This is a genomic window from Tumebacillus sp. BK434 (genome assembly GCF_004340785.1).
Lineage (GTDB): Bacteria > Bacillota > Bacilli > Tumebacillales > Tumebacillaceae > Tumebacillus_A.
The window spans coordinates 518,132-575,802 of sequence record NZ_SLXS01000002.1 but is presented as its reverse complement, the minus strand read 5'-3'; the positions used below and the strand labels follow the sequence as shown (position 1 = coordinate 575,802).

The following is a 57,671-nucleotide window of genomic DNA, read 5'->3' as shown; positions in this document are numbered from 1 at the left end:
TTCGAGCGTCATCACTTTTTCCACCAAAATGTACCACGGCAAAAAGTTGTGCAGCTCATAAACAAACTGCGGCTCCAAGATCTCTTCGTGCAAGAGCTGGCTTGGGCCGGAGGAAATACGTCCGGTAAGCGCCGCTTGTTCGGGGGCGGTTTGCTTGGTCATGTAAGTCATTCACTCCTCAGCTCGATGCGTTGGCTTTGCTTTTTATGTGCGCTTTTTGATATTAGTTTAGCTGTATTTGTTTAGGATGTTACACCATTTCACAAGATTCTACACACAGGATAAAAAACCTGCCAACCACATAAAAAATGGAACCCTTATTTCAAGGGTCCCGTTTCAAATCCAAAGTCATCTTCGGTCAACGTCATCAACATCGTTTTGTCGACCTCCCCTTCCTGTTGGGCGAGGCGGGTGGACAGGTTGATCTTGGCCCGCTCAAAGACGTTTTCCGCCAGGCGGCCGTTGCCGAAGTCGGCGCCGGCGAGCGAGCATTCGCGGATGAAGAAGCGCCAGAGCTTCTCTTCCGCTTCCGGCGTGATCAGGTAGTGGGAGCGCTCCGCTTTGCCTTTGACGATCTCGACGAGGTCGGAGGCGTTGTAGTCGGGAAAATGCAGGTGGAAGCGGATGCGGCTCTTCAGCCCGGGGTTGAGCGCGAGCAGTTCCTCCATCTCTTTGGTGTACCCGGCGAAGATGACGGCGAGCAGGTCTTTTTTGTCTTCCATCTCTTTGATCAAGGTGGCGAGCGCTTCGGCGCCGTACTCTTCGCGCTTGCTGCGGGCGAGGGCGTACGCTTCGTCGATGAAGAGGATGCCGCCGGTGGCTTCTCTGATCTTCTCCCCCGTCTTCAGAGCGGTCTGCCCCATGTAGCCGGCGACGAGGTCTTTGCGGGCAGCTTCCACAAAATGGCCTTTGGGCAGCAGGCCGAGCACGCGCAGGATGCGTCCCATCAGGCGGGCGACCGTCGTTTTGCCGGTGCCGGGGTTGCCGGTGAACGCCATGTGCAAGGTGAGCGGGCTGTCTGTCAACCCATAAGCGGAACGCTTCTGCTCCATCGCCAGCACGGCGGTCATCTGTTTGACGACTCCTTTCACTTCTTCCAGCCCGACGAGGCTGTCGAGGTCGCGCAGCACATCTTCGAGCGTCTCGGTTTCGGAGAGCGAGCCGTCTTGGAAGTCTTCGGCGGTGAGCGTGGTGTAGGCGTCGGGCGACCGTTCGGCGCTGCCGGTCTTGGCGTGGACCGCATGGTTGATTTTCGCCTTTTCCAGCAGGTTGCGGATGGTGCGGGCGTTGCCGAACGTGTCGTCGAGCTGCTCGCGGAGGGCGCGGCGCAGCAAGGCGTCTTTTGCTGCGGCGGTCAGCTGGTAGTGGTCTTGCAGGGCGAGGTAGTCGGCGATGGCGAGCAGTTCATCGTCGGTGTAGTCCGGGAAGTCGACGTGGAACGGGATGCGTTCACGCAGGCCTTGGTTGAAGGAGAAAAATTCGTCCATCTGCTTTTTATAGCCGGCGACGATGACGACAAGGTCTTCGCGGTGGTCTTCGAGCAGTTTGACCAGCCCGTTGATCGCGGTGAGACCGAAGTCTTTGGCCGAGTCTTTTTTGTACAAGGTGTACGCTTCGTCGATGAAGAGGACGCCGCCTTGGGCACGTCTGGTGTATTTGGTCAAGTTTTGCTCGGTGTGGCCCATGTAGGCGCCGACGAGGGCGCTGCGGTCGACTTCGACGACGTGGCCTTTGGAGAGCAGGCCGAGCTCTTTGTAGATGCGGCCGATCATGCGGGCGACGACCGTCTTGCCGGTGCCGGGGTTGCCGAGGAACGCCATGTGCAGCGTCGGCGGCTTGCGGGCGATGCCGAGCGCGGCGAGGCGCTCTTTTTCAAACGCGGCAAATTGCGCGATGTCACAGACCTGCTTTTTGACTTGCAGGAGGCCGGGCAAGGCTTGCAGCTCTTCCAGCGCGGTAGGCTTCGGCGGTTCCGGGACGTCGAGCAGGCGGTCGAGGTCGGGCGGCAGCGCGTATGGCCGGATCGAGCGAGCTTGGTTGTCAGGCAGGTTTTGCGGAACGGTAGCTTGATTGGTTGGGGGATCGGTTGCCAAGTCTGTTTCCGGGTCGGTTTTCTGAAAGGATGCTGGATCGGTTGCCGGTTCTGGTGCGGGAAAGGAGGCGGAAGTGTTGCGCAGCGGGTCGTCTTTTGGGCTGGGGAGCTGCAAGGCTTTCTCCTGGCGATGGCGCGGATTCAGGTGCAGTGCGGCAAAATCATCCTCTGCGCCATCGCTCGGCAGGGCGGTGCGTTTTCCTCGTTTTTTGTCGGGGGTCACGCTTAGCTGGGCGCTTTTCCATGGAGAGCTGTCGTCCGGCTTGGCGGCCGCTTTGTTGACGGCGATGTAGAGGTTGGTCAGCGGATAGGGCTTGATGATGAACTCGCGCTGGACGCCCGCTTTGCCTGCGGGATCGACGGTGGCGAAGCTGACCGCCTGCTGCCCGGACAAGGTGACGTGCAATTTGCAGCGTGCGGGCAGTTGGGACAGGCGTTGGAAGAGTGCCGTCCGCGGCCAGAGGTAGAGTCCGGAGCTGCGGCTGTCGACCGGGTAGGCTTGGTCGTGCACGGTGATCACGCCGCCCGCGCCCCCGCCGATGCGGACGCGCAGGGCGGTGTCGGGGCACAGCTCCAGCGCCCGGCACAGCGGCTGATGATCAGGGATGACGAAGTGCAGCGTCGCCTCGGAGTGCGCGGGCAGTTTGAAGGCGGGCATCGCCTTTTTGACGAGCAGGTTGGGGAGCAGAAGATGCTGCTCCCCTCGTTTCAAGGAAAGTGTATTTTTACGCACGATGCAAGTGACATTCCGCTCTTTCGCCTGCGCGAACAGCTCGCGGAGCGGCGCGAGTTTGCGGGCGGCCAGCTTGCAGGTCACCGTGCGGGGCATCGCGTCCGCTTCCAGCTCAGCGGGCATGGTGATCCGGTAGAGGCTGTCGGCATCTTCCTCCATCAGCGACAAGGTCTGCTTGACAGCATCGAGGCGCAACAGCACGGTGTGCTCCCGGTCTTTCCCGCCGGAGCGCACCGTGATGTCTTCCACCGCCGACAGCCAGTGCGCCGCGTCGACCGTTGCTTTTACTGCTTCCATAAGGTCATGGCTCCTCCCTGTAGTCGTTCACATTGCTATAGCCTATGCCGACCGGGTGGACGCCTGTGCGGGGAGGTGTTGAGATTCTCCCGTTTTATGTGTTACTGTAACTTATACTGGTGTGAATTTTCAAACAAGCGTGGTGAATCGATGGATTATCTGCGCTATTTCCTTGTGGGTACAAGTTTTGGCGTGCTGTTGTTCCTCATGGCGCTCTTCTTGGTCATCGTCATGGATTACCAACCGAAGTACGATCTTACACTCTATTTTGGAGTGGGGTTTCTTGGCGGCGTCATCACAAACGCAGCTGTTGCAATCACGAAAGAGCTTCGTAAAACAAGATAATAACACCTATGAAAAAGGCAGGCTCCGCAACGGGAGCCTGCCTTTTCTTACTCTTCGATCTACTTTTTCTGCTGCGCATCCATGCGGCGCTTCATGAAGATGTAGGTGAAGATGAAGATGACGACCATGTACGCCGCGTAGGTCAGGATCGAAGTCAGCTTGTTGTCTTCGAAGGAGTTGCCGACGAACGCGAAGATCAAGAGCCGCGGCAGGGCGCCGATCGCGGTGGCGGCGAAGAAGATGAGCCAGGGCACTTTCGAGACGCCCGTCAAAATGTTCACCACCTGCGTCGGCACCACCGGGACGATCCGCACGGCGACGATGCTCAGAAAGGCGTTTTTCTCAAAATAGCCTTCGTACTCTTTGGCCTTGGGGTATTTATCCAAGATCCCCTGCGCCCAGGTGCGGAACCCGTAGCGCGTCATCAAAAACATGATCGACGTGCCGACCAGCGCCCCGGCCAGCGAAATGCCCGTGCCGAGCACGGTGCCGAACACCGCCCCGATCACCCCGACCAGCAGGATCACCGGCACGACCGGGAAGAACACGCAGATGCTGTAGAGCAGAATCGACACCAGCACCGACAGCCAGCCGCCCGCTTCGATGATGTCCATAAACTGATCTTTATACTGATAACCTAATACAATGATTGCAATAAATAAAACGGCAACCAGAATCTTTTTGACCAAAAGAGTCGTTCCCCTTCCTCTTCAACTCGTCCTTGCCCTACGCTTTACCACCAGTATACACCCTCCCCCGCACCGCTTGCCAGAAATGCTTTCCCGCCCCAAAAGATCAGGGAGTTCCCCGAGAGCTTTCCCGCCCTGCGCCCGCTATACTTTGGATATACGATTTGCGAAACGAAAGGGAGGTGCGGTCAATGCTGAACGTGCAGCAATTGATCCAACGGGAGCTGGATGCGTTTCGGACCGACATGCGGGCCGACTTTGTCGCCATCGCGCTGACCGATCCGACAGCGCACGCCATCCGCTTCCGCTACGTCTCCGGCAACCGCAATGAACGGTACAAGCGCATCGTGCTTCGACCGGGCAAAGGCGTCGCCGGTACAGTGATTCGCATGGGCCGCCCGCTGTTGATGCAGTTTACCGAACCAAAAAGCATGGACGACCCGCGCGAATATCCGATCCTGCTCGCCGAAGGGCTGAAATCGCTCGTCGGCGTGCCGATGGAAGCGGACGGTGGCCGCGTGCCGGGCATGATGCTGGTCGGCTGCCGGAGCTTTCGGGAATTTCTGCCGCTCGATGTCGCCGTGATCGCCAAAAAAGCAAATGAATTAAAAAAGTGGATACTCAGCGGGGACTCAACTGTGTATAGTAAGGAAAAAGGGCACGAGGGAGTGAACCCGTAGCATGAAGATGCCGCAGCAGATCTCTTCTTCATTTTTAGAGTCGCTGTTTCAAAACGTCAGCGACGCCATCCTCGTCATCGACCGGGACGGCATGATCCGGGCGGTCAACCGCTCGTTTGAGACCCTGTCCGGCTATACGGTGGACGAGCTGATCGGCAACATCAACCTCTGTGATGTCTGCATCGGCATGGCGACCTGCTCCGAAGAGATGACCTGCGTGGAATGCTTCGCCAAGCGCCAAAAGATGCCGGCCTTCCAGATGTTCGTGCGCACCAAAGGCGGCGAGGAACTGCCTGTCGCCGCCTCTTCGACGCGCCTGCCGATCGCAGACGACGAAGCGCTCGTGCTGATCTTGCGCGACATTACCGAACAGCAGCGGGTGGAGCGGGAGCGCCACCAGCGCCAGTTGACCAACTATGTGATCCAAGCCCAGGAAGAAGAGCGCAAACGCATCTCCCGCGACCTGCACGACGGGATCGGCCAAGCGCTCTATTCGATCATGGTCGGGCTGCGCGTCGTCAATCAACTGCAGCTCGACGAGCCGGTCAAGGCGCACCTCGACGAAGTGCAGCAGCTCACCTCGCGCACGCTGGAAGAGGTGAAAAGCCTGTCGGTCGAACTGCGCCCGTCGGCGCTCGACGACCTCGGCCTGGTGCCGGCGATCCGCTCGTACATCAAGCGCTTCGACGAGACGTTTGGCATCGAGTCGGAGCTGACCATCGCCGGCCAGCGCCGCCGCTATTCGTCCGCCGTGGAGACAGCTCTATACCGCATTTTGCAGGAAGCGATGACCAACGCGGCCAAATACGCCGACACCGACCAGCTGTTTGTCACCTTGACCGACCGGGAAAACGCGCTCGAGCTGCGCATCGTCGACAAAGGCGTCGGCTTCGACCCTGAGCATCTGCGCGTCAAAGGCACCGGGCTCGGGCTGTTCGGCATGCGCGAGCGCGCTTCGCTGCTCGGCGGCACGGTGCGCATCGATTCGGTGGAAGGCGTCGGCACGCGGATCGAAGTGAGCATTCCGCTCGATGAAAAAGGAGGCCCCAAGTATGTCCATTCGTTTGTTGATCGCGGATGACCACGCGATCGTCCGCTCCGGCCTGTCGATGCTGATCGGCTCGCAGTCCGACATGGAAGTGATCGCCACGGCGGCCGACGGCAAAGAAGCGGTCGACAAGGCGCTCGACCTGCGCCCGGACATCGTGCTGATGGACCTCAGCATGCCGCCCGGCGAAAACGGCCTGTCTGCCACCTCGCGGCTGAAAGACGCAGCGCCGGAGATCGACATTCTCGTGCTGACGATGCATGACGACGAGGAATATCTGTTCCGCGTCCTGCAGGCCGGCGCGTCCGGGTACATTTTGAAAAGCGCTCCTGACCTCGACCTGATCAACGCGATCCGCACCGTGCATTCCGGTGCGGCGTACCTGCACCCGACGGCGACCAAATCGCTGATCGCCGAGTTCCTGCAGCGCGTGCAAAAAGGCCAGGACGTGGAGAACTTCCACGTCCTGACCGACCGCGAGCAGGAGATCCTGCAGTACATCGCCAAAGGCTACTCCAACAAAGAGATCGCCGAGCAATTGATCGTCTCCGTGAAGACGGTCGAGACGCACAAGTCGAAGATCATGGAGAAGCTGCAGATGAAAACACGCCCTGAGCTGGTGCGCTATGCGCTGAAAAAAGGCCTGCTCGACTTTGAATAATCGCCGCAAACAGCGCCGTCTCCTTCGGGAGGCGGTGTTTTTTTATCCCTTGCTTTTTTCAGGGAGTTCCCGCACCTGCTATCGGGGAGTTCCCCGATACCTGCCCAAGCCCCCTGAATCTATACTCAAAGTATGAAATCCGTTACCGATCTACCGGAGGGAGGAAGCACAGAATGGCACAGATTCAAAAGCAGACGGACACCAAGCAAAGCTTGCCGGTCCCGCCGCAGCCTGAGGAAGAAACATCCCTGCGCGGCACGTTTGCATCGGTCATGATCTTAGGCACGCTGATCATCCTCAGCTGGCTGAGCGCATTTTTCCTCTTCCTGGAGCGGCAGTAAGCTGCCTGTCGGGAAGAGGTTGAAGGGGAGGAACACTTCATGCACTTGCATAAATTTGAAAAAATCTGGCTGATCTTCGGCGGCATCACCTTGGTGGCCTTTCTGATCACCTTGGGCGTCAACGCCTTCTCACACGGTCACCATCCGCCAAGCGATCTGTCTCGCGTCCAACCGGCGATGGTCGATCAGACCGCGCCGTTTGACAAGCCCGGCCTGGTCAAGACGGGCGAGAACAAATACGACCTGAACATGCCGTCGTTCGTCTTCGGCTACGCACCCAATGAGATCGAGATCCCGCTCGGCGCGGAGATCACCTTCCACACCACGTCCAAAGACGTCGTTCACGGCTTTGCGATTCCGGGCACCAACGTCAACATGATGGTCGTGCCGGGACATGTCAACTCCGCGACCACCACGTTCAAAAAACCGGGTGACTACGTGATTCTCTGCAACGAGTACTGCGGTGCAGGTCACCACATGATGATGGCAAAAATCGTCGTCAAATAGCAAAGGATGTGAACCACAATGCAAACGACAGCAATTCCGAAGCGCGACGCCAACATGAGCCTCGCCTACCTCGTGATCGCATTCCTCGCCTTTGGCATCGGCGCGATCGCCGGCCTCTTGCAAGGCTTGGTGCGCGGCGGCGTGATCGAGCTTCCCGATTGGCTTAACTATTATCAAATCCTGACCGCCCATGGCGTTCTGATGGCACTGATCTTTACGACCTTCTTTATTATCGGCTTTCTGTATTCCGGTATGTCCAAAACCACCGGCGGCCTGAGCAACTTTTCCTTCAATGCGGGCTGGATCGGCTGGGCGATGATGTTCTTCGGCACCGCGATGGCGACCGCAGCCATCCTGCTCAACGACGCATCGGTTCTCTACACCTTCTATGCACCGCTGAAAGCAACGCCGTGGTTCTACGTCGGCGCCGCGCTGCTCGTCGTCGGCACCTGGGTCGCCGCGCTCGGCATGCTCGTCAACTATGCCAAATGGCGCAAACACAACCCGGGCAAAATCTCGCCGCTGTTCGCCTTCATGACGGTCGCCACGCTCGTGCTCTGGCTGATCGCAACTTCCGGACTCGCCGCGATGGTGCTGTTCCAGCTCATCCCGTGGTCGTTCGGCTGGGTGGCAGATGTCAACATCCTGCTCTCCCGCATGCTGTTCTGGTTCTTCGGCCATCCGCTGGTCTACTTCTGGCTGATGCCGGCGTACATCGCCTGGTATGTCTGCATTCCGAAGATCATCGGCGGCAAAGTGTTCTCCGACTCGCTGGCCCGTCTCGCCTTTATCCTGCTCGTCCTGTTCTCGATCCCGGTCGGGTTCCACCATCAGCTGATGGAGCCGGGCATCTCGGAAAAATGGAAGTTTATCCACGTCATCCTCACGCTCGCCGTCGTCGTCCCGTCCCTGCTCACCGCGTTCTCGATGTTTGCCGTCTTTGAGACCGCCGGCCGCCGCAAAGGCGCGAAGAGCTTGTTCGGCTGGTTTACCAAACTGCCGTGGAAAGATGTCCGCTTCTTCGCCCCGATGGTCGGGATGCTGATGTTCATTCCGGCAGGTCTCGGCGGGATCATCAACGCCTCCAACCAGTTGAACGCGGTCGTCCACAACACGCTGTGGGTCGTCGGCCACTTCCATCTCACCGTCGCCACCTCGGTGGTGCTGACCTTCTTCGGCATCTCCTACTGGCTGGTGCCGGCGCTGACCGGCCGCAAGCTGACCAAGTGGGTCAACCGCCTCGGCATCCTGCAAACGCTGATCTGGACGGTCGGCATGAGCTTCATGTCCGGCGCGATGCACACCGTGGGTCTGCAAGGCGCGCCGCGCCGCACCGACTTCACCACCTATCTGGACAGCGTGCTCGGCCTCTCCTGGATGCCGTACTACAAAGTGATGGCATTTGGCGGCGCGCTGCTCTTCATCGGCGGCCTGCTGATGATCGGTCTGTTCCTCTACATGCTCTGCTTCGCTCCGAAAGGCCAGGAAGAGTTCCCGATCGCCGAACTCGGCGACAATCACGAACCGACTCCGCGCATCCTCGAGCGCTGGAGAATCTGGATCGCCGTATCGGCCGTGCTGATCCTGCTCGCGTACGGCTACCCGATCTACAACGTGATCCAAGACCCGGCGCCGGGTGCACCGCCGATGCGCACGTGGTAAGGAGTAAGGAAAAAACCTTCGCAGCCCTGCGGAGGTTTTTTCTTGCCACCTTTGCTAGGATGTGGGAAGATAGCACGGCACATACTACGTTTGAGGTGGAATGAACATGTTGTCTGTGATCAAAGATGCTGCAGAGAAACTGACCGAAGCGAAGATTTCCTACATGTGCATCGGTTCGACCGCCCTGTTCGTACAAGGCGTGCGCCTGCCGGAACCGGAGGCGGCGGAAATCTCGGTGCAATGGGACAATTTTGACGCGGCCCTCGCCCTGTTTGGCGAAGGAAAGCGCGAAGAATTTCCAGGCGGGTCGAAATTCGTCTACCGAAAAGACGGTGTGACGGTACACCTCGTCTGCTTCTATAACACGGTGATCATCACCGACCCGGACCGCATCTCCGTCGAGGTGGACGGACAAGCGGTATGGGCGAAATCGGTCGCCTACTACCGCGATGCGCTGCCGGAGACAGACCCGTACCAGCCGGCGATCGCCGCCTATATCAAAGAGCGCCAGCGCATGCTGTCGGCAGCGAATGAAAAAGCCTGGAACCAAGACTCCTATCAGGCGTGGGTCAAGCGCTACGGCCCGCCGGAAGAAGCCGCTCCCCGCATCGCGCGCGACCCGCTCGGCCGCCTGAAATCGCTGGTGCCGCATCTCGGCGACGTGCAGGGCAAGAAAGTCCTCAACGCGCTCGGCTCGCACGGCTCGAAAGCGGTGGCGCTGGCACTGCTTGGCGCGGACGCTACCGTCGTCGACATCTCGGAGCAGAACGCCCGCTATGCGAACGAGCTGGCCGCAGCGGCCGGCGCCTCGATCCGCTACGTGATCTCCGACATCATGGAACTGCCGCCAGAAGAGCTGACCGGCGACTATGACCTCGTCTTGATGGAGCTTGGCATCCTGCACTATTTCATCGACCTCGCCCCGCTGATGGACATTCTCGCCGCTGCGTTGAAGCCGGGCGGGCGCTTGATCATCCAAGATTTCCATCCGATCTCGACCAAGCTGATCACCTCGAAAGGCAAGAAGCACAAAGTCACCGGCAACTACTTCTCGACCGATCTGGAAGTGTCGGACGTCGCCTACTCCAAATTGCTCGACGACGGCAGCCGTCTGGAGCAAAAGGTGCGCTTGCGCAAATGGACGCTCGGCGAGATCGTCACATCGGTCGCGCAGGCCGGACTGTTCCTGCGCCTGCTCGACGAGGAACCGAATACGAAGATCGACGATATGGGCATTCCGAAGACGTTTACCCTGATCGCCGAGAAGTTATAAAAAAAGTCTGTGGCGTTTACCCCAGACTTTTTTCGGTCCACAGCTTTCTCATCTCTTCGGAGCGCTCCAGCAGGTCGTCGAGCTTGCCTTGCGCTTCGACCCGGCCGTCTTTGAGCAAGACGATGTGGTCGGCCCGCTGCAAAGCGGCCGGGCGGTGCGAAACGACGAGACAGGTCGCCGCCCGGCGCTCGAAGACGCGCTCCCAAAGCAGTTGCTCCGTCTCCACGTCGAGGGCGGAAGAAACGTCGTCAAACACGTACAGCTCCGCATCTCGCACGAGCATCCGCGCTGTCGCCGCCCGCTGCAGCTGCCCGCCGGACAGCTTGACACCGCGCGCGCCGATCTGCGTCTGCAAGCCCGCTTCCATCGCCGCGAGATCACGGTCGAGCACCGCTGTGCGGATCGCAGCGGTCAGGTCGGCCTGCGCTTCCGGGATGCCGAGCAGCAGATTCTCTTGCAAGGTCTCCTGAAAAAGCTGCGGCACCTGTGCCGTATACGCGGCGCGGGGCGGTGTCAGCTCGCCAGCTTTTTCGCCGTTCCAGCGCACCTCGCCCTCCGGCGTCACGAGGCCGAGCAGCGCCCGCAGCAGCGTCGTTTTGCCGGAGCCGACCCGCCCGGTGATGACGGTGAAACTGCCTTGGGGCACCCGCAGCGACACGTTTTCCACGCCGCGCCCGGAGGAAGGGTATCTGAAGGTCAGACCTTTCGCTTCGAGCAGCTCCAGCCGGTCGGCCGGGCTTTTGGCGGCAAGCGGCACGGTGGGCAGCCGGCCGTCGAGGTAGATGTCGGCGTGTTCGCCCAGCTGCTCCGGAGCGGCCCCTTGGAGCTCGGCGGCGCGCCGGGCCGACACTTCCGCCTGTTTGACGCGGGCGATCAGGCGGCCCAAAAAGTGGGTCATCTGCCCCAGCCAGTCGAGGTAGAAGATGAACAGGGCGAGGTCGCCGACCGAAAAGCTGCCGTCCTGCATGGCGCGGGCGGCGACGAGCAGGATCAGGCCGGTGCCGAAGCCGACCGCATTTTCAAAGATCGAGCCGAGCAGGTCGGCGAACAGGCGGTCTTGGACGGCCGCTTTGCGGCGCTGTTCGCTAAGCGTCCGAAAATGGGCGGCGACCCGCGCTTCCGCCCCGGCCGCCTTGATCGCGCCGACAGCGTCGAACGACTCGGCGGCAAATCCGGCCACCCGCCCCGCCGCCTCGCGGCTTTGGGCGCGGTACCGCTCCAGCCGCTGCGTGGCCATGGCTGCCGCTGCCATCAGTCCGAGCAGGGGCAGGCAGACGACGAGGGTCAGCGTCGGATGAATGAAAAACAGGATGATCAGCGCGGCGAGGGACAGCAGGGGCTTGTAGACGAGGTCGGCCGTCCAGGAGAGAAAGCCTGCGATCTCGTTCACATCGTCGCGCATCCGCAGGAGGGCGTCGCCTGCCGACTGTGGCAGTGCTGCGGCGCCCGGCTTTTTCAGGAGATTGTGCATCACGTTGCGCCGCACCAAAGCGCCGACGGAGAACATCACCGTGAAGTCGACATAGAACCCGCCGAGCAGCACGCCGATGCGCAGCAGCAAGGTCGCCACCAGCACCGCGACCAGCCCCCATGGTCCGACGCCCGCCTGCGCTTCGCCGCTGACCACATCGAACAGCACCTTCACCACATACCCGGTCAATAGCGGCAGGCCAAAGATCCCCGTCCATAGCACCACATCGGCGAGATACCACCCTGGCCGAAAGCGAATCAACCGCCACACCAAGTTCCAAATGTTCATCCCAGCACCTCCTCCCGCCCGGCGTTCTGCAGCTGCCACAGTCTTGAACCGACCGTGCGGCTCAGCGTATCTCTGGCCCCGTACTCGGCGACGCGACCGTCCGCCAGCACCAGCACGTCATCGACGATCTGCAGCGTGGACAGGCGGTGGGCGATGAGGATCGCCGTGCGCCCGGTCAGCAGTTTGCGCACCGCCCGTTCGATCAGCCGCTCCGTGGCCGGGTCGAGCCGGGAGGACGCTTCATCGAAGATGACCAGCGCCGGGTCGCGCAGGAACACCCTCGCGAACGACAGCAGCTGCGCCTCCCCGGCAGACAGGCCGCCGCTGCCGTCGAGCATCGTGCCAAGCCCCTGCGGCAACGCCCGCAGCCAGTCGCCGAGCCCCAGCTCTTCGAGCACTTCGGCGATCCGCGCATCCGGCACCGCCGGGTCGAACAGCGTCACGTTGTCCCGGACGGTCGCCCCGAACAGGCGCACCTCCTGTGTCACCATGCCGATCTTCCCGCGCAGCTCTGCCAGCGGCACCGACCGCACGTCCACGCCGCCAAGCGTCACCGCACCCGCATCCGGCTCATACAGCCGCAAAAGCAATCGGGTCAGCGTCGTCTTCCCGCTCCCCGTCCGCCCCAGCACGCCGAGCACCCGGCCCGGCTGCACGGCGAACGACACGCCTTCAAGCACCGCCTCTTCGCCATAGCCGAACGACACTTCCGCAAACTCCACGCCAAGCTTTCCTTCTGGCAAGCGCAGCCTGCCTTCATCCGGCTCCCGGCTCTGCACCGCCATCAGCTCGCCTACGCGCTGCACGCTCGCCGCCGCCTTTTGGAAATCCTGCATCTCCTCGGTGATCTGATCGAGCGGGCCGCGCAGCAGCTCCACATACGCAAACATCAAATAAAACGTCCCGAGCGTAATCTGCCCGCCTTCATACAGCAAGCTGCCCAGCGCAAACACCAGCACATACCCGGCTGCGAACAGCCCGACCGTCGCCGGCCACAGCGCCCGTCCGCGCACATAGGCCGTGCGCTCCTTGCTCAGCAGCACGCGCATCCGCTCAAAAAAGCGGCGCATCACATACCCGCCCGCACCGTTCGCCTGGATCTCCTCCAGCCCGGCCAGCCGTTCGCCGAGGAAGCCGTAAAACTCCGCGTTCACCTTCCGGGCGGCCACCCAATGCGGCACGGCGATCTCGCGAATCCGGTTCAACAGCCACAGCGCCGCGCCGACAAAGATCAGAAACGCCGCCCCCACGCGCCAATCGACTGTGAACAGCACCGCGACCATGCCGAGCAAAAGCAGCACGTTCGCCGCCACCTTCAGCACAAAGCGCGAGAAAAAGTTCGCCAGCGCCGTCACATCCCCATCGACGCGCTCCATCATCTCACCGGCCGTCTTCTCCTTGTGCCAGTTCAGATCGAGCCGCAGCGCATGCAAAAACAGCTCCGTCCGCAGCCGGTTCGTCGCCGTCCAGCCCACCTGCTCCGCCAAGTAGGTGCCGGCCACCTGCACGAACTGCCTGACTGCTGTCAGCGCCAAAAACAGCAAGGCCGCCCAGATCAGCACGTCCAGCGCTCCGTCCACCTTGGCCGCGTCGATATAGCGGCGCAGCACCAGCGGGCTGCCGAGCTGCAGCAACGCCCCGCCGAGCAGCAAAGCGCCCAAAGCGGCGACTCGCGCTTTCTGCTCCCCGAGCCCCTTTTTTAACATCGTTCCGTACATCCGATCCCCTCCTTTCGCTCTGCTCCTCATGCTAAACTGGCAAGCCGTTCAGAAAAAGGGTAAGATTTGTGCAACTGAAGTTTCACCTTTTGCAAAAGGAGAGGAAGGAAGCAGTATGCAGCCTGTCCATCATTATATCCGCCTTACCGAACACCTGCCGCACGCCGTCCAAGGCCAAGCCCTGCCGATCACGCTGGAGGAGATCGCCGCCATCCTCTGCTGCACCCCGCGCAACGCCAAGCTGATCGTCAAGCGATTGGCCGAGCAGAACTGGATGCACTGGCAGCCGGGGCGCGGGCGCGGCCACACATCGCTCGTCACGCTGCAGATCCTGCCGGCCGATCTGCTGTTTTCGCTGGCCCAAGAGCTGGTGCGCACCGGCGACATCCGCGCGGCCAACGAACTGATCGGGCAGTATGCGCCGAACCTGCCCGCCCTGCGCACCCGCTATCAGAGCTGGCTGGCTTCCCACTTCGGCTTCCATGCGGGCGGCGCATCGGGCGCGCCGGACATCTTGCGCATCACGCACAGCAACCCGCTCGATCACCTCGATCCGGCCTTGTGCATCCTGCGCTCGGAGACGCATCTCGTCAAACACATCTTCGACACGCTGGTCAGGCGCGATCCGGCGTCCGGCGACATTCGCCCGCACCTCGCCCATCACTGGGAGATCAGCGCGGACGGCACCGTCTACACGTTTTACCTGCGCAAAAGCGTCCTGTTCCACAACGGGACTGCGCTCACCGCACGAGACGCTGCTTTTACGATGGAGCGCATGCAACGGGAGTCGTTTTTCCCCTGGATGTTCTCCGGAGTCGTGCAGGTGCAGGCGACAGGCGACCTGACGCTGCTGGTGAAGCTCGACGCGCCCAACCAGCTGTTCCTGCACTTCTTAAGCAGCGAGCGCGCCGCCATCGTCCCGGCCGAGTACTGCCGGCAGATCGGCGCCGACTTCCCGCGCCTGCCTGTCGGGAGCGGGCCGTTCAAAGTGATCCGCAACGACGATGCGATGCTGGTGCTGGAAGCGTTCACCCCGTATTTTCGCGAGCGCGCGTGGCTCGACCGCATTGAGATCTGGTTCATGACGGAGCCGAGCGTGCAGTCGACCTTGCAGTACAATCAGCCCACTCCCGGCTGGGCGTCGTCCGGCCAGTTGGAGCGGTCGTTTCAGATGCTCACGTTCAACCTGAACAAGCAGGGCCCGCAACTCCATCCCGCCTTTCGGGAAGCGCTGTCGCTCGCGCTGGACCGCTGCCGGCTGATCGAAGACCTCGGCGGCACCCGCCACGCCCCGGCCACCCGCTTCGATGTGCGCCTGGAGCCGGATGTTCCCGCCGCTGCGCCGCCCGACCCCGGGCGCATTCGCCAGCTGCTTGCGGAGAGCGGCTATGACGGCACACCGCTTCTGCTCTCCACCTATTTCGACGACGACCACATCGAAGACGCCGACTGGATCCAGCGCCAATGCGCCCTCTACGGCATCCCGCTGACCATCCGCCCTTTGCCATACCGCGAGATGATCACGGCGGAGAACATCGCCGCTTCCGACCTGATCCTCGACGGCGCGACGATGGAAGACGACACGGAGATGTCCTACCTCGACCTGCTGCAAACCCGCAGCTCCTTCCTCGCCGACCACCTGAGCCCGGAGCAGCGCCGCCGCAACGCCGCAACGATTCACAAGCTGTTGCAAAAGTCAGACCGCGCAGAGCGGCTCGCCCTGCTGCAGGAGATCGAAGCGGAGCTGTTGGAAAGTCATGCCGTCTTGCCCTTGTACCGCCTGTTTATCACCGTCTCCACGCGGCCCGAGTTGCACGGCGTCAGTTTGAATTCACAGGGTTGGGTAGATTACCGCAACTTATGGTTGAAAGAAGCTCGCGACGAAAGTAAGATTTAAGAGTAAATCAGACACAGGAGGAACCATCCATGCGCTTGCGTTTTACCGGTCTGTGGCGCCATCAGGACTTCATGAAGCTGTGGACGGCGGAGACGGTCTCGATGTTCGGCTCGCAGATCACCTACCTGGCCTTGCCGCTGATCGCCGCTCTGGTGCTCGGGGCAACTCCGACGGAGATGGGCATCCTGGCGGCTGCCGGAACGGTGCCGTACCTGCTGTTTGGGCTGTTTGTCGGGGCATGGGTCGACCGCCTGCCGCGCAAGCCGATCATGCAGATCGCCAACCTGTTTCGCGCCGGGCTGCTGCTGACGATTCCCGCCGCCGCGTTCTGGGAGGTTTTGACGATCGAGCAGCTGTTTCTCGTCGTCTTTCTGACCGGCACGGCGACCGTGTTTTTTGATGTTGCTTCCACTTCTTATCTGCCTTCGGTGATCTCCCGCGAGGATCTGGTCGAAGGCAACAGCAAGTTCGAATTTACCAACTCGCTCTCCCGCATCACCGGCCCTGGTCTGGGCGGCGCGCTGGTGCAACTGGTCACCGCGCCGTTTGCGATCCTCGTTGATGCGGTTGGGTTTCTGGTCTCTTCGCTCCTGCTCACGTTTATCCGCAGGAACGAGACGGTCGAGCAGCCGCAGGGCGGCAAGCAGAACATCTGGAGCGACATCGGCGAAGGGCTGCGCGTGGTGTTCGGCTCGAAGATTCTGCGCCCGATCATCCTCTCGACCGCCGTGTTTAACTTCTGCATGTCGCTGATCCAGCCGATCTTCCTGCTGTTCATCTCCCGCGACCTTGCGCTCGCGCCGACGATGATCGGCCTGATCCTCGGCATGTCGGGCGTCGGCGCGATGATCGGCGCTCTGCTCGCCGGGAAGCTGAAAAACCGCTTTGGCGTCGGCCCGGCAATCGCGTGGGCGATCCTGTTCACCGGCATCTCGATGCTGATGAAGCTGCTCGCCGTCACCTTGCCGACCGCAGGCGCGGTGCCGCTGCTCATGGGCGCGCAGATCGTCGACATGATCATGATCGTCATCTACAACATCAATCAAGTCTCGCTGCGCATGGCGATCACGCCGAACCGCTTGCACGGGCGGATGAACGCATCGATCCGCTTCGTCGTCGTCGGCATCATGCCGCTCGGAGCGCTGGCCGGGGGCTTGCTCGGCGGTGTGGCCGGCGTGTTCAACACGATGATCATCGGCGGTGTCGGCATCATGCTCGCCGCCTGCATCGTGCTCTTCTCCCCGGTGCGCAAGTTGCGCGAAGTGCCGTCAGCGCCGGAGGAGACGGCCGCCTAAAGAAAGCATAGAAAAGAAAAAGACTCTGCAGATGGTCTGCAGAGTCTTTTTTGTGTGGCGGGTGCGTCAGACCCGCTGTTTGGACAGGCGCTGCACGATCGTCTGCACGTGCGGCGCGCGGATGATCGAATAGTGATCGGCGTCGACGCGGGTCACTCGGACGTCGGCCAGCGCTTGCCAGCCGAGGTCGTGCTCCGACGCTTGGAACAGCTCCACGCGCACATCACACGCCGCCGGGCGGTACACCTGCAAGGCGGTGCGGTTGGCGCGGAAGACGTTGAACAGGCGGCGGAACTGCTCAAGGGTGAGATCCGGGAGCAGACCGGTGGCGGTCACGGCGTTGTACAAGTCGTCGACCGTTTGCGGGCGGAAGTGCTGCGCCTGTTCGTCGGTGAGCTGCAGGCCATGCTGTCCGGCGAGGTCGGCGGCGAAGGCGAGCAGGGAGTCCGGCTCGGCTGCTCCGATCCCGTCGCGTGGCTCGTAGGTGTCGAGCATCAGCACATATTCGATCTCCTGACCGGCTGCTTTCAGCTGCGCGGCCAGCTCATAGGCCACCGCGCCGCCGAACGACCAGCCGCCGAGGCGGTACGGGCCATGCGGCTGCACGCGCACGATCTCTTCCGCATAGCGCGCGGCCAATGCGGGGATCGAGGACAGCGGCGTTTCGTCCGTTTCCAGACCGGGCGCTTGCAAGGCGTAGACGGGCATCTCGCCTTGGAACTGGTCGGCCAGCTCGATGTAGCTCAGCACACTGCCGCCGACCGCATGAATCAGGAACAGCGGCGCTGCGTCTCCTGCCGTTTGCAGCGGCACCAGCACGGAGCTGTCCGGCCGCTCCGCTGCATGTTGTCCGAGCAGCCGCGCCAGTTTTTCCACGGTGCGGTGCTCGAACAGGGCGGACAGAGGCAAGGTGCGGGCAAATTCCTTCTCGATCAGCGCCATCAGGCGCAAGGCGAGCAGCGAGTGTCCGCCGAGCTGGAAGAAGTCGTCCTGCACCCCGGCCTGTTCGACGCCGAGCAGTGTGGAGAAGAACCCGGCCAGCGTTTGCTCCGTCAGGCTTCGCGGCGCCACATACGGCGTTTCGCGGCCGCTCTGACTCTGTTCCGGCTTCGGCAGCGCTTTGCGGTCAACTTTGCCGTTCGGCGACAGGGGCAGGCGGTCGAGCACGACAAACGCGGACGGCACCATGTAGGCGGCGAGCTTCGTCTGCAGGTGGTCGCGCAGTTCGCTCACCGACAGCTGGGCGCTGCCTGCAGGCACGACGTAGGCGACGAGGCGCTTGTCGCCGTTTTGCTCGTGGGCGGTGACCACCGTTTCACGGATCGCCGGGTGCGTGAGCAGCACCGACTCGATCTCGCCCAACTCAATGCGGAAGCCGCGGATCTTGACTTGGAAGTCGAGGCGGCCGAGGTATTCCAGCGCGCCGCCGGGCAGCCAGCGGGCAAGGTCACCCGTCTTGTACAGACGCCCGTACGGCGTTTGCAGGAACCGCTCCGCCGTCAGCTCCGGACGGTTGTGATAGCCGATCGCCAACTGCTCCCCGCCGATGAACAGCTCGCCCGGCACGCCGACCGGGACGGGCATCAGGTGTTCGTCGAGCACATACAGCGCCGTGTTGGCGACGGGGCGGCCGATCGGCACGAGCTGCAAGCGGCTGCCCGGCTCGCACTCCCAATAGGTGACGTCGACCGATGCTTCGGTCGGGCCGTAGAGGTTGTGCAGGCGTCCGGACAGCTTTTGGTAAAACTTTTCCTGCAGGTCAAACGGCAGCGCTTCGCCGGAACACATCACCTGGCGCAGGGTGGTGATCGACGACAGCTCCTGCTCTTCCAGGAACAATTGCAGCATCGACGGGACGAAGTGCATCGTCGTGATCCGCTCCCGCTTGATCAGATCGAGCAGGTAGCGGCTGTCTCCGTGTCCGCCCGGCTTGGCGACGACAAGCGCCGCGCCGGTCATCAGCGGCCAGAAGAACTCCCAGACCGAGACGTCGAAGGAGAACGGCGTCTTCTGCAGCACGCGGTCGGCGGAGGTCAGCCGATACTCCTCCTGCATCCAGAGCAGGCGGTTCGCGATGCCGCGATGCGGGACGAGAACGCCTTTCGGTTTGCCGGTCGAGCCCGAGGTGTAGATCATGTAAGCCGGATCGTCCAGCCCGGCCGATGCGACGAGATCCGCTCCTGCCCCGGTCGTCAGGTCGAGCAGATCGACGCAGAACGTCTTGCTTTGTGCCGCCGGGAGCCGATCGGCGAGGTGCGACTGGGTGAGCACCACGTCGGGTGCCGCATCCTGCTGCAGGAAGGCGAGGCGCTCGGCCGGATACTCCGGGTCGAGCGGGACGTACGCGCCGCCCGCCTTGAGGATCGCGAGCAGGGAGATCACCAGTTCCAGCGAGCGTTCCATCGCCACGCCAACGAGATGACCGCGCGTGACGCCCTCCTCCTGCAAGGTGCTGGCGAGGCGGTTGGCGCGCGCGTTTAAGTCGGCGTAGGTCAAAGCGCTGTCCTGGAAGACAACCGCTTCAGCCTGCGGGGTGCGGGCGACTTGCGCTTCGATCAGGCGGTGCAGCGGGTGCAGGTCGTACGCGCGCATCGTCTCGTTGAAGCTGCGCAGCAGCGAGTGTTCGTCATAGCTGAGCAGGTTGGCTTTTTCATAGGAGTTCGCCGGGTCTTGCGCCATGTCGCGCAGCACAAATTCATAGTACCCGGCCACGCGCTGCATCTGCTCCGCCGCAAACTCGGATGCGTCCCAGCGGACTTGCATTTTCAATTGGGCTGTGACGAGGTCTTGCGAGCATTCCACGCCGAACGCGAAGTTGGTGTCGGCGGTGGCGTTGAAGTCGACCACTTCCACTTCCTGCACCTCTTGCAGAGCTTCGTAGACGTGGAAGTGGGTGAAGTTGAAGGCCGCTTCGAACAGCGGCTGCCCGCCGAGCTCTTGCTGCACCTGCGCCATTGGATAGCGGCGGTGCGGGAGCAGTTCCTGCTCCGCTTCGAACGCGCCGCGCACAAGGTCGAGCCAGGTGCCGCCTGCGAGGGTCAGCCGCAGGGGCAGCGTGTTCAGGAACAGGCCCAGTGTGCGCTCCCCGTCCTCCGCCTCGGTGCGCCCGCCCGCGACGAGGCCGGTCACCACGTCCGGCTGTCCGGTCAGCAGGCTCATCACCCGCAGATGCGCCGCCAGCAAAATGCTCTTCACCGGCACGCCCGCCGTGCGTGCTACTTCCTTGAGCCGCTCGGATACGTCTTCCGGGATCGCGACTTCGGCGTAGTTGATTCTGCTTGCGCTCTCCATGCTGAGAGGAAGGCGGGGCAGCGTGCCAAAATGGGCAGCGGCGAGTTTCTCCTGCCAGAACTGCGCGGACGCTTCCGACCGCAGCGCCTGCTGCTCCAGCGCGACATAGTCGCGGAACTCCGCCTGCAGGGGCGGGTCGCTGATCGCTTCCCCGCGCAGCAGCGCCGCATAGGTGCGGAACAGCTCGGTCAGCAGGGAGGCGACGCTCCAGCCGTCGAGGATGGCGTGGTGCTCGGTCAGGCCGAACTGCACGGTGTCATCGGTCAGCAGGTGCAAGGTGACGCGCAGGAGCGGCGCCTGCGACCAGTCGAAGCGGTTCTGCAGCTCCGTCTCCTGCCAGCGCGCCAGTTCAAGCTCCTGCTCCGCTGCGCTGCGTTCGCGCAGGTCGATCACCCGCAAAGGCAACTCCACCCGCTCCTGCACCAGCTGCAACGGCTCGCTGTAGCCGGTCAGGTCGAACGACGTCCGCAGGATGGCATGGTTCTGCAACAGCCGCTCCAGCGCCCGCTGGAACGTTTCCACCGCGAGCTCCCCGCGCAGCTTGTAAGAGGTCACGTTGTGGTAAGCGATGGTGTCTTCCGTAAACGCGCTGTGGAACAGCATCCCCGCCTGCAGTTTCGTCAGCGGATAGGCGTCTGCCACGCCGTCCGGGAGCAGGTTCCGGTCCGCTTCGCTCAGCAAGGCGAACGGAGCCAGGCGCGGTACGCTTGCCGCCACATGGCCCTCTCCCGCCTTGGCAGCCAGCCCGCGGATCGTCGGATAGCGGAACAGGTCTTGCAGCGTGAGCGGCAGTCCGGCTGCCGTCGCTTGCGACAAGATCCGGATCGACAGAATCGAATCGCCGCCCAGCTCAAAATAGTTGTCGTCAATCCCGACTTCCCCGACGCCAAGCACTGCCGCCCAGATCGCGGCGAGCTGCTCCTGCACCGCGTTTTCCGGCGCGGCATATTCACTGCGGCGGCCGGTCGTACCGTTCGGGGCCGGGAGCGCTTGGGTATCGGTCTTGCCGTTGGCGGTCAACGGCAGCTCCGGGAGGAACACGAACGCCGACGGCACCATATAGTCGGGCAGCGTCTCCTGCAAAAACGCGCGCAGGTCGCCGACTGCCGCCTCCTGTCCATCTTGCAGCACGAGGTAGGCCACGAGACGCTTGTCGCCCGGCGCGTCTTCGCGGACGATGACCACCGCCGCTCGGACTTCGGCATGTTTGGCGAGCGCAGCTTCGATCTCGCCGAGCTCGATGCGGAAGCCCCGCACTTTCACCTGATGGTCGATGCGGCCTTGATACTCCAGCTCCCCGTTCGGCAGATAGCGGGCCAAGTCGCCCGTCTTGTACAGCCGTGCGGCCGGGTCGTCTGAGAACGGATGGGCAAGGAACCGCTCTGCCGTCAAGTCCGGGCGGTTTAGGTAGCCCCGCGCCAGACCTGCGCCGCCGACATACAGCTCTCCGCGCACACCGGGCGGCACCGGCTGCAGATTCGCGTCGAGCACATACAGCTCCAAGTCCGGGATCGGCTCCCCGATCACCGAGCCGATCCCGCTCTCCACGTCGTGCAGCCCGATCGGGCGGTAGGTGACGTGCACGGTCGTCTCCGTGATGCCGTACATGTTAACCAACTGCGGCTGCTGATCGCCGTGCCGCGCAAACCACGGCTTCAAGCTCTGCAGTTCCAGCGCCTCGCCGCCGAAGATCACATAGCGCAGGGCAAGTTCGCTGCCCGCGTCCGCTTTTTCCTCCGCCGCGATCAGCTGGCGGAAGGCGGAAGGGGTCTGGTTCAGCACCGTCACCCGTTCGCGGCGGAGCAGTTCGCAAAACGCTTCCGGCGAGCGCGAGACGAGGTACGGCACGACGACCAGCTTGCCGCCGTACAAGAGCGCCCCCCACAGCTCCCACACAGAAAAGTCGAACGCGTAGGAGTGGAACAGCGTCCAGACATCCTGTTCATCGAACCCGTACCAGCGCTCCGTCGCCGCCATCAGCCGCCCGACGTTGCGGTGCGGGATCAACACGCCTTTCGGATGGCCCGTCGAGCCCGATGTGTAGATGATGTAGGCAAGATGGTCGGGCGACATCGCCACCTCGAGGTTCTCCCCGCCTTGCGCGCCAATCGCCGCCGCATCGCGGTCGAGGCACACCGTCATCGCCGCCGTCGCAGGCAGCGTCGCCAACAGCTGCGATTGCGTGACGAGCAGCCCGATCCCCGCGTCTTCCAGCAAAAACGCCAGCCGCTCTTGCGGATAGGACGGGTCGAGCGGCACATACGCCGCCCCCGCCTTCAGGATGCCGAGGATGCCGACCACCATGTCCAGCGACCGCTCCACCGCCAAGCCGACCAGCTGCTCCGGCCCCGCGCCCTGCTGCTGCAGATAGCGGGCCAGGCGGTTGGCGCGCTCGTTCAGCTCGGCATAGGTCAGACCTTCTCCCTCATACCGCACCGCCGTTCGCTCCGGCGTGCGCGAGACCTGCGCTTCGAACAGCTCTTGCAGGCACAGCTCCTGCGGGAAGCGCTTCGTTTCACGCTGCCAGCTCGCCAGCAGCGCCTGCCGCTCCGCCAGAGAGAGCAGCGGCAGCGCGGCCACTTTCGCTTCCGGCCGCTCGATCATCGCCAGCAATATCGTCTGCAGATGGCCGAGCATTCCTTCGATGATCCCGCGCGCGAACATCTTGCCGTCATAGTGAATCTCAAACGTCACTTCGTCGGCCGGCGAGACCTGCAGGTTGATCCCGTAGTTCGTGAATTCGACCTGCTCGCCGACGCGGTACAGCCCCAGATCGTGCTGCTGCTCCTGAAGCGTCGCGTCGAGCGGATAGTTCTCGACGACAACCAGCGTGTCGAACAGCTGAGTACCGCCGGGCAGCGCGCTCCATTTTTGCACCTGCACGAGCGGGGAGTATTCGTATTGCCCCATGTCCACCTGCTGATCGCGCAGCTTGCGGACGAGCGTTACCACCGTGTCGTCCGCTGCGAGCTGCACCCGCATCGGCAGGGAGTTGATGAACATCCCGACCATCGACTCCACGCCTTGCAGCGCCGCAGGACGGCCGGAGACGGTGACGCCAAACACCACGTCGTCCTCCCCGCTGTAGCGCGCCAGCAACACGCCCCATGCCGCCTGCACGAACGAGCCCAGCGTCACGCGGTTGCGGCGGGCCAGGGATTGCAGCCGCTCCGTGTCCTGAACGGAGAGCACCAGGGCCGCTTTTTCAAAAGCGCCGCTGTGCTGCTCGGCAGCAGGCTTCTGCAGCGGCAGCGGCGTCGGAGCGGAGAACCCTTGCAGCAAGCTGCGCCAGTACGACTCGGCCTGCTCCAGGTTCTGCTGGCGGAGCCAGCGGATGTAGTCACCGTAGGAGCGCGCTTCGGTCAGCCGGACCTCGCGCCCCTGCGTCTTCGCCTGATACAAGGCCAGCACTTCCTGGATCACGACCGGCATCGACCAGCCGTCCATCAGCAGGTGGTGCGAACTCCAGACCAGCCGGTACACCTCGTCCGCGAAGCGGAGCAGGCACAGGCGCATCAACGGCGCGTCGGTCAACTGGAAGCCCTTGCGGCGATCCTCCTGCAAAAACGCGGCAAAACGCGCCTCGCGCTCCTCCGCCGTCAGCCCGCGCCAGTCTAAGTGCGCAAACGGCACGGTGACCTGCTTGTAGACGACCTGCACCGGCTTCTCCAAGCCCTGCCAGTGGATCTCGGTGCGCAGCGCAGCGTGGCGCCCGGTCACGTCCTGCCACGCCTCCTGCAGCGCCCCGGCATCGAGGTTCCCCTCGATGCCCAGACGAAACTGCACGAAATACACGCCCGACTCCGGCTCCATCAACGTGTGGAAGAGCATCCCCTGCTGCAGCGGTGTCAAAAGAAAAATATCTTCAAGGTTGTCGATTCTCATGGGTTCCCTACTTTCCTTTCGCACAGATTCGCGCGATCAATTGATCGAGGTCGGACGCGGACAGCTCCGCATCCGGGAAATCGGAAGGCGTGTACCCGCCCGCCTCCGGGTCCTGACAGTGCCGGATGATCGCCGTAAGCGTGGCGAGATAGCGGTCTGCCAACTGCTGCACCGTCTTGGCGGTATGCAGATTCTCGCTGTACGAGAACGTCACCGCCAGCTGTCCCGAGGAGATCGAGCAGCCGACGCCGAGCGGATACGGGCGGATGCTGTGCGGGCTGCGGTCGAAGCCTTTCGACTCTTCCGCCGGGCCGAACAGCGACGGAGCTTCCGAACGGCCGCTGTCGAACTGGCCGAGATAGTTGAACGAGAGGTCGGCCGGCGGCACCTGCGGCATGCCGCGCAGATAGCGCAGGAGACCGTATCCGACACCGCGGTTCGGGATGGAGCGCAGGTGTTCTTTGACGCTTTTGATCACCGCGCCTGCATCGCGGCGGTCGCCGGTCGTCTCCAGCACAATCGGATAGAGCGACGTGAACCAGCCGACGGTGCGCGAGGTGTCCGTGCCGCCGAACAGTTCTTCGCGGCCGTGCCCTTCCAGGTCGACGCGCACGGAAGACGCTCCGCTCCATGCGGTCAACACGTCGGCCAGCGCCGCCAGCAGCAAGTCGTTGATGCCGGTGTTGTACGCGCCCGACACGTCGTGCAACAGCGCCGAAGTCTCCGCCTGGCCGAGCAGGACGGTGATGCTTCGGGCCGTGTCTTCGCGGTTCTCGCCGCGCGCGTGGTCGAGCGGAAGTCGGCCCGCAGCTTGCGGCATGCCGTTCCAGAACGCGATCTCCTCATCCAGACCGCCATCCTGCACGAATTGATGCAGCGCTTCCGACCAGTGTTTGAACGATGTCGTCTTCGCCGGAAGCTGCCCGCCCGCATAAGCGGTCTGCAGGTCTTCCATCAAGATGCGCCACGACACGCCGTCCACCGCGATGTGATGGATGACGACGAGCAGGCGGCCCGGCTGGCCTGCGCCGAGGTCGAACAGAGCGGCGCGCAAGAGCGGCCCGTTGGCGAGGCTCAGGCTCGCCTGCACGCGGTTGGCATGGCGCTCCAGCGCCGCGGTCTGCTCCTCGTCGGCGAGCTGCGACAGGTCGATTTTTTCCAACAGTGCGGCCGCTTCGATCTCGGCAAACGACAAGCGGCCATCTTCGCGCACCCGCAGGCGCAGCGCATCGTGGTGGACGAGCAGCTTTGCAAGCGCCGCTTCCAGCTGCTCTCCGTCGAGCGGCTCGCGGACTTCCAGCAGCACCGATTGGTTCCAGTGCTGCGGCTCCGGCTGGGCCTGATCGAGGAACCACTGCAAGATCGGCGTCGGGCGCAGGTCGCCGGTGATCAGGCCCTGCTCGGCTTCGGCCGGCGCGCTTGTGCCGACCACGCCCGCCAACCCGGCGATCGTCTGGTGCTCGACGAGCTGCTTCGGCGTGAAGTGCAGCCCGGCCTGTTTCGCGCGGGAGACGACTTGGATGCTCAGGATCGAGTCGCCGCCCAGCTCGAAGAAGTTGTCATGCACGCCGACCTGCGTCAGCCCGAGCACACCGGCCCAGATCTTCGCCAGCGTCTGCTCGGTCTCGCTCTGCGGCGCGACGTACGTCTCCTCGGCCGCGATGCGGGCTTGCTGCGGGGCGGGCAGGGCTTTGGTGTCGACTTTGCCGTTCGGGGTCAGCGGCAGGGATTCCAGCACGACAAACGCCGTCGGAATCATGTAGTCGGGCAAGGCCGCTTCCAGCTGCGCGCGCAGCTCCGGCACCAACGAGCGGGCGAACTTGGCGTGCAGCGGGTTGTTGGCGTAGCGGTGCCACGCCAGACGGCGCTCGTTGCGCGCTGCCTGACGGGATATCCGATCCCGCGCGGCGCCCGCCCGGGTGAACAGCACGTCGAACGTGCCGTCAACGCGGGAGTCGGGACGGGTCACTTCGACCTGCCAGCCCGCCCGTTCGAACGCATAGAGGTCTTCGATCTCCACGCCCGCTGCGCCGGACTCCGCCTGCAGCAGACGGCGCAGTTCGCCGACCGTCTGCGGCTTGTCATCGCGGCTGAGCCATTCGGCCGCCCGCACCGCGTCGGCGATGCGCGCGTCCGGGAGGTGCGAGAAGGCGAGCTGCTCCACCTGTCCGGCTGCCGCAGCCAATTTGTGCTGCAACTGGCCGACCGTCAGGCCATCGCGCTGCCAGTCTGTCCAGACGACATCGGCAGGAGCTGTGCTCTCGCCGATGTGCAGGATCACATCATAGCGGAACGCCGTCAGTTCGTTGCGGTACACGCCGCGCTTCGGGCGGATCTGTACGCGGCCGATCTTCGGCAGGTGCCCTTGCAGCGCGTGGAAGAAGGACGGATCGACGACCAGCTCGCCGTCGCGCTCGACGGCGCTCTGCACGCGCTGGCGCAGGATGTCGGTAGCGGTCGCGTCGTCCGCTTTGAACAGCTCGATCGAGCTGTGGAACGCTTCGAGCAAGGGCAGGCTGCGCACGTCGCCGAGGAAGACGCGTCCGCCCGGCGCGGTTTTGTCCACCGCGCCTTCGATCACCCGCAAGAGGTAGTCGATGCTCGGGAAGTACTGCAGGACGGAGTTGATGATGATCGTGTCAAGCGTCTCGCTCTCCACGCCGCTCAGATCGTCCGCGACGCGCTCTTCGACGCGGACGTGGGCGTATGTTTCCGGGAGGGTCTGCATGTACCGATCGAGGCTCTGAATGGCGCTCTTGGAAAAATCGGCGCCGACATACGACTCGGCATGCGGAGCGACCCGGTACAGGATCAGACCTGCGCCGCAGCCGATCTCCATCGTCCGGCCCGGCGCCTGCTCCAAGATGCGATTGATCGTGTGGTCGAGCCACTCGCGCATCTCCGCTTCCGGCAAGGTCTCACCGGTGTAGGACGAGTTCCAGCCGAGGATGTTAAACGTCTCCGCCCCGCTGTCTGCCGCCTGTGCAGTGTACGACGTGTAGTAGGAGTCGAACATCTCCTCCCACGCATGGACCTGCTCGCTTTGCAGCTCGGAGCCGCCCGTCGTCTCTTCCGGCTTCGGAACGACATAGGCGACGATGCGTTTATGGCCGTCGTCTTCGCGAACGATCACCGCCGAGTCGAGTACGCCGTCCTGCAGGTTGATCTGCTCCTGAATCTCGCCGAGCTCGATGCGGTAACCGCGAATCTTCACCTGATGGTCGGCGCGGCCGACAAACTCCAGCTGGCCGTCCGCCAGCCAGCGCACGATGTCGCCGCTGCGGTACAGCCGCGCGTCGGCCGCTTCAGAAAACGGATGCGGCACGAAGCGCTCCGCCGTCAGCTCGGGGCGGTTCAAGTAGCCGCGCGCCACGCCGACGCCGCCGATGTACAGCTCGCCCGGCACGCCGATCGGCACCGGCTGCAGGTTCGGGTCGAGCACGTAGACTTCGGTGTTCGGCAGCGGCCGTCCGATGTTGAGGTCGCGCTCCGCCTCCACCACGTGCACGGAGGAGCCGACGGTGGTCTCGGTCGGGCCATACGCGTTCAGCACGCGCCTCCCCTCCTGCATCCAGCGCAAAGCGATCTCCTTCGTGAACACTTCGCCGCCCGGCGCGACCGCCAACAGGTCGGGCAGGTCGTTCGCAGGCGTCGCCGCCAGCACGGACGGCGTGGTCAGCAGCGTCGTGATCTTGCGCTCGCGCAGCAGTTCGGCCAAGTCCGGGCCGGGCAGCAGGCGGTTCTTGTCTTCGAGGATCAGCGCCGCCCCGTTGCCGAGCGCCACCGAGATCTCCCCGAGCGACACGTCGAACGACGAAGCGACAAACTGCAGCACCCGGGAGCTGGCGTCCACGCCCAGCGCGTTCGAAAAATGCGCCGCGAAGTTGCACAGCCCGCGGTGTTCAACCAAGACGCCTTTGGGCAGCCCGGTCGAGCCGGAGGTGAAGATGGCGTAGGCCAGGCTGCGCTCCGTCGCTTCGCTCTGCACAGGCGCACCGCTCTCCCCCGCGAGTTCTTCCCGGCAGGTGTCGAGCGGCACCACGCGTTGCACCGCACCTGCAAACTGCTCCACATACGCCTCTTGCGTCAGGAGCAGTTCCGCTTTTGTCTCGCGCAGGATGTAGGATAAACGGTCCAGCGGATAGGACGGATCGAGCGGCACATACACCCCGCCCGCCTTCATGATGCCGAGCAAGGAGAGGATCAGCTCAAACGAGCGGTCCATCGACACGCCGACAAACGTCCCGTGCCCGACACCGTTTTGCTGCAGCCAGCGCGCGAGGGAGTTGGAGCGGGCGTCGAGTTCCCGGTAGCTCATCGGCCGGCCTTGGCACTCCAGCGCGGTCGCGTCGGGCGCTTTGGCCGCCTGTCTGCTCACCAGCGCCGGGAAGGTGATCCCGTCCGGGAACGGCGCCCGTTCGACCGCCCACTCCTCCAGCAGCAGACGGCGCTCGTCTTCCAACAGGAGCGGCACGTCGTCCAGCTTCAGCTCCGGGTCGCGGGTGACCGCCGCGAGCACACGTTGCAGATGTCCGGCCAAGCGCTCGATCGTCTCCCGCTCATACAGGTCGGCGTCGTACTCCAGCACGGCGTCAAACACGCCGTCCTGCTCCGCCATAAACAAGGTGAGGTCAAATTTGCTCGTGCCCGCTTCTGTCTCCAGCTGGGTCAAAGTCAGCCCCGGCAGCTCGAACGTCGCTTGCGGCGTGTTCTGATAGACGAAGACGACGCGAAACAGCGGCGACTGGGTCAGATCGCGGTCCGGCTGCAGCTCTTCGACCAGCTTTTCGAACGGCAGGTCCTGATGGGCGAACGCCCCCAGCGCCACTTCGCGCACGCGTCCGAGCAGGTCGCGGAACGCCGGGTTGCCGGACAGGTCGGTGCGCAGGCCGAGCGAGTTGACGAAGAAGCCGACCAAACCTTCGATATCGGGACGGTTGCGGTTGGCGACGCCCGAGCCGATCAAGAGGTCATCCTGCCCGGTGTAGCGGTACAACACCGTCTGGAAGGCGGCGAGCAGCGTCATGAAGTCGGTCGCCCCTTCGCGGCGCGACAGCCGTTGAATGCTCGCCGACAGCTCCTTCGAGAGCCGGAACGCATAATGGCTGCCCCGGTACTTCGGCACCGCCGCGCGCGGCCGGTCGGTCGGCAAGTTCAAGACCGGCACGTCGCCGCCCAATTTGTCCCGCCAGTAGGCGAGCTGGGCGTCAAGCACCTCGCCTTGCATCCACCCGCGCTGCCAGACGGCAAAATCGGCATAGCCGATCGAAAGCGGCGGCAGCGGCGAGCGTTCGCCTTGCACAAAGGCGCGGTACAAGGTCAGCAGCTCGTTCGTAAACACCGCCCGCGACCAGCCGTCGTTGACCGTGTGGTGCGTGCCGAAGACGAAGATGTGCTCGTCCTCGGCCAGCTTCAACAGGCGCGTGCGCAGCAGCGGCCCTTGCGCGAGGTCGAACGGCGTGGCCGTCTCGACGGCGATCAGGCGCTGTGCTTCCGCTTCCCGCTCTGCCTGCGGCAGATGCGTCAGGTCGGTCAGGTCGATCTTCACGTCCAGCTCCGGGCGGATGATCTGCACGCCGATGCCCTCCACTTCGGCAAACACGGTGCGGAACGCTTCATGGCGCGCCACCAGCGCATCGACGGCGAGCTGCAGCGCGGCGGTGTCCAGCTGTCCCTGCATGCGGGCCGGGTAGATCATGTTGTAGATCGTGCTCATCGGCTCCAGCTGCTGCAGGTACCACAGGCGCTGCTGGGCAAACGACAACGGCAGCGGCCGGTCGCGGGGCACTTGCGGGATCGGGGTGTGCATCAGCACCGCGTCCGACTTCAGCCCGTCTTCCACCACGCGGGCCAGTTCGGCCACCGTCGGCCGCTCAAACAGCAAGCGCAGCGGCAGGTCGAGCCCAAACACCTCGCGCATCCGCGTGATCACCTGCGTCGCCAGCAGCGAATGCCCGCCGCTGGCAAAAAAGTTGTCGTGTACGCCGACCCTATCCCGCTGCAGAATCCCCGCCCAGATCCCGGCGATCACGCCTTCCGCCTCTGAGCGCGGGGCGACAGATACGCCGCCAGACGCTCGGGAAAAATCGGGCTTGGGCAGCGCGCGGCGGTCCACTTTGCCGTTCGCCGTGAGCGGCAGCCGGTCGAGGCGGAGCAAGGAAGACGGCAGCATGTAGGCAGGCAGTTTGCTTTGCAGGTCGCGCAGCAGCACGCCCGCATCGGGCAGCGCCTGCTCCGCCGCCGCGACATACGCCGCCAGCCGGGCCTCGCCCGCCGCGTCGGTCACAGCCAGCACGACGGCCGCCTGCACCGCCGGATGCGCTGCCAGCAGCGCTTCGATTTCGCCCGGCTCGACGCGGAAGCCGCGCACTTTGACCTGATCGTCGGCGCGGCCGAGGAACTCGATCTTCCCGTCGGGCAGCCAGCGCGCCAAGTCGCCGCTGCGGTACAGCCTGCCTGCGCCAAACGGGTTGGCGAGAAAGCGCTCCGAGGTCAGCTCCGCCCGGTGCAAATACTCCCGGGCCACTTGCGCGCCGCCGATGTACAGCTCGCCCGGCACGCCGATTGGCACCGGCTGGCCGTTGGGATCGAGCAGGTGCACCTCCACGTTGGGAAGCGGCCGCCCCAGCGGCACCGTCGCACCGCGCTGCCCCGGTTCGATCTTGTTGGTCAGCACGCCGACGGTCGTCTCCGTCGGGCCGTAATGGTTGTAGAGCTGGAGAGCAGGCGCAGCTTGGCACACTTTTTCCACCAGCTCCGCACGCAGCGCTTCGCCGCCGAACACCAGTCGGCGCTGCGGCAAGATCGGCAGTCCCGCCGTCAGCAGGGCGCTGAGATGGGCGGGAACGATCTTCAGGCAGTCGAGCGGATGCCGTTCCAGATACGCGGCCAGCAATTGCGGGTCGGCGATGCGCTCGGAGCCGATCACGTGCAACGTGCCGCCGAAGCCGAGCGCCGGGAAGACCATCGTGTTCCCGAGGTCGGCCGCCAGCGTGGAGACGGTCGCATAGCTCATCCCCGGCTCCAGCTCCAGCGCGCCGGTGATCGCGTCGAGGTAGTTGAGCAGGTTCCCGTGCTCGATGGCGACGCCTTTGGGCGTGCCTGTCGAGCCGGAGGTGTAGATGACATAGGCGAGCGAACGCTCCGCCGCCAGTGTCGGCAAGTCTTCCGCGCTGTGCAGGGCGATCTCCGCTGCAGCCTGCTCCAGGCAGACGGCCGCGGCGGTCGCCGGCAAACGTTCGAGCAGCAGCTCCTCGGTCAGCAGCAGCTGCAAGCCGGCATCTTCCAGCAAAAATCCGATCCGCTCCGGCGGCAGTCCGGTGTCGAGCGGCACGTACGCACCGCCCGCCTTCAAGACGCCGAGCAGGGCGATGATCATCTCCGGCGAGCGTTCCAGGAACAGCCCGACGCGCACGTCCGGCCCGACGCCTTGCGCTTGCAAAAAGCGGGCGAGGCGGTTGGCGCGCCCGTTCAGCTCGGCGTAGGTCAGCGTCTCGTCTTCAAAGACCAGCGCGGTCCGCTCCGGCGTCTCGGCCGCCTGCTTGGCAAAGCGCTCCTGCAACAGCCCCTGGGCGGCATATTCCCGGCGGGTGCCGTGCCAGTCTGACGGCAGCTCCGTCACCAGCGGCACTTGGCCGATCGGGAGGTCAGGCTGGTTGACCAGCCCTTGCAGCAGCGCCTCGAAATGCTGCAACAGACGCGCCGCGCTGTCCGGGCGGAACAGGTCGGTGTTGTATTCCAGATAGCCTTGCAGGTCGTCTTCATATTCGACCATCGACAAGTTGAGGTCGTATTTCGCCGTATCGCCTGCGATGTCGAGCAGCACAAGCGACAGCCCGGCCAGTTCCAGCTGCTGCAGCGGTGCGTTTTGCAAGGTGAACAAGACTTGGAACAGCGGCGGCACGCTCAGGCTGCGCTCCGGCTGAAGCTCTTCGACCAGCTTTTCAAACGGCACGTCAGCATGGGCCAGCGCGTCGATCGACGTCTGTGCGACGCGGCGCAGCAGCTCGCGAAACGAGAGGCTGCCGTCCAGTTCGGTGCGCAGGACGAGCGTGTTGATGAAAAAGCCGATCAGCCCTTCGATCTCGCTGCGGCTGCGCCCTGCGTTCGGCGAACCGACGGCGATGTCGTCCTGCCCGCTGTAGCGGTGGAGCAGTGTTTTGTAGGCGGCGAGCAAGGTCATGTACAGCGTGACGCCTTCCTGCGCGCCCAACGCTTTCAGTTGCTCGGTCAACGCGTGCGGCAGCGTGAAGCTGATCTTCGCACCGCGGTGCGTCATCACCGCCGGACGCGGGAAGTCGGTCGGCAGCTGCAGGACGGCCGGAGCCGTCCCGAGCTGCCGTTTCCAATAGCCGAGCTGCTTGGCGAGCGCGTCGCCGCCCAAGGTGTCTTTTTGCCAGTGGGCGTAATCGGCATACTGGATCGGCAGCGGAGACAGAGGCGTTGGCTTGCCTTGGGAAAACGCTTCATACAATGCGGCGAACTCGCGCGTGAACACGCCGGTCGACCACCCGTCCGACACGATGTGGTGGAGTGTGATCACCAGCACGTGCTCCTGTTCGGCGAGCTTGAGCAACGCCACGCGCAACAGCGGACCGTTTTGCAGATCGAAAGGATGGGACGCTTCGGCCTGCACGAGGCGTTCGCGCTCCGTCTCCCGCTCTTCGGCCGGGAGACGGGTCAAGTCATGAACATGGATCGGAACGTGTGCGCCGTTTGTGATCACTTGCACCGGCTGCCCGTCCTGCAGAGCAAAGACGGTGCGCAGCGCTTCGTGGCGCAGGGCGATCTCCTGCACGGCAAGCTGCAGCGCTTCGGTGTGCAGGACGCCGCGAAGACGCAAGGCGTACGGGATGTTGTACAGCGTGTTGCCCGGGTCCAACTGATCGAGAAACCACAATCGCTGCTGAGCGAACGACAAGGGCGCGGGCCCGCTGTCCGGGCGCTTCGGAATGCCCTGCTTGGTTTCGGCAGGTTTCTTGGCGCGCATCATCTTGTCTAACAGCGCCTGTTTGGCGTCGGAGAGTTCGGAACGTCTTCTACTGCGGTCGGTCGTCGACACGGCTCATCACCTCTTAGGAGTAGTCTTGTTGGGAAAGCCTTGCGTCGGCTTCTTCGTCGGTCATCGCTTCCAGTTTTTCGATCAGCAGGTCTTCGATGCGGATCGCCAGCTTTTCGATCGTCGGCTCTTCGAACAAGGCGCGCAGAGGCAGGTCGATCTCGAACGTGTCGCGCACGCGGGAGATCAGCTGCACGGCGAGCAAGGAGTGGCCGCCGAGATCGAAGAAAGAGTCGAACGCGCCGACCCGCTCCAATCCGAGCAGTTCGATCACGATCTCCGCCAGCGTCTCTTCGACCGGCCCTTCCGGCGCGACGTACTCCTGCTCCAGCTCCGGGCGGGAGGCGTCAGGCAGGGGCAGCGCTTTGCGGTCGGTCTTGCCGTTGGCGTTATGCGGCAAGGATTCGAGGATCAGCACCCAGGACGGCACCATGTACTCGGGCAATTTTTGCTTGAGATAGTGGCGCAGATCGCTTGCGGTCGGGAGTTCTCCCACCGTTTCGAACAGCGAGACGTACCCGGCGAGGCGCTTGTTGCCCGCATCGTCCTCGATCACCGTCACCGCCGTCGCTTTGACGGCCGGATGCTGGCCGAGCACGTTTTCGATCTCGCCGAGCTCGACGCGCTGGCCGCGGATCTTCACTTGATCGTCTTGCCGGCCGAGGAAGCGGATCGCCCCGTCTGCAAGGTAGCAGCCGCGGTCGCCCGTCTTGTACATCTTCTCGCCCGGGCGGAACGGATTGTCGACAAAAGCGGCCCCGGTGCGCTCCGCATCGCCGAGGTAGCCTGTCGCCAGCCCCACGCCACCCAAGTACAAGTCGCCCGCCACGCCAATCGGCACCGGCTGCAGCTGCGCGTCGAGAATGTAGACGGTGTTGTTGTCGATCGGGCGGCCGACGGAGACGATCTCGCCTGCCGCTGCATCCGCTTCCGAGCAGATGTGAATCGTCGAGTCGATCGACACTTCGGTCGCGCCCCACGTGTTGGTCAGGAGGCCCGGCATCTTGTCGAGGAAGCGGCGCACCAGCTCGGAGCGCAGCGCTTCGCCGGAGGAGACGGTGATGCGCAGGCGATGCAGCCCGGCGCGGTCGGCGTCGGTCAGCTCGTCGAGCACGAGGCCCAGCATGCTCGGGACGAACTGGAGCAGGGAGACTTCGTACTTCACCGCCGCGTCAAGGATCGCGCGCGGGTCGCGGTGCAGGCCCGGTTCGAGCAGGGCGATGCGCGCGCCGGTCATGAGCGGCCAGAACACTTCGACCGCCGAGTCGTCGAACGTCATCGTCGTTTTCTGCAAGGCGGTTTCCGCTGCGCAGAGCCCGTGCTGATTTTGCATCCAGCACATGCGGTTGACCCAGCCCCGGTGGTGTGACGCGACGCCTTTGGGCTTGCCGGTCGAGCCGGAGGTGTAGTAGATCGAGATGAGGTCGTCCGGCGTGACGCCCGACTCCGGCTTGGTGCGGTCGTGCGCGGCGATCTCCGCCCAGCCGCTGTCGAGGAATACCCAGGCGGTCGCCTCGGACGGGAGTTTGTCGCGCAGATGCTCTTGCGCGAGGCAGACCGGCGCCGCAGCATCGGTGATCACCTGCGCAAGGCGTGCCGTCGGCACTTCGCTGTCCAGCGGGACGAACGCGCCGCCCGCTTTCAGCACGCCGACGAGCGCGACGATCAGCTCCGGCGAGCGCTCGACGCAGACGCCGACCGGCACGTTCGGGCCGACGCCTGCCGCTTGCAGGTGACGGGCGAGCTGGTTGGCGCGCCCGTCAAGCTCGGCGTACGTCAGCGTGTCGGAGCCGAAGATGACGGCGATGTTGTCGGGCGTCTGCTGCACCTGCGCTTCGAACAGCTCGTGCAGGCAGACGTTGTCCGGGAACGGGACGGCGGTGTCGTTCCAGCCGTAGAGCAGCTGCTCTTGTTCGGCCGCGCTGAGCAGCGGCATCTGGGACAGCGCGCGCGAACTGTCGGCGGCGATGGCGTGCAGCAGGTGGCTGAAATGGCCGGCCAGGCGCGCGATGGTCGCTTCCGCAAACAGGTCGGTGTTGTATTCAAAGACGGCAGCCAGTTCGCCGTCCTCTTCCGCGATCAGCAAGGTCAGGTCAAATTTAGCCGTGTTGTGGGCGAGCTCGAACAGCTCCATCTCCACGCCGGAGAGCTCCAAGGCGGCAAACGGCGTGTTTTGCAGGACGAACATCGTCTGGAACAGCGGCGTGTACCCGAGGTTGCGGTTGTCGTCCAGCGCTTCGACCAGCTTCTCGAACGGCATGTCGCCGTGTGCATAAGCGTCGAGAGCGGTCTGCTTGACGCGGCCGAGCAGTTCGCGAAACGTCGGGTCGCCGGAGAGGCTGGTGCGCAGGACCAGCGTGTTCACGAAGCAGCCGATCAGCCCTTCCGTTTCGCGGCGATTGCGCCCGGCGACCGGCGAGCCGACAAGGATGTCGTCCTGGCCGGTGTAGCGGTGCAGCAGCGTCTGGTAGGCGGCGAGCAGCGTCATGTACAAGGTCGCGCCCGTTTCCTGAGCGAGCGCGTGCAGCCCGGAAGCGGTCTCACGCGGGATGGTCAGATGCAGCGTCGCGCCGTTGAACGTCTGCACGGGCGGACGGGGGTAGTCGGTCTGCAGCTGCAGGACGGGCAGGTCGCCGGAGAGCTGTTGCTGCCAGTAGCCGAGCTGCTCTTCCAGCACCTCGCCTTGCAGCCAGTCGCGCTGCCACGCAGCATAGTCGGCGTATTGGATGCGAAGCGGCTCCAAGGCGGGCGCTTGGCCGCTGGCAAACGCTGCGTACAGCGTAGCCATCTCGCGGATCAGCACCGCGACCGACCAGCCGTCGGCGATGATGTGATGCATCGTGAAGAGCAGGATGTGCTTCTTCGGACGGAGCGTCAGCAGCATCGCGCGCAGCAGCGGGCCTTGTTCGATGTCGAACGGGCGAAACGCTTCCGCTGCGGCGATCGCTGCCACTTCGGCCCGCTGCGCATCCTGCGGGATCTGCTGCAAGTCGCGGATCGTGATGGCGAGCGGCTCTGCGGCCCGGATGTTGAGCTGCGCACGCCCTCCCGACTCCGTGAAGGTGGTGCGCAGCGCTTCATGGCGTTCGAGGAGCGCGTCAAAGCTCTTTTGCAGCGCGTCCACGTTCAGGCTTCCCTTCATGCGCACGCCAGAAGAGATGTTGTACGCCGCCGTATCCGGCTCCAGTTGGGTCAGGAACCAGAGGCGCTCCTGCGCAAAAGACAACGGCAGTGCGCCGTCGCGGGTGACCGCTGGGATCGCCGCTTGGGGCGTCTTGGCCGACTCTCCTTTGAACAGGTCGATCTGCGCGGCCAGCCCGGCCAGCGTCGGCTGCTCAAACAAGCTGCGCAAAGGCAGCTCCACGCCAAACTTCGCCTGCAGGCGCGAGACCGCTTGTGTGGCCAGCAGCGAATGCCCGCCGAGCTCAAAAAAGTTCGCATCGGCGCCGATCTCCCCGTGCCCCAGCACTTCCGTCCACACGGCGGCCACGCCATGCTCGGTCTCCGTGCGCAGCGGAACCAGCCCGCCGCTTGGCACGGCGTGCGGTGCCGGCAAGGCGCGGCGGTCGACTTTGCCGTTCGGGAGCGTCGGGATCTCGTCGAGATGGACGATCACCTGCGGCACCATGTACTCGGGCAGCTCTTGCTGCAAAAAGAGTTTCAGGCCGTCTGTCGCCACGCCTGTAAAGTAGGCGGCGAGCTGCCCGTCCCGGACGACCGCAACGGCCCCCGCCACCTGCGGATGCTTGAGCAGCGCCGCTTCCACTTCGCCAAGCTCAATCCGAAAGCCGCGCACTTTGACCTGTTCATCGGTGCGGCCGAGGCTGTCGAGCGTGCCGTCGGGCAGCCAGCGCACGACATCGCCGGTGCGATAGGCCGCACCGGCGATGCCGGGCAAGGTCACAAAGCGCTCGGCCGTAAGTTCCGGACGCTGCAGATAGCCGCGCGCCACGCCCGCCCCGGCGATGTACAGCTCGCCAGGCGTGCCGATCGGCACCGGCTGCAGGTGCTCATCGAGCACATACAGGCGGTAATTGGCGAGCGGTCGCCCGATCGGCACCACCGCATCCGCTCCGGCATGCTCGGCCCGCCACACGGTGGCCGTCACCGTCGTTTCGGTCGGCCCGTAGGTGTTGAGCAACGTGGTTCGCTCACTGCCGGGCAAGGACTGCCAGATTTGCAGATCGCCGCGAGACGCTTTTTCCCCGCCGATGACGGTCAGCCGCAGCGATTCGGGCAACGCTCGGCCTTGCAGCTCGCGCGACCAATGCTTCCAATACGCGGTCGCCGCGTTGAACACCGTGATCCGCTCCCGCTCCAAAAAGCGCAGGAAGTCGGCCGGCGCCAGCAGTTCCTCCTCGCGCAGCACCAGCGCCGCGCCGCACAGCCAGGTCGGGAACACCTCTTCGACAGCGATGTCAAAGGAGATCGAGGAAAACTGCAGCACGCGGTCCTCCTCGGTCAGGCTGTACTGCGGCACGATCGCCTGCATGTGGTTGACGAGCGAGCGGTGCTCGATCATCACGCCTTTCGGGCGGCCGGTCGAGCCGGAGGTGTAGATCACGTAGGCGAGATGCTGTTCAGCGACGCCGCTGTCCACATTCTCCGCGCTTTCCGCTGCAGTCGCCTCCCGCTGTGCATCGGCCGCAAACACCGTCACGCCAGCCACGGCCGGAAGCTGCGGCAGGAGCGCCGACTCGGTGAGCAGGAGCCGGGTGCCGGAGTCTTCGATCATCAGGCGCAGGCGCTCCGCCGGGTACTGCGGGTCGAGCGGAAGGTAGGCGCTGCCCGCCTTCAAGATCGCCAGCAGCCCGACCGCCAAGTCGAGCGAGCGGCGCAGCGAAACGCCGATCACCCTATCCGGCCCGGCGCCGAGCTGCTGCAGACGGCGGGCGAGCTGGTTGGCGCGCGCGTTCAGCTCGGCGTAGGTCAGCGTCTCCGCCCCGGCTTGCACGGCGATCCGGTGCGGCAGGCGCGCGGCCGTCGCTTCGATCAGCCCGTGCGCCGTCACGCCGCTTCGGAACGTCTGCGGCGCCTGTCCAAACGCTTCCAGCTGCGCAAGCTCTTCGCCCGGCAGCAAGGTCAGTGTCGCCAACGGTTGGTCAGGCGCTGCGGCGATGCTCGCAAGCAGCGTGGTGAACCGTTCGCCAAGGCGCACGATCGTCTCCTCGTCGAACAGCTCGCAGTTGTATTCGAACTCTGCGGTCAGCCCCTGCCCCGTCTCGGCCATCGTCAGGGTCAGGTCGTATTTGGCGATGCCAAGCTCAACCGGCTCGACCGTCGCCTGCAGATCGCCAAGCATCAGCCCGTCGAAATACTCGCTTTGCAGGTCGAACATCGTCTGGAACAGCGGCGAGACGCCCGGCACGCGCTCCGGCTGCAGCTCCTCGACCACTTTTTCAAACGGCGCTTCGCCGTGCGCCAGACCGTCGAGCACCGTCCGCTTCACTTGGGTGAGCAGGTCTTGAAAGCTCATGTCTGCCGCCAGATCGGCGCGGAAGACCACGTTGTTGACGAAAAAGCCGATCAGTTGCTCGATGCCCTCTTCGTCACGCCCCGCCGCCGGGGAGCCGACGAGCACGCTCTTCTGGCCCGTCCAGCGCAACAGCAGCGCCTGATAGGCGGCCAGCAGCGTCATGAACAGCGTCGCGCCGCCCGCCTGCGCCAGCTCGCGCAGCGCTTGGGACAGCTCCGGCGACACCGCGGTGCGCACGACAGCGCCTGCAGCCGCTTCCCGTACCGTGCGCGGGCGGTCGGTCGGCAGGGCGAGCACCGTTTCTGCCCCTTGCAGCTGCTCCGCCCAATAGTGCAGCTGCTCCTGCAGCACCTCGCCTTGCATCCAGTCCTGTTGTGACACCGCGTAGTCTGCGTACTGCACAGGCAGCGCCACAAGCGGCGCAGTTGCATCGGCCGCTGCGGCGAACGCTGCGTACAGTGAGGACAGCTCGCGGATCAGCACGCCGACCGACCAGGCGTCCGAGACGATGTGATGCATGGCGATCAACAGCAGGTGCTCCGCCGCTCCACAGCTGTACAGCACGGTGCGCAGCAGCGGCCCTTGCTGCAGGTCGAACTGGCGTTTCGCCGCTTCTGTCGCCAGCGCTTTCGCTTGCACCAGCGAATCTGCCTGCACGTCCAGCAGCTCTGTGGACGGCTCGGTGGCGATCACCTGCACCAGCTCATCGTCCTCCACCGCAAACACGGTGCGCAGGATCTCATGGCGCAGGACGATCTGCTCCAGGCAGCGGGCCAAGGCGTTCCGGTCGAGCGAGCCGTTGATCCGCACGGTCGCCGCCATCGTGTAGACGGCATTTTCCTCCAACAACTGATCGACAAACCACAGCCGCCGTTGGGCAAACGAGGCGGGCAGCACATACACTTCGGTCGATTTCTTCATTCTGTGGTCTCCTCCTGTAAAACATGTTTCAATTTAGGCGCGCGGCTGTCTGCGGGCTTCGCGATCCACGCGCCCAATTTTCGGCTTTTGCTTGACCGGGGCGGACGCTTGGGTCTGCCCGATCAGCACGGCGAGCTCCGCCGGTGTCGGCGCTTCAAACAGGCGCGAGAGCGGCAGTTTGACGCCAAAGCGGCTCTCCACGCGGGTCAGGGCCTGTGTGGCGAGCAGCGAATGGCCGCCCCGTTCAAAAAAGTGGTCGTGGACGCCGACTTCTGCTACGCCGAGCAGTTCGGCAAACAGCTGGCAAAGCTGCGCCTCCTGCTCATTGCGCGGCGCGGTGTAAACGCGTTTTTCCAACAGGTCGTCCTGCGGTGCGGGCAAAGCGCGGCGGTCGACTTTACCGCTCACCGTCTGCGGCAGGGCGTCAAGAGCGACGAAGGCGGACGGCACCATATAGTCGGGCAGCTTTTGCTTCAGCTCCCGGCGCAGTGCGCCGATGTCTCCTGCGTCCGCTTCGGCCCAGACGACATAGCCGACGATCCGCTTGCCGCCCGGCGCGTCCTCGCGCACGCTGACGGCTGCCGCTTGCACCTGCGCACAGGCGGCGATCGCCGCTTCGATTTCACCGAGTTCGATGCGGAAGCCGCGCACTTTGACCTGGTCGTCGCTGCGGCCGCAGTATTCCAGCATCCCGTCGCGGCGCAGGCGGGCGAGATCGCCCGTTTTGTACAGGCGCTCAGCAGTCACAGGCAGCTGCACAAATTTTTCTGCGGTCAGCTCCGGCCGTCCGATGTAGCCGTGGGCCAGTCCTGCGCCGCCGATGTGCAACTCGCCGATCACCCCTTGCGGCACCGGCTGGCCGCTGGCGTCGAGCAGCCAGATTTCGGTGTGCGGCAAAGGCGTGCCGATCGGCACGATCCGCTCCGTTTGGCCCGACACGGTGTACAAGGTGGCGCAGACGCTCGCTTCTGTCGGGCCGTAGCCGTTGACGATGACGAGGCCGGGCAGGTGCTGGCAGATCTCCTGCAGCAGCTCGCCGCGGATCGGCTCCACGCCGACCAGCAGGCGGGTCAGACGGAGGCGGCCCGGACAGCTTTTGACATAAGCAGCGAGTGCGGGCAGCAAGAACGGAGGCAGGTACGCGCTGCTCACCCCAAGGTCGGCGAACAGTTCCAGCACGGCGTCGCCGTCGGCGCGCGCGTCTTCCGGCAGCACGATCAGCTTATGACCGTAACAGAGCGCGGAGAACACTTCATACACCGACACGTCGAAGCCGAAGGACGTCCAGACGCTGCCTGTCGCCCCTTGTGGCAACGGAGCGCGCCGCTCCATTTCCGCCAGCAGGTTGACCGCGCCACGATGCGGGCAGGCCACCCCTTTCGGCGTGCCGGTCGTACCGGACGTGTAGATCAGGTAAGCGGTCTGCTCCGGCGTGACCGGCAATGCCGGGTTGTGCGTCGCGGCATCCGTACGCTCAGCCAGCTGCCAGAGCGCCTCGTCATCGAGCACGATCTGCGCCCCGGCGTCCTGCGCCATAAACTGCAGGCGCGCTTCCGGATGCACCGGGTCGAGCGGCAGGTAGGCCCCGCCCGCTTTCAACACGCCGAGCATCCCGAGAATCCACGCCGCCGTACGGGGCAGGGACAGTCCGACCGCATCGCCCGGCCGGACGCCGCGGGCGATCAGGCTGTGCGCGACGGCGTTCGCCCGCTCGTTCAGCTCACGGTAGGTCAAGATGCGTCCGTCGAACTCCAGCGCTTCCGCTGCAGGATGGGCGCCTGCCTGCGCTTCGAACAGCTGATGCAGGCACTGCGCGGGGTACGGCACCTGCCCGGCATCGACGGTGATTTTTGCGCTTGCGTCGTTCGCATTTACTAAAGGAAGCGATCCGACTGACCAGTCAGGATGTGCGGCGATGCCGGCGAGCAGCTGTTCCATGCAGCGCACGATGCTTTCTGCCGTCTCCGGGTCGAACAGGTCGGTGTTGAACTCCAGCGTTCCGGACAGTCCGTCCGCGCTTTCCACCATCGACAAGGTCAGGTCGAACTGCGCCGCGCCTTGTGCAAGCGGCACCGATTCGAACACAACGTCGCCGATGCAGAGCTCCGCCCCTGCCTGCGACAGCGCAAATCCGCTCAGATCGCCGCCTCCTTGCAGCTGTGCTTTCTGCAGTGAGAACATCGCCTGGAACAGCGGCGCCGCGCTCAAATCGCGCTGCGGGGCCAGCCGCTCCACCAGCAGCGGAAACGGATAATCGGCGTGGGACAGCGCGCCGAGCACCGTCGCTCGCACTTGGCGCAGCAAGTCCCGGAACGGCTCGTCAGCGCGGACGTCAGCGCGCAGCACGACCGGGTTGACGAAATAGCCGAACACCTGCTGAAACTTCGCGGCGCTGCGCCCCGCCGTCGGCGAGCCGACCCAGATCTCCTCCTGCCCCGCATAGCGGTGCAAAAGCGTCTGAAACGCGGCGAGCAGCGTCATGTACAGCGTTGCGCCTTCCTGTTTGGACAGCTCCCTCAGCTTGGCTGCGACCCCGCCCGGCACGGCGAGCGGAAGCGTCGCCCCGCGATAGGTCTGCACCGGCGGACGCGGCCGGTCGGTCGGCAGGTTCAGCACCGGCGGCTGGCCTTGCAGCTGCCCTTGCCAATACGCCCACAGCGCGTCGCCGCGCTTGCTTGCGAGCAGTTCGTTCTGCCAGCGCACATAATCGGCAAACGCTGCCGGGTCTGTCAGGTTGTCCTCAGTGCCCGCATACAGATCGCGCAGTTCGCCGATGAGCACGGCGAGCGACCACAGGTCGGCGATGATGTGATGCATGCTGAGCAGCAGCAGGTGCTCCTGCTCCCCGCTTTTGTGCAAGCGTGCCCGGAACAGCGGGCCTTGGGCGAGATCGAACGGTTGCTGCGCCGCTTCGGTCAGCTCCTCCGCCCGCTCCACGTTGGCAAAATCGACCTGGGCCGCCTCGACGAGCCGGGCGGTTGGCTGACCGTCCGTTTCCGGGTACACGGTGCGCAGCAGTTCATGGCGGTCATGCAGCGTTTGCAGGCACGCTTGCAGACGATCCGCATCGAACGGACCGCGCACCTTGACCAGCTTTGAAATGTGGTAAGCGGTGCTCGACGGGTCCAACTGCTGCAGGAACCAAAGCGAGCGCTGCCCGTAGCTCAAGCCGTTCCCGGCGTCGGTCGCAACCGACTCTTCGCGCACCTCACCAAGCCCTGCTGCGATCTCCGCCGCCAATTGCTCTGCCGTCGCGCCTTCCAGCAGACGCGCCAAGTCGATCGGCACGTGATAGGCCTCTTCGAGGCGGTTCTTCAGCTCCACCGCCATCAGCGAGTCCAGCCCCGCCGCAGCCAAAGGCTTGTCGGCCGGCAGTGCCGCCGTATTTGTCACCTGCGCCAGTTCGGACAGCAGGCGTCCGGCCAGCGCTCCGGCCCGCTCGTCCGGAGGCAGCGCCAGCGCGTCCTCCCGCGTCAGGCCGGGCTGCTCCGGCTCCGCAGCGTCTGCCGCCTGCACCGCGCGGGCCTGGCTGTTCGTCAAGATCTCCAGCGTTCCGTCCAGATAGCGCGCTTTGCAGGCATGACGCTGGATCTTGCCCGACGAGGTCTTGGGGATGCTCGCCGGCTTCAACAGCACGACCGCTTCCACCGGCAGCCCGTGTTGCAGCGCTACCGCCTGACGGATCGCCGCGACGATCTCTTCATGCCCCGCCCGGCGATACGTGCGCTCCACTTCCTGCACGACGACGAGTCGTTCACCGCCGTCCCCGTCCACCGCAAACGCCGCCCCGTTCGAGTTGCCGACGCCGGGGTGGCAGTTCTGCACCGTGAATTCGATGTCCTGCGGATAATGGTTGCGGCCGTTGACGATGATCAGGTCTTTCATCCGCCCGGTGACAAACAGCTCGCCCGCACTGACAAAGCCGAGGTCGCCCGTCCGCAGATACGCCCCGTCTTCCTCGCCCTGCACCTGCGCCCGGAACGTCGCTTCCGTCTGCTCTTCGCGGTTCCAGTAGCCTTGGGCCACACTTTCGCCCTGCACCCAGATCTCGCCGATCATTCCGTCTGTGAGCGGCAGTTGCGACTGAGGATCCACGATCCGCACTTTCTGCTCCGTGCGCGTCACGCGCCCGGAAGACACCAGCACCCCTTCGCCGTCTGTCGTCTCCAGCGCCTGATGCTGCGCCAACAGCCCGGCATCGAAGCGCTTGACCACCGGCCCCGCTCCTTTCGAGCCGCCGGTGACCAGCAGCGTGCCTTCCGCCAACCCGTAACACGGGTAAAACGCCTCTTGGCGAAACCCGCACGAAGCAAACACTTCCGCAAATCTGCGCATCGTTTCTGCACGCACCGGCTCTGCGCCTGTAAACGCCTGCTCCCAGCGGGACAGATCCAGCCCGGCGCGCTCCTCCGGACCGATCTTCTGCAAACAGAGCTCATAGGCAAAATTCGGCCCGCCGCTGACCGTCGCCCCGGTCTCCGTGATCGCTTGCAGCCAGCGCAGCGGCTTGGTGATAAAATCGACCGGGGCCAGCAGCGTCATCGGATACCCGGTGAACACCGGCTGCAAGATGCCGCCGATCAAGCCCATGTCGTGATACGGGGGCAGCCAGACCACGCCCCGGCTGTCCGGCGTCGTGCCAAACGAGCTCTCGATCAGCTGCAGATTGTGCAGCAGGTTGCCGTGCGTGAGCATCACGCCTTTCGGGGCTGACGTCGAGCCCGAAGTGTACTGCAAAAAAGCCAGCGTCTCACGTCCGCCCGGCAGCTCCTGCCAGTCCCCGGCGTTTTCCTCGTCCAGCCCTTCGGCGGTGATCCACTGCAGCCCCGCCAAAGCCTGTCCGTCCTCCAGTCGCTTGACCATGCCGCGCAAGATCGGCTCGGTGGTCAAGGCGGCCGTCGCCTGCGCGTCTTCTGCCACCTGCAGCAGGCGCGTCAAGTTGCCGTTTTGCCGCGGCGGATAGGCAGGTACGGGCACCGCTCCGGCGTACAGCGCGCCAAAAAACGAGATCAGGTAATCCAGCCCCGGCTGGAACAGCAAGAGCACGCGCGCCCCCGGCTCCGTCTGCCGCTGCAGGCGGACGGCCATTTGCCGCGCCTGCCGATCGAGCTCGGCGTACGTCAGCCGCTGCTCCGTTCCGTCTTCGCTCAAAAAAGAAAAGGCGTGTCGACTTCCTTGAGTTTCCTCTCGAAAGCGCAACAGCGCCACCAGTGTCGCTCTATCAGATGCAGTTCTCATTCCCACACTCTCCCGTTTCAATATCCGTACTCCTTTCCTAATTTTAGATGATCCAAAAGAATTCGGTCAAATTGAAAATTTAGTAAGCTAACTGTTTCTTATGCGTATGAATAAAGATCCTGAAAATGTTTCGTGAAATTCGGTCATTATTACAGAAGAAAACGACATCCCCCTGCCCTATGCTTACATTAAAGGATGACACCTGCTGTAATCATGCTTAATCACTTTACTACAGCAATTGACAGAGTTCAGGCACAATTTTATAATGTGAGGAAAAGTGACTTTTAATTTTGAATCGTTTTTTTACGATTGGCACTGAACGCCTTCATCTAATTTCACTGCGGGAGTTGTTGGATTTGACATTAGCAGAACAGCTGCGGACGATCTTATCCGGTCCGGAGCAGGTGTCCGTCAATGAAACGGTGCTGGAGCACCACAGCAAGGATGTCACTTCCTACCATCCCGGCGTGACGCCCGACGTCGTCGTCTTCCCGACCTCCACTGAAGACGTGTGCCGCGTGATGCAGTATGCGGATGCGCACAGTGTTCCGGTCGTGCCGTTTGGCATCGGGTCGTCTGTCGAAGGGCAAGTGGTGCCCGTCAAAGGCGGCATCTCCATGGATTTCACACAGATGAACAACGTGCTGGAGGTGCGTCCGGAGGACTTCCTCGTGCGTGTGCAGCCGGGCGTGACCCGGATGCAGCTCAACCAGCAGTTAAAAGAATATGGCCTGTTCTTCCCGGTCGATCCCGGCGCCGACGCGACGCTGGGCGGGATGGCGGCGACCAACGCGTCGGGCACCACCGCCGTGCGCTATGGCACGATGCGCGACAACGTGCTGGGGCTCACCGTCGTCACGGCGGACGGCTCGGTGATCAAAACGGGCGGCCAGGCGGCCAAATCTTCGGCCGGTTACAACCTGACCGGGCTGTTCGTCGGCTCCGAAGGGACGCTCGGCACCTTTACGGAGCTGACCTTGCGCGTCTATGGCATCCCCGAGTATATCCTCGCCGCCCGCGCTGTGTTTCCCGATGTCGGCAGCGCGTCACAAGCAGCGATGGGCATGATGATGTGCGGCATCGCGCTCGATCGCGTTGAATTGGTTGATGAACGCACCATCAACGTAGTAAATAATTTCAAAGACACTTCGTTTACCGAAGCTCCGACGCTGTTTCTGGAGTTCAGCGGCAACAAAGCGACGGTCGACCACACCTTTTTGCTGGCCAAGGAGATCTTGACGGAAGAAGGCTGTCTGGAGCTGGAATTCGATGCGGACCAGGCGGCCCGCACCCGGATGTGGACGGCGCGCCATGATGCGGCGTTTGCCTTTTCCGCTTCCCAGCCGGGCAAGAAGCTGATGACCACCGATGTCTGTGTGCCCTTGTCGGTCTTGCCGGACGCGATCCTCGAAGCGCGCCGCACGATCGACGACAACGGGCTCGACGGTGCGATCCTCGGCCATGTCGGCGACGGTAACTACCATGCCGTCCTCGTTGTCGATCCGGAGAACGCGGAAGACATGCGCCGGGCGAGCCACGTCAACGCGGAGATCGTCCGCTTTGCGCTGGAGCGCGGCGGCACCTGCACCGGCGAGCACGGCATCGGCCTTGGCAAAGCGAAGTTCCTGTCGGCCGAACACGGCGACGGCGCCGTCAAGATGATGCAGCAGATCAAGCGCGCTTTCGATCCGAAAGACATCTTGAACCCTGGGAAAATTTTTCTGTGACACCTAACCTTATGACGAGGAGGAAGTACACATGATCACCCAACAGGAGCAGGAAACCGATCAGATCCATGACCTTTTGCCGATCGAAGACATCGACTATGTGGAAGTCTATTCCGGCAATGCGAAACAAGCGGTGTTCTACTACTGCAAGCTGTTCGGCATGAAAGTCACCGCCTACAAAGGCCTGGAGACGGGCAGCCGCAACGTCGTGTCTTATGTCGTAGAGAAGGGCGAAATCCGCTTCGTGATCTCCGGCTCCTTTGCGCCGGACACTCCGATCGCCGAGTTTGTCAAAAAGCACGGCGACGCAGTCAAAGACATCGCCCTGCGCGTCGACAACGTGGAAGAGACGTACCGGCAGGCGGTCGAGCGCGGCGGGATTCCGCTCGTCGAGCCGTTCATCGAAGAAGACGAGCACGGCCAGGTGAAAAAAGCGGTGATCGGCACGTTTGGCGATACGGTGCACACTTTGATCGAACGCAGCGCCTACAGCGGCGTCTTCGCGCCGGGCTTCCAGTCGGTCGAAGAAGAAGAGCCGGAGATCGATACGGCGATCACCCGCTTTGACCACCTCGCGATCAACGTCGAGCAGATGGACACGTGGACCGATTATTACGAAAAGGTGTTTGGCTTCAAGCTGATCAAGGAGTTCCGCAAGGAAGACGTCTCCTCCGACTCCTCCTCGCTGATGACGAAAGCGCTGCGCAACGGCAATCACCGCATCAAGTTCCCGATCGTGGAACCTGCGCCGGGCAAGAAGAAATCGCAGGTGCAGGAATTTATCGACTACAACCTCGGCGCCGGTGTGCAGCACGTGGCGCTGGAAACGGACAACATTGTGCAGGCGGTGGATAACCTGCAGAAAAACGGCATCCGCTTCCTGTACACCCCGGACGCGTATTATGAGCTGCTCCCGGACCGCGTCGGTGAGATCGAAGAGCCGATCGACGAACTGAACCGCTTGAACATCCTCGTCGACCGCGATGATGAAGGCTATCTTCTGCAGATCTTCTCGCAGCCGATGCAAGACCGCCCGACGATGTTTTTCGAGATCATCCAGCGCAAAGGCTCGAACGGCTTTGGCAACGGCAACATCCGCGCGCTGTTTGAAGCGGTCGAGCGCGAACAGGAAAAGCGCGGCAACCTGTAAGTCCGACAAGAAACCTTGAGAGGATGAACCCGCATGACCACCACAGACACCGAAAAGTCGCTCCGCCTCGCCGCGTGGGCGCAAAACACCGCCCCGTCCCCGATGCAGGACATGCTGGCACTGACCGCCCGGCCCGGCCTGATCTCGTTTGGCCTCGGGCTGCCCAATCAGGAGCTGTTCCCGCGCGAAGCGTTTGCCGAAGCGTCGAGCAGCGTCCTCCTGAACAAGCCGCACACTTTGCAGTACGGCCCGGCCGGCGTGATGCACACGCTGAAAGCGTCGATCGCCGAGCTGATGAAAGGCCGCGGCGTGTCCTGCACGGAAGAGGAGATCTTCCTGACCACCGGCGCGCAGCAGGCGATCAACATGCTGGCCCGCCTGCTCCTCGAACCGGGCGGCCAGGTGGTGACCGAAGAGATAACCTACCCGGGCTTCCTGCAAGTCTTGGAGCCGTTTGCTCCGGAGCTGCTCACCGTCCCGACCTGCCCGCAGACCGGGATGGATGTCGACGCGGTGGAAGCGCTGCTGCAGGCGGGCAAGCGCCCGGCGTTCATCTACTCGATCACCGACGGCCACAACCCGCTCGGCTCTTCGATGAGCCGGGAAAAACGGGAGAAGCTGGCCCGCCTCGCCCGCGAATACGGCGTGCCGGTGGTGGAAGACGACCCGTACGGCTTCCTGTCCTATGCGGACGTCTCCCTGCCCCCGCTGAAAGCGCTGGAGAGCGAGTGGGTGTTCTATGCAGGCTCCTTCTCGAAGATCCTCGCCCCGGGCGTGCGCATCGGCTGGTTGATCGTGCCGGCCGCGCTGACCCAAAAGCTGTCGGTCGTCAAGGAGTCGTACGACATCAACACGGCGAACTGGAGCCAGCACTCGGTCGCGCATTACATGGAGTCCGGCAAACTGACCGGACACCTCGAACTGCTGCGCCGCGAGTACAGCGCCCGCCGCGACACGATGCTGCAGGCGATCGCGAGCTATTTCCCGGCCGAGACCCGCGCCGAGAAGCCGTCGAACGGCATGTTCCTCTGGGCCGAGCTCCCGGAGTGGGTCGATGTGCCGCAGCTCTTGCGCGACGCGGTCGAGCAGAAGAAAGTCGCTTTCTTCCCCGGCCAGGCGTTCGACACGCCGGGCAACACGAAAGGCAAACACGGCATGCGCCTGAACTTCTCCAACGCCACCCACGAGCAGATCGAAACGGGCATCAAGGGCATCGGCGAGCTGATCGAAGCGCAGCGTGCTGCGCTTGGACAATCTTGATCGGACAGATCGCAAGACAGCAAAAAACCGCTGGCCTCTTAGAGAGGCAGCGGTTTTTCTTGTGTTTCCGCTTTCACGCGGCTGTACATCATATACAGGATCACGCCACCGGTGAGCATCGAGCAGCCGGCAGTCAGGATGATCGCCTGCAGCGGCATCATCTCATGCAGCCAGCCGGCGCAGAGCATCATCAGCGCCATCGTCCCGGTGCCGACCGTCTGCATCGTGGTCGAGACGCGCCCTTGGTAGGAAATGTCGACCGTCGTCTGCATCAGCGTCGCCATCGAGATGTTGAAGGCGACCATGCCAAAGGCGAACAGCACGACAAACGCGTAGGTGACGAAGTAATGCGGGTAGGACACCATGCCCATCGAGCACAGCCCCATCACGATCATGCCGCCGGTGAGCAGCGCAGGGCGGGACAGTTTGACTTTCGGCATCACAAACGAGGCGACGATCATGCCAACGCCCTGCGTGGCGACGAACACGGAATAGGTCTCTTTCGGCTGGCCGAGAAACTCGGTGAGGATGAAGATGCTGAGCACGTTCGACAATCCGGCGCTGATACCAAACAGCGCGTTGCTGAACAGGAGCGGACGCACCATGCGGTTCTGCCACGCCTGGCGAAACCCGTCGTTCATCTCTGTCATCACGCCGCCCAGGCCTTTGGCAGACGATGCTTTCTTCTCGATCTTGTCGAGTTGGACGAACGCGATGAACGAGAAATTGACGGCGAACAAGGCGAGGATCAGGAGCAACGTCCACGTCGTGCCGACGCTCAGGTACAGCAGGGTGCCAAGCGGCGGTCCGATCAGAAACATCGTGCTGTACGACATCTGGCGCAAGTTGGCCGCCATGCGCAAGTCCTCTTTTTTGACGAGACGCATCGTGAAGGCCGAGGACGGCGCCCGGAACAGCACCGTGCCGATCGCCGAGAGGAAGGCGACCACATAGACCAGGAGCAAGGACTGCGAGGCGACGGCGACGATCAGCAGGCCGATCAGGGCGATCCTGATCAACACCGCGCTCATGATGGTCTTCTTATGATCCCAGCGGTCGGCGAGCACGCCGATGAACAGACCGAAGATCACAAGTGGTGCAAACTCGCAGAACATGTTGATCGACACGGCGATCGCCGAGCCTCCCGACAAGTCCATCACGAGATAGATCAGCGCCATGTTTCGCACCCAGTCGCCAAACTCGGAAAACCACATCCCGATCCAAAATTTTACGAACCTCGGGTTGCCCCGAATAAACGCCAACATCTCCTGTTACCCCCAATGATGTACGAGTCTTTCTTCTATTAAAGTCAATGTCTCCGTTACCAACCATCAGTTCTTCATTTATTTTAGTACTCCCTGTGAAATTTGACAACACTGTATATTACTTGTGTTTCCGAATATTCGAGATTTTAAATGAAAACAGAAAACCGGTTCTCCTGTTTAGAGAACCGGTCCATGATTTATACCGTGACGTCCGCTTTGAATGTCGCATAAGAGGCGAGCAGCTCTTGCACCAATGCGGCGGGCGCTGCCTCTTTCGCCAGCAGCGGGTGCAGGTTGAGCACGACGGTGAAGTCGGCATCTGCCTTTTGGATCAGGTAGAAGCGCACCGTCTCCGTCTGCGGATCGAGCGGAGTCTGTGCTTCCTGCCGGAGGATCTCCTGCACTTTCGCGTCCGCCGCGTCCGCTTCCAGCCCGCGCAGGTAGATCACGCGCAGCGGTGCCCATTTCGGCTCGTGCACGAGCTTCTCCGGCTCGCTGCCCGTTTGCAGGAACGTCGTGCGCAGGAGGTCATGTGCGGCGAACAGCGCCTGCTGGGCGCGCTCCATCGCTTCGAGGCGCACCGCTTCCTGCAGCAGCTCCACATGCGGCTTGTTCGTGTGCAGCGGCTCTTCCGCCTGCGGTGCGTCCGCCTGGCGCGCAGCCCCGCGGCGGCGCGGCACGGCGGTGATCTCCTGCGCGTCCGGACGGCGGGCGACGCGCTTGATCTCCTGCGCGTCCGGCGCTTGTGCCGGCGCATTGGAGCGCGCCTCCAAGAGTCCGGCGGTGAACTGCGCCACCGTCGGCAGTTCGAACAGCAGGCGCAGCGGAACGGTGACGCCGTACTCTTCGGCGATGCGCGAGATGATTTGCGTCGCCATCAGCGAGTGGCCGCCGAGGGCGAAGAAGTTGTCGTGAATGCCGACTTGCTCCACGCGCAGGACTTCAGTGAAGATCGCCGCCACTTTTTCCTCTTCCGGCGTGCGCGGCGCGACGTAGGTGCTGCCGCCGCCGACTGCCGCTTCCGGTGCGGGCAGCTTCTTGCGGTCGACTTTGCCGTTCGGCGACAGGGGCAGCTCGTCGAGCAGAATCAGGAAGGACGGCATCATGTAGTCGGGGAGCTGTTTGCGCAGCATCGCGCGCAGCGCCTCCTCCTGCAGCTCGGAGCCCGGCTCCGGCACGACATACCCGGCGAGGCGCTTGTCGCCGTCCGCGTCGTGTGCGATCACCACGCACTGGCGCACGCCAGGCTGGCTGCCGAGCACCGTTTCGATCTCGCCGATCTCGATGCGGAAGCCGCGGATCTTCACCTGCTGGTCGATCCGGCCCATGAACTCCAGGCTGCCGTCGGCCAGCCAGCGCACGAGGTCGCCCGTGCGGTAGAGGCGGCCGAACTCGGTGTCGATAAATTTCTCGGCGGTCAGATCCGGACGGTTCAGGTAGCCGAGCGCCAGACCGTCGCCGCCGGTCATCAGCTCGCCCGGCACGCCGACCGGCACCGGCTGCAGCTCTTTGTTCATCACGTAGACGGTCGTGTTCGAGATCGGACGGCCGATCGAGACGGTGCTGCCGACATCCCCTTCCCCTGTCATCGTGTGGCAGGAGGTGAAGGTGGTGTTTTCGGTCGGACCGTAGCCGTTGATCATCGTCACGTCCGGCAGTTCGCGCAGCACTTTTTTCACGTGCGGTACGGACAGCACGTCACCGCCGGCCAGCAGATAGCGGACGCTTTGGAGGTCGTCGAGGCGGTACTCGACCATCTGGTGGAACAGTCCGGCGGTCAGCCAGAGCACGGTGATGCCCTGCTCCCTGATCGTCTGCCCGATCTCTTCCAAGGACGGCTGTCCGGCCGGCATCAGCACCAGCTTGGCGCCGTTCAGGAGCGGTCCCCAGATGTCGAACGTCGCCACGTCAAAGGAGAACGTCGCCGCCTGCAGGAAGACATGCTCCGCCGAAAACGGCATGTAGTTGGTGTTCTTGACGAGGCGCACCACCCCGCGCTGCGGCACGACGACGCCTTTCGGGCGTCCCGTGGAGCCGGAGGTGTAGATCACATAGGCCAGATGGTCCTGCGTCGTCTCGCAGGCCGGGTTGTCCGTGCTCTGACCGGCGAAAGACAGCCAGTCGCGGTCGAGGCAGATCACGTTCGCGCCGTGTTCCGGCAGGTTGGCTTCCAGCGCGGACGTCGTGATCAGCACCGGCACTTTCGTGTCTTCCAGCATGTACGCGATGCGCTCCTGCGGGTAGTTCGGATCGAGCGGGACATACGCGCCGCCCGCCTTGAGAATGCCCAGGAGCGAGATGATCATCTCCAGCGAGCGTTCGCTGCAGAGGCCGACCAGCACGTCCGGGCCGACGCCGAGCCCCTTCAGGTGATGGGCGATCTGGTTGGCGCGCTCGTTCAGTTGGCGATAGGTCAGCTTGGCGTTGCCATAGACCACCGCCGCCGCGTCCGGTGTCGCAGCTGCCTGCGCTTCGAACAGCGCTTGGATCGACAGCGTCGGATACGCGGTCGCCGTGCGGTTCCACTCCGTCACGACCCGCTCGCGCTCTGCGTCGGTCAACAGCGACAGGCTGCCCACGCGCAGCGCCGGGTCGTCGGCCAGCGCGGTGAGCAGCTGCACGAAGTGGCCCAGCATGCGCTCGATCGTGCTCGCGTCAAACAGGTCGGTGTTGTATTCGAACGTGCCGCCGACGCCATACTCTTCGCCTTCCGACATCAGCAGCGACAGGTCGAATTTGGCGGTGCTGCCCGCGTCTTCCACCGGCTCGAAGGTCAGTCCGGCCAGCTCGATCTTGCTCTGCCTGAAGTTCTGCAGGCCGAACAGGACTTGGAACACCGGCGTGCGGCTCAGGTCGCGCTCCGTCTCGACCTCTTCGACGATCTTCTCAAACGGCACGTCCTGATGGGCGAAGGCGCCCAGCGCCGACTCTTTGGCGCGGGAGATCAGCTCGAGGAACGTCGGGTTGCCCGACAGGTCGGCGCGCATGGCGAGCGTGTTGACGAAGAAGCCGATGATCGACTCGGTGTCTTGACGGTTGCGGTTGGCGATCGGTGTGCCGACCGCAAAGTCTTCCTGCCCCGAATAGTGCATCATCAGGGTCTGGAACGCCGCCATCAAAGTCATGAACAAGGTCGCCCCTTGCTGTTGGCTGAGCCGGATCAATTTGTCGCCCACCTCCTGCGGGAGGCGGAAGGTCAGCTGTGCGCCTTTGTGCGACTGCATCGGCGGACGGGGACGGTCGGTCGGCAGCTGCAGGGCGGGCAGATCGCCGCCGAGCTGGTTTTTCCAGTAGTCGATCTGCGGGCCGAGCTCCTCCTGCAGGAATTTGCGCTGCCACGCCGCAAAGTCGGCGTATTGGAGCGGCAGCGGCTGCAAGGCCGACGCTTTCCCGCTGACCCGCACATCGTACAGGTGGGTCAGCTCCTGGATCAGGATGCCGCGCGACCAGCCGTCGGAGATGATGTGGTGCAACGTGAGCAGCAGCACATGCTCTGCCGCGCCCAGCTTCAGCAGCTGATAGCGGATCAGCGGACCTTGGCGCAGGTCGAACGGCGTCTCGTTCTCCGCCTGCACGAGGCGGGCGACTTCCGCTTCCAGCGCCGCTCCGTGCAGATGAGTCAGGTCGACGACCGGCAGCGGCGTCCAGACCGCCGCATGGATCACCTGCTCCGGCTCACCGCTGGCGTCGGAGAAGGTGGTGCGGAACGATTCGTGGCGCTCGATCATCTCGTTGAGCGCCGTTTCAAAATGCGCATGGTGCAGTTCGCCGGTCAGACGCACCGCATACGGAATGTTGTATGCCGTCAAGCCCGGGATCAGCTTCTCCAGCACCCACAGGCGCTGCTGCGAGAAGGAGAGCGGCAGTTTGCCGTCGCGGGAGATCGGCTCGATCGGCGCTTCCGAACGAGCCGGAGCTGCCGCTTCGCCGTTCAGCGCTTCGACGCGCAAGGCGAGCTCGACGATGGTCGGCGCTTCAAACAGCGTGCGCAGCGGCAACTTGATCCCGAGCGCCTTGTTCAGGCGGGAGACGACCTGCGTCACCATCAGCGAGTGGCCGCCGAGATCAAAGAAATTGTCGGCAACGCTGACCTGCTCGGTGTTCAGCACTTCCGCCCAGATCGCGGCGATCTGCGCTTCGAGCTCGGTCGACGGCGCGATGTATTCGCTCTGCTCGATCAGCCCTTCCGGATCGGGCAGGATGCGGCGGTCGATCTTGCCGTTCGCCGTCAGCGGAATGGCGTCGAGGAAGACGAACGCCGCCGGAATCATGTAGTCGGGCAAGATCCCTTTGAGGTAGGTGCGCACTTCGGCCGTGCCGCCTTCCACCCCTTCGTGCTTGACGATGTAAGCGACCAGTCGGCGGTCGCCCGGCACGTCTTCGCGGGCGACGACGACGTTTTCCTTGACCAGTTCATGCTGCCCGATCACCGTCTCCACTTCGCCGAGCTCGACGCGGTAGCCGCGGATCTTGACCTGCGTGTCGGCGCGGGTCAGGAATTCGAGGCGGCCGTCCGGATGGCGCTTCGCCAAGTCGCCGGTGCGGTAGAAGCGCGCATCCGGGTCGCTTTTGAACGGGTCCTTTAAGTAACGCTCCGCCGTCAAGTCGGGGCGCTTGATGTAACCGCGCGTGACGCCGGCGCCGCCAAAATACACTTCGCCGGCCACGCCGTACGGCACCGGCTGCAGATGCTTGTCCAGCACATAGACCTGCACGTTGCCAAGCGGACGCCCGAGCGGCACGGTGACCGTCTTGCGCATTTCCGGGTCTTTTTCCACTTTGTAGACCACGCCTGCGATCGTCACTTCGGTCGGGCCGTAGTGGTTGATCAGCCAGACATCGTCGCGGTATTCTTCGACGCGCTCGATCAAGTCCCAGCGCAAAGTCTCGCCGCCGACGACCGCGCCTTTTTTCGGCAGCACTTTCAGCGGCTGCGACGCCATCAGCGCCGCGAGATGGGTCGGAACGATCTTCAGGCAGTCGACCGGATGCTTGTCAAAATACTCCGCCATCAAGTCGGGGTCGGTCAGGCGCTCCTGGGCGATGATGTGCAAAGTGCCGCCCCGGCAGAGCGCCGGGAAGATCGCCGTGTGCCCGACGTCTGCAGCCAGCGTCGAGACGTTGCCGTAGCTTGCTCCGTCGCCGAGCTGTGCCACCTCTTCGATCGCATAGAGGTAGTTGAGCAGGTTGCGGTGCTCGACCTGCACCCCTTTCGAGCGGCCGGTCGAGCCGGAGGTGAAGATCAGGTAGACGAGGTTCTCAAGCGTCGCTTCATTCGGCAGGTTCTCCGTGCTGTTTGCCGCCACTTCGCTCCACTGCGCGTCGAGGCAGAACGTCTTCGCGTCATGCTGCGGGAGCAATCCGGCCAGCGATTGCTGGGTCAGGATGACCGGCGCTTCCGAATCCTCCATCATGAAGCCGATGCGGTCCTGCGGGAACGCCGGGTCGAACGACACAAACGCGCCGCCCGCTTTCAGGATCGAGAGCAGAGCCACGATCATGTTCGGCGAGCGCTCCAAATAGATGCCGACCACCTTTTCCGGGCCGACGCCTTCCGCTTTCAGCAGACGGGCCAACTGGTTCGCGCGCTCATTCAGTTCGCGGTAGGTGACCGACTCTTCTTCATATTGAATGGCGACCGCGTCCGGGTTCGCCGCAGCCCACCGTTCGAACAGCTCATGCACCAGCTTGTCGGTCGGGAAGTTGCGCGCCGTCTGGTTGCAGCCATCGATCAGCTCATCGACTTCCTGCTCCGAAAGCAGCGGAATCTTCGAGATCTGCAGATCCGGATTGTCCACGACCGCCTGCAGCAGGTTGAGGAAATGGTTCAGCATCCGCTCCACCGTGCCGGCATCGAACAGGTCGGTGCTGAATTCGGCGACCAGAATCGGTCGGCCCGCCCGCTGGTCGACGGTGAACATCAGGTCAAATTTCGCCGTGTTGCGCTGCACTTCCACCGCCGAGATCTTCAAGTCGCGCAAGGTGAGATCGGGCGTGGAAACGTTTTGGACGACGAACATCGTCTGGAAAAAGGGGTTCGAAGCGCTGCGGTCCGGCTTCAGCTCCTCGACCAGTTTTTCAAACGGCATCTCTTGATAGGTGTAGGCGTCGAGCGTGGTCTGGCGCACACGGTCGAGCAGCTCGCGGAACGTCGGGTCGTCCGACAGGTCGGAGCGCAGCACCAGCGTATTGACGAAAAAGCCGATCATGTGCTCGATGCCAGGCTGTTTGCGCCCGGCGATCGGCGTGCCGACGGCGAGGTCGTCCTGCCCGGTATAGCGGTAGAGGAACGCTTTGTAGGCTGCCAGCATCGTCATGAACAGCGTCGAGCCTTTGAACTGTTTGGTCAAATTGTTCAGCTTGTCCATCAGCGCATTCGGCAGCTCGACCAGCACATGGCCGCCATGCGGGGACGGATTCGCCGGACGGGCGCGGTCGGTCGGCAGCTGCAGCGGCGCGATCTCGCCGCCGAGCTTGCCCCGCCAGTAGTCGAGATGCTGTTCATAGACAGAACCGGTGAACCACTCGCGCTGCCAGGAGGCGTAGTCGGCATATTGGATCTCAAGCGGCGGCAGCGGGGACGGCTTGCCGTCGAGGAACGCTTCATAGAGTACGACCAGCTCATGGATCATCACCGCCATCGACATGCCGTCGGAGATGATGTGGTGCTTGGCGAACAGCAGCACATGCTCCTCGGCGCCGAGCTTGAGCAGGGTCGAGCGCAGCAGCGGGCCTTGTTCGAGGTCGAACGGCGTCTCCGCCTCGCGCGAAGACAGCTCCCGCACTTTCGCTTCCTGCTCCTCCGGCGACAGGTGCTGCAGGTCGAGCTGAGGGATGGTGATCTGCGCCTCCGACGCGATCACTTGCAAGAGCTCGCCGTCTTCCATCGCGAACGTCGTGCGCAGCGTCTCGTGGCGGTCGACGATCTCCTGCAGGCTGTTCTCCAGCGCTTCGATGTGCAGCGGGCCTTCAAAGCGCACCGCCATCGGCATGTTGTACATGCCGCTGTCCTCGTTCATCTGATTGATCAGCCACATCCGGTTTTGCGCGAACGAGGCGGGGAACTCGTAATATTCAATCTCGTCGTCGGTGCCAGTCTCCAGCAACAACTCGTCTTGATTGTGCTTGTCTGCCATTGCGTACGGCCTCCATTTGTTCAGTGTTTATGTTGAAGTTTATCAGTTTATCAATAAAGCTGTAGTTTCTATATAAACAGCTTTCTATGAGCGCTATCTAATTCCTTCCTAAAACTCAATAAAAAAACGGGCATCCGCTCCTTGAACGGATGCCCGTCTTTTACCGGCTGTAGCTGATCGCTTTTTCCGGCCGTCCGACCAGCGTCCCTTTGCTCACCGCGTAGATATCGTCGATGACCATCTGGAAGGAGACGTCGCGCCCTTCAT

At 63.5% G+C, this 57,671-nt stretch carries 23 protein-coding genes and 5 pseudogenes (2 of these 28 running past the window's edge); 13 read left to right on the top strand and 15 right to left on the bottom strand.

What is annotated here, in order from left to right; translation table 11 throughout:
- Positions 1-162, bottom strand: partial view of an argininosuccinate lyase gene (locus tag EV586_RS06820; protein ID WP_132944323.1) — the beginning only. It extends 1,338 nt beyond the left edge of the window; 162 of the gene's 1,500 nt are visible here — the first part of the coding sequence; it begins with the start codon at positions 160-162; the stop codon falls past the left edge of the window.
- Between the two features lie 155 nt (positions 163-317).
- The gene (locus EV586_RS06815; protein WP_132944322.1) at positions 318-3,122 is read right to left on the bottom strand and encodes an AAA family ATPase; all 2,805 of its coding nucleotides are present in this window, start codon (positions 3,120-3,122) and stop codon (positions 318-320) included.
- A 150-nt stretch (positions 3,123-3,272) separates the two neighbouring features.
- Here EV586_RS06815 and EV586_RS06810 point away from each other — a divergent pair, with 150 nt between their 5' ends.
- Positions 3,273-3,467, top strand: a complete 195-nt coding sequence (locus tag EV586_RS06810; protein WP_132944321.1) for a hypothetical protein — start codon at positions 3,273-3,275, stop codon at positions 3,465-3,467.
- A 59-nt stretch (positions 3,468-3,526) separates the two neighbouring features.
- On the opposite strand, the gene EV586_RS06805 is transcribed toward EV586_RS06810, so the two are convergent.
- A complete protein-coding gene (locus EV586_RS06805) occupies positions 3,527-4,156 on the bottom strand; it encodes a TVP38/TMEM64 family protein (RefSeq protein WP_243652952.1) in 630 nt (209 codons plus the stop codon).
- A gap of 191 nt (positions 4,157-4,347) precedes the next feature.
- Between EV586_RS06805 and EV586_RS06800 the strand changes: the two genes are divergently transcribed.
- The 7 genes from EV586_RS06800 to EV586_RS06770 all read left to right on the top strand — a co-directional run bounded on the left by EV586_RS06800 (position 4,348) and on the right by EV586_RS06770 (position 10,328).
- On the top strand, positions 4,348-4,836 hold the full coding sequence (locus EV586_RS06800) for a GAF domain-containing protein (RefSeq protein ID WP_132944320.1): 489 nt from the start codon (positions 4,348-4,350) through the stop codon (positions 4,834-4,836).
- Between the two features lies 1 nt (position 4,837).
- Complete coding sequence (locus tag EV586_RS06795; protein WP_132944319.1) at positions 4,838-5,917, top strand: sensor histidine kinase; 1,080 nt, start codon at positions 4,838-4,840, stop codon at positions 5,915-5,917.
- Positions 5,889-6,545 (top strand): response regulator, encoded by a 657-nt coding sequence (locus EV586_RS06790; protein WP_087455600.1) that lies wholly within the window; start codon positions 5,889-5,891, stop codon positions 6,543-6,545. The genes EV586_RS06795 and EV586_RS06790 overlap by 29 nt, the downstream gene beginning before the upstream one ends.
- A 173-nt stretch (positions 6,546-6,718) precedes the next feature.
- Complete coding sequence (locus tag EV586_RS06785; RefSeq protein ID WP_132944318.1) at positions 6,719-6,886, top strand: cytochrome c oxidase subunit 2A; 168 nt, start codon at positions 6,719-6,721, stop codon at positions 6,884-6,886.
- 39 nt (positions 6,887-6,925) lie between these two features.
- Positions 6,926-7,393, top strand: coding sequence for a cytochrome c oxidase subunit II (locus tag EV586_RS06780; RefSeq protein WP_132944317.1), 468 nt, complete (start codon positions 6,926-6,928; stop codon positions 7,391-7,393).
- Positions 7,394-7,411: 18 nt separating this feature from the next.
- Positions 7,412-9,055 (top strand): b(o/a)3-type cytochrome-c oxidase subunit 1, encoded by a 1,644-nt coding sequence (locus tag EV586_RS06775; protein WP_132944316.1) that lies wholly within the window; start codon positions 7,412-7,414, stop codon positions 9,053-9,055.
- A gap of 106 nt (positions 9,056-9,161) precedes the next feature.
- On the top strand, positions 9,162-10,328 hold the full coding sequence (locus EV586_RS06770; RefSeq protein WP_243652951.1) for a class I SAM-dependent methyltransferase: 1,167 nt from the start codon (positions 9,162-9,164) through the stop codon (positions 10,326-10,328).
- 16 nt (positions 10,329-10,344) lie between these two features.
- On the opposite strand, the gene EV586_RS06765 is transcribed toward EV586_RS06770, so the two are convergent.
- Both EV586_RS06765 and EV586_RS06760 read right to left on the bottom strand, forming a co-directional pair.
- Complete coding sequence (locus tag EV586_RS06765) at positions 10,345-12,087, bottom strand: ABC transporter ATP-binding protein (protein WP_132944315.1); 1,743 nt, start codon at positions 12,085-12,087, stop codon at positions 10,345-10,347.
- Complete coding sequence (locus tag EV586_RS06760) at positions 12,084-13,805, bottom strand: ABC transporter ATP-binding protein (protein WP_132944314.1); 1,722 nt, start codon at positions 13,803-13,805, stop codon at positions 12,084-12,086. Before EV586_RS06760 ends, EV586_RS06765 begins: the two co-directional genes overlap by 4 nt.
- Before the next feature lie 115 nt (positions 13,806-13,920).
- Here EV586_RS06760 and EV586_RS06755 point away from each other — a divergent pair, with 115 nt between their 5' ends.
- Positions 13,921-15,702 carry an SgrR family transcriptional regulator gene (locus EV586_RS06755; protein WP_165898368.1) on the top strand — a complete coding sequence of 594 codons (1,782 nt, stop codon included), beginning with the start codon at positions 13,921-13,923 and terminating at the stop codon, positions 15,700-15,702.
- Positions 15,703-15,731: 29 nt separating this feature from the next.
- Positions 15,732-16,997 carry an MFS transporter gene (locus tag EV586_RS06750; protein WP_132944312.1) on the top strand — a complete coding sequence of 422 codons (1,266 nt, stop codon included), beginning with the start codon at positions 15,732-15,734 and terminating at the stop codon, positions 16,995-16,997.
- Positions 16,998-17,063: 66 nt separating this feature from the next.
- Here the strand turns inward: EV586_RS06750 and EV586_RS21840 are convergent.
- The 7 genes and pseudogenes from EV586_RS21840 to EV586_RS06730 all read right to left on the bottom strand — a co-directional run.
- Positions 17,064-20,915, bottom strand: a pseudogene (locus EV586_RS21840) (amino acid adenylation domain-containing protein); the annotation flags it as partial.
- A gap of 96 nt (positions 20,916-21,011) precedes the next feature.
- A pseudogene (locus EV586_RS21835) lies at positions 21,012-24,173 on the bottom strand (non-ribosomal peptide synthetase); the annotation flags it as partial.
- Positions 24,174-24,180: 7 nt separating this feature from the next.
- Positions 24,181-27,060, bottom strand: a pseudogene (locus EV586_RS21830) (condensation domain-containing protein); the annotation flags it as partial.
- Positions 27,061-27,222: 162 nt separating this feature from the next.
- Positions 27,223-28,536: pseudogene (locus EV586_RS21825) on the bottom strand (non-ribosomal peptide synthetase); the annotation flags it as partial.
- A gap of 84 nt (positions 28,537-28,620) precedes the next feature.
- Positions 28,621-33,162 (bottom strand): annotated as a pseudogene (locus EV586_RS21820) (amino acid adenylation domain-containing protein); the annotation flags it as partial.
- Between the two features lie 85 nt (positions 33,163-33,247).
- Positions 33,248-39,628 carry a non-ribosomal peptide synthetase gene (locus tag EV586_RS06735; protein WP_132944309.1) on the bottom strand — a complete coding sequence of 2,127 codons (6,381 nt, stop codon included), beginning with the start codon at positions 39,626-39,628 and terminating at the stop codon, positions 33,248-33,250.
- A gap of 33 nt (positions 39,629-39,661) precedes the next feature.
- Entirely contained in the window at positions 39,662-44,866 is a 5,205-nt protein-coding gene (locus EV586_RS06730; RefSeq protein ID WP_132944308.1) for a non-ribosomal peptide synthetase, read from the bottom strand.
- A 356-nt stretch (positions 44,867-45,222) separates the two neighbouring features.
- Between EV586_RS06730 and EV586_RS06725 the strand changes: the two genes are divergently transcribed.
- The 3 genes from EV586_RS06725 to EV586_RS06715 are packed head-to-tail and all read left to right on the top strand — an operon-like array spanning position 45,223 to position 49,003.
- Positions 45,223-46,593 (top strand): FAD-binding oxidoreductase, encoded by a 1,371-nt coding sequence (locus EV586_RS06725; protein ID WP_132944307.1) that lies wholly within the window; start codon positions 45,223-45,225, stop codon positions 46,591-46,593.
- Positions 46,594-46,624: 31 nt separating this feature from the next.
- Entirely contained in the window at positions 46,625-47,743 is a 1,119-nt protein-coding gene (hppD, locus tag EV586_RS06720) for a 4-hydroxyphenylpyruvate dioxygenase (RefSeq protein WP_132944306.1), read from the top strand.
- 33 nt (positions 47,744-47,776) lie between these two features.
- A complete protein-coding gene (locus EV586_RS06715) occupies positions 47,777-49,003 on the top strand; it encodes an aminotransferase-like domain-containing protein (RefSeq protein WP_132944305.1) in 1,227 nt (408 codons plus the stop codon).
- 38 nt (positions 49,004-49,041) lie between these two features.
- Here the strand turns inward: EV586_RS06715 and EV586_RS06710 are convergent, their stop codons facing one another.
- The 3 genes from EV586_RS06710 to EV586_RS06700 form a co-directional block, all read right to left on the bottom strand.
- Positions 49,042-50,268: an MFS transporter gene (locus tag EV586_RS06710; RefSeq protein WP_132944304.1), complete on the bottom strand. Its 1,227-nt coding sequence runs from the start codon at positions 50,266-50,268 to the stop codon at positions 49,042-49,044.
- A 197-nt stretch (positions 50,269-50,465) separates the two neighbouring features.
- A complete protein-coding gene (locus EV586_RS06705; RefSeq protein WP_132944303.1) occupies positions 50,466-57,404 on the bottom strand; it encodes a non-ribosomal peptide synthetase in 6,939 nt (2,312 codons plus the stop codon).
- 160 nt (positions 57,405-57,564) lie between these two features.
- Positions 57,565-57,671: the final stretch of a methylaspartate mutase subunit E gene (locus tag EV586_RS06700; RefSeq protein ID WP_132944302.1), read on the bottom strand. Its footprint extends 1,366 nt past the window's final position; the window shows 107 of its 1,473 coding nt (coding positions 1,367-1,473); its start codon lies off the right edge, out of view — the gene reads right to left on this strand; it ends in the stop codon at positions 57,565-57,567.

Bases quoted from the DNA above. Each gene is read 5' to 3' on its own strand.
- EV586_RS06755 (WP_165898368.1), top strand. From the start codon at position 13,921: ATGCAGCCTGTCCATCATTATATCCGCCTTACCGAACACCTGCCGCAC.
- EV586_RS06800 (WP_132944320.1), top strand. From the start codon at position 4,348: ATGCTGAACGTGCAGCAATTGATCCAACGGGAGCTGGATGCGTTTCGG.
- EV586_RS06770 (WP_243652951.1), top strand. From the start codon at position 9,162: ATGTTGTCTGTGATCAAAGATGCTGCAGAGAAACTGACCGAAGCGAAG.
- EV586_RS06750 (WP_132944312.1), top strand. From the start codon at position 15,732: ATGCGCTTGCGTTTTACCGGTCTGTGGCGCCATCAGGACTTCATGAAG.
- EV586_RS06730 (WP_132944308.1), bottom strand. From the start codon at position 44,866: ATGAGAACTGCATCTGATAGAGCGACACTGGTGGCGCTGTTGCGCTTT.
- EV586_RS06785 (WP_132944318.1), top strand. From the start codon at position 6,719: ATGGCACAGATTCAAAAGCAGACGGACACCAAGCAAAGCTTGCCGGTC.
- EV586_RS06760 (WP_132944314.1), bottom strand. From the start codon at position 13,805: ATGTACGGAACGATGTTAAAAAAGGGGCTCGGGGAGCAGAAAGCGCGA.
- EV586_RS06780 (WP_132944317.1), top strand. From the start codon at position 6,926: ATGCACTTGCATAAATTTGAAAAAATCTGGCTGATCTTCGGCGGCATC.
- EV586_RS06790 (WP_087455600.1), top strand. From the start codon at position 5,889: ATGTCCATTCGTTTGTTGATCGCGGATGACCACGCGATCGTCCGCTCC.
- EV586_RS06775 (WP_132944316.1), top strand. From the start codon at position 7,412: ATGCAAACGACAGCAATTCCGAAGCGCGACGCCAACATGAGCCTCGCC.
- EV586_RS06715 (WP_132944305.1), top strand. From the start codon at position 47,777: ATGACCACCACAGACACCGAAAAGTCGCTCCGCCTCGCCGCGTGGGCG.
- EV586_RS06815 (WP_132944322.1), bottom strand. From the start codon at position 3,122: ATGGAAGCAGTAAAAGCAACGGTCGACGCGGCGCACTGGCTGTCGGCG.
- EV586_RS06710 (WP_132944304.1), bottom strand. From the start codon at position 50,268: ATGTTGGCGTTTATTCGGGGCAACCCGAGGTTCGTAAAATTTTGGATC.
- EV586_RS06795 (WP_132944319.1), top strand. From the start codon at position 4,838: ATGAAGATGCCGCAGCAGATCTCTTCTTCATTTTTAGAGTCGCTGTTT.
- hppD (WP_132944306.1), top strand. From the start codon at position 46,625: ATGATCACCCAACAGGAGCAGGAAACCGATCAGATCCATGACCTTTTG.
- EV586_RS06735 (WP_132944309.1), bottom strand. From the start codon at position 39,628: ATGAAGAAATCGACCGAAGTGTATGTGCTGCCCGCCTCGTTTGCCCAA.
- EV586_RS06705 (WP_132944303.1), bottom strand. From the start codon at position 57,404: ATGGCAGACAAGCACAATCAAGACGAGTTGTTGCTGGAGACTGGCACC.
- EV586_RS06765 (WP_132944315.1), bottom strand. From the start codon at position 12,087: ATGAACATTTGGAACTTGGTGTGGCGGTTGATTCGCTTTCGGCCAGGG.
- EV586_RS06810 (WP_132944321.1), top strand. From the start codon at position 3,273: ATGGATTATCTGCGCTATTTCCTTGTGGGTACAAGTTTTGGCGTGCTG.